Here is a 51,126-nt window from a genome sequence, read left to right as displayed (position 1 = left end):
GACTGCCCTCAGCTTCGATGCCCTACCACGACAGGACATCGGTGCAGGTCTCCCACCTCCACTCGATCGAATAGCGCCTCGTGGCGCACGTACCCGGTGAGCCAGATCCAGTCGTTGTACGGGTCGGTCTCGCCGACAGACACCAGACGCAGCCTCAGCGCCCGGTCCCCCGAGAACTGCACCGAGCAGGCGGCCCCGATCAGCACGATGTCTCCCGGCTTCACGGCAGCCACCCGAGGAACCTGCGGTACCCGGTGCCGGCGGGAGCCCAGGACAGGTCCTGCATGGCCGCGCTGAGGTGCGACCCCAGGTAGCCGGCCAGCGCGACCGGCGACGTGGCGTACCCATCCAGCAACTCCCCTCGGCGCGTGGCGCAGGGCCAGGGCCTGTCGCATCCCTCGCACAGCCAGAGCGGCAGGACCGGGCCGTGCGCGGTCATCGGCTCTCACCCGGCCAGTGACCCCGGTTGACCGGGATCCGGTGTCTGGCTCGGCACGGCAGCTCGTTCCCACACCTACAGACGTTGCGCCACTTGATCCACGACCACACCGGCTTGTGCCTGCGAGCCAGGGTCATCGCTACCGCCAGTAGGTACTCCTTGTAGCTCACCTGCCGGGACATGTACGCTCCCTCGCGATTGCGCGGCGTGTATCACACCAGCCATTTTGCGTGCGCAGATTGACGGGGTCAACGACCTGTAGCCATTTGCGACACGCGGCGTATGGGCGAGCTAACGCGAGGGGGCCGAGGCAAGATGGCACTTATGGAGAGCCCGACGTTCCTGAGGTTCCAGCTCGGCGCACAGCTCAAGCGAGCACGCGAGGAAGCAGGCGTGACGGTCGAGCAATCCGCCGACCTGATCGAGGTGTCACCGAGCACCCTGCGCCGGATCGAGCAGGGCCGGGTCGGGCTCAAAGGACCAGCCCTGAATGCGTTGCTGGATCGCTACGGCGTGACCGATGCCGAGCTGCGGGAGACGTTGCTGTCCATGGCTCGCAGCGGCAAGCAGCGCGGCTGGTGGGCGAAGTATGGCGACCTGCCGAACTCCTACCGCCAGTACATCGGCCTGGAATCCGCAGCATCCGAGATCCACAACTTCGAAACGCTTGTGGTGCCCGGCCTGCTCCAGACCGCCGAGTACGCCCGAGCGATCATCGGCGCCGACGCCTCGCAACCGACGCCGGATGGGGTGGCCCAGCGAGTCGCCGCACGCACGGAACGACAGAAGCTACTGAGTGATGGTCAACTGAAGCTCGTTGCGGTCATCGACGAGGCGGTACTCCACCGCCAGATCGGTGGACCGGAGGTCATGGTCGAACAGCTCACGATCTTGCTCGAAGCGCAGAAGCGCTGGAACGTCACGATCCAGGTCATCCCGTTTCGCGAGGGTGCCTACGCCTCGATGGTGTCCAGCTTCCACATCCTTGGCTTTGCGGAGGGTCCCGGAGTGGTCTACATCGAGGGACTGACCGGTGACCTCTACGCTGAGGGCGAGGACGTCGACAGGTGCGCACGGGTGTTCAGCGACCTACGGGCAGCCGCGCTGTCACCTACGGCGTCGACCACATTGATCAAGAAGCTTCGTGACAAGGAGACACCATGAAGGCGCTCGATAACCAGTGGCGCACCAGCACCCGCAGCGGCGGCAACGGCGCGTGCGTGGAGGCTCGGTACACGGATCACACCGCCCAGGTGCGGGATTCCAAGGACCAGCAGGGACCGGTGCTGTCGTTCGGTGCGGGTCAGTGGGCCGGCTTCGTCCGGGGCATCAAGGGCGGCAATTTCAACGTCTGACATCGGTGCCGGGTGAAGCGCTCGGACTTCCTTCTTCTTCGGCGGTCGGCGGGCCCACGGACGATCGGCGGGATCAACCTGGGCGCGCGGACGCGGGTGGAGTTCCTGGTCTGAGCGCCCCCGGGGTCACTGATCGGGGCGTCGACGGGCGAGATGCACGATGATGTCGGCGGAAAGCTCGACCGTCGCGGGCAGGATCTGCTCGATCTGGCTGAGGACCTGCTCCCGCTGTGAGGTCGGCAGCGTGAGATACGCCGAGATCGTCGACAGATGTCCGACGTAGTCGCGCGCACTCACCGTCAGGCGACGCGTGATCACGGTCTGCTGGACGTCGACGAACCATTCGCAGCGTTGGAGTTCCGTGCCGGGCCACTGCATGGCCTGACCCGGGGGCGTGCCGTCTGGAGATGGGATCCGGTGAAAGGTGGCTCGGGTCCGCGCCTCTGGGGTGAACTGAGGGGCCTTGTGCTGGGTCGTCGTGTGCGTGGCGGTGGTCGGGCACTCTGGTCTGGTGGCGACTGAGGAGCACCGTCAACGAGGATGGCGAAAGCTGGCCCGCGATGCTGGGGTCAACGTAGTGGCGAACCTGATTGCTGCCGCGATCATCTACCTGCTGGCGGTGGCTGCCGGCTATCTCAACGCGAATCGGAAGATCATCGCTGGGCTTCTGACGATCCCCGTCATCCTCGTCATCGTTGGCGCAATCCTGTACATCGGGTTTGTCGCTCCACGATGGGGGCGGTGGCAGTGGCTTGTGGTGCCATTGGTCCTGCTGCTGATGTCGGCGGCGGTACTCGGTCTCGGCTACCTCCGCTCGTGGGCAGATCCGGACTTGTTCTAGTCAAGACGATCCACGCGGCCCACACCCGCTCCTCACGCTTGTCATTGCGCCATGTGGTAGCCGCCGCTGCCGTCGAAACGTGGTCGCAGTAGGCGTGGCCCTGCTGGGGCTGTCGGTTGTCGTGCCACACGACGCGACAACTGTGCGCAACCGCTTGCCCACTCGTCGAACACCGCTCGACCATGTGCTCATGGGGCCGGAGCGTCGTGTCATCCTCGGGGTCGACGTGGGCGCCACCGCCGTCCGGGTGGGCGCTTTCGCGGTGGACGGCTCCGCCCGACACGTCCGGACACGGGCGTACCCGCTGCTCCAACCGCTGCCCGGCTGGCAGGTCCAGGACCCCGACGTGCTGGTGGCGGCCACCCTGGCGGCGGTGTCCGCGTGTGTCGCCGACACCGCCGGGGCGGAGGTCGTGGCCCTCGCGGTCAGCTCCCCCAGGTACGGCGTGATCGGGCTGGACGCGACACTCAGCCCGGTGACGCCGCTGCTGACCGGGCGGGACACCCGCTCCGCGGAGGTGGCTCGCGACCTGCGGGTCTCCGGCCAGAGCCGGGAGCTGCACCGGCTCACCGGCACGCCCGTGCACCCGGGCAGCCCACTGTGCAAGCTCATCTGGTTCGCCCGCCACGAGCCGTACCTCTGCACCGCGACGCGGTGGTGGGTCGGCCTGAAGGACTACCTGGTCCATCGGCTGACCGGGACGTTGGTGACCGAGCTGTCGTCGGCGTCCGGCACCGGCATGTTCGACGTGCACCGGCGGGTGTGGAGTGCTAGCGTACTCGATCTGGTCGGGGTGTCTGGCAGCCAGCTGCCGCCGGTCCTGCCCACGACCGGTGTGTTGCGGCTCTCCTCGGCGGCCGGGCGGGCGGTCGGCCTGCCGTCCGGCACACCTGTCGTGGTGGGCGCGGGTGACGGCCCGTCGAGCACCCTGGGCATGGCGGCGATCGACAGTAGTGTCGCCGGTCTGACGCTCGCGGCCACCGGGGCCCTGCGGACTGTCGTCGCGGCTCCGCTCGTCGACCCGGCGGAGATCTTCTCCTGCGCCGCGCTGACCGAGGACGCGTGGGTGGTCGGCACGACTGTCAACAACGGCGGCAACGTGGTGCGGTGGGCCAGTGGCGCCCTCGAACCCGATCCTCGCCCGGCGTCCGACGACCAGCTCGCCGCGCCCGAGCTGCTGGCGCTCGCCGAACGGATCGCCCCGGGCAGCGACGGCCTGGTGATGCTGCCCTATCTGCTGGCCGACCGGACGTCGGCGGTGGATCCCGGCCTGCCGGGCGCGTACCTGGGTTTGCGCAGCGAGCACTCCCGGGGTCACCTGGTGCGGGCCGCGGTGGAGGGTGTGTGCCTGCACCTCGGCGGCGTCCGGGACCGCCTGGCCGAGCTGACGCCGGTCAGCGGCGTTCGCCTGGCCGGCGGCGCGTTCCGATCTCCGCTGTGGCGTGCGGTGATGGCCGCGGTCCTGGACTGTCCGACCCAGGTGGCCGGCGAGGACGACGACGCCGCCCTCGGCGCGGCGGCGCTCGGGCTCTTCGCGATCGGCCTGGCCGCCGATCTCACTGACGCCGTCACCCGGCTCAGTCCCGAGAGTGCCCGCGCCGAGCCGGTCGCTGTCGACCCGACCCTTGCCACGACCTATCGCGGCCTGCGCGCGAAGCTGCCCGCCCTCCGCACTGTCGTGGGCCGGGTGGGCGAGATCCTCGACGAGGTGGCGGCCGGGCCGGGCGTCGGCTGGCGGGCCACCACCACGGCGGCCCGGGACGTGGTGGGCGGCTGACCGGGCCGGTCGACGGGCGTCAGTGCTCGGGGTCCTCCTTGACCTGGGCGACGAGCTGGGTCGGGTTGACGTAGCGCAGGGCGACGACGAGCAGCACGAGCATCATCGACGTGTAGATGACCGCCATGGCGTCGACCGACTGCTGCGCCCGGATGCCGGACGCGGACATCGAGTAGTAGAGCGCCACGACGAGGGTCTGCGAGTCGGGCCCGGCGGTCAGGAAGGTCAGCTCGAACATGCCGACGGTCCGGACGAGGACGAGGATCGCGGAGGCGAGGATGCCCGGCACGAGCAGCGGCGTGAGGACCCGGAGGAACACCGTACGCAGACCCGCGCCGCACATCCGCGCGGCGCTCTCGATGCGCGGGTCGATCTGCTCGATGAACGGGGTCATGGTCAGGATGACGAAGGGCACCGAGGGTACGAGGTTGGCGAGCACCACACCGGACATGTTCCCGGCCAGCCCGAACTTGTAGAGGACCGTCGCCAGCGGGATGCCGTACGTGATCGGGGGCATGAGGATCGGCAGCAGGAACACGAGGAAGATCAGCCGCTTGCCGGGGAAGGACCGCCGCGCGAGGACGTAGGCCGCCGGCACGCCGATCAGCAGCGCGAGACCCACGACGAGGACGGAGACCTCAAGCGTCACGACGATGACCTGAAGGAGGGCGAACTCGTCCCAGGCCCGGCCGTACCAGCTGGTGGTGTAGCCGTCCGGGAGCCAGGTGTCGAACCACCGCTGGCCGAACGAGCTGACCAGCACGGACGCCACGACGCCCAGCAGGTTGACGAAGAAGAAGATGACGACGCCCCACACGATCCAGGCGACCGGGCGCGCGGCGACGCGCCGCCGCCGGTCGGTGCCTGTTGCGGGGGGTCGCGCGGGTGGGGCCTGGGTGGTCAGTGTCATCAGCCCTTGCCTCCGGTGGCGCCGGTGTAGAAACGACTGCGCGCGGCCAGCACCACGGCGATGACGACAAGCTCGACGAAGCCCATGATCATGGCGATCGCCGACGCGTACGGGTAGTCGTACTGCTCGTACGCCGCCTGGTAGGCGGCGAGGGAGATGACCCGCGTCTCACCGGCCGGGTTGCCGACCAGGACGGCCGACGGGAACACGCTGAACGCCAGCACGAACGTCAGGCAGAACGTCGTGGCGAGGCCGGGCATCAGCAGCGGGAGGGTGATTCGGGTGAACCGGCGACGCCAGTCCGCCCCCAGCGTCGCGGCCGCCCGTTCCAGGGTGGGGTCGATGCCGGAGAGGTAGGAGAGCACCAGCAGGAACGCGAACGGGAAGCCGGTGATCACCAGTGAGAAGAACACGCCCCAGTAGTTGTGGGTCAGTCGGACCGGCTCGTCGACGAGGTGCGTGGCGAGCAGGATCCGGTTGAACCAACCGGTCGGGCCGAGGAAGTTGAGCAGCCCCTGGGCGGTGAGGACGGTGCCGAGCGTGATCGGCACGACCAGCAGCGTGGTGACCAGCCGCTTGCCCCGGAACCGGCCGCGCATCCGGTAGGCGATCGGCACGGCGGCGAGGACGTTCAGGAGCGCGGCGGGCAGCGCGATCCGCAGTGTGATCCAGATCGTGCCGCGCTCGTAGGCGTCGGAGAAGAACCGGGCGTAGTCGCTGAACGGCCCGCCGTTCGTGGGCTGGAACGACAGCGTCAACCCGTAGAAGAACGGGTAGAGGAACAGGGCGATGACGAAGACCAGCGCCGGGACCAACAGGAGGAGCTGGCGGTCGATGCCCCGTTCGGCGAGCCGGTGTCGCAGGTGCGCCACCGGTCGGCCGGGGCCGGCGGCGCTCACCGCGTCGCCACCGGGGCGTCCGCGAGACGGTCGGCCTGCGCTGTCGCGCCGGCGGGATAGACGAGCAGCCGCTGCGGGTCGACGGCGAGCTTGACCTGGTCGCCGGGCGCGATCCGCTGTTCGGTACGCAGGTGCAGCGACTGGCCGGTGTCGGTACGCGCCTCGGCCGCCAACTCGCGGCCCTGGTATTCCACCACCTCGATCGTCGCCGACAGGGTGTTGGAGGTCCCTGCGGCCCCGTCGACGCGGATGTCCTCGGGGCGTACCGCGACCACCACCTCCGCGCCGTCGGCGAGGTCACCGACGGCCTCGCCGAGCAGGCGTTGCCCGGACGACTCGACGGTGGCCCGGCCGCCGTCGCGCCGCACCACCCGGCCCCGCCACAGGTTGCGGTAGCCCATGAAGTCGGCCACGTGCCAGTTCGCCGGCCGGGTGTGCAACTCGCGCGGCGACCCGACCTGCTGCACCCGCCCCTCCCGCAACACCACCAGCCGGTCGGCCAGGGAGAGCGCCTCCTCCTGGTCGTGCGTGACGTAGACGGTGGTGAGCCCCAGCGACTGGTGCAGCCGGCGAATCTCGGTACGCATCTCCAGCCGCAGTTTGGCGTCGAGGTTACTCAACGGCTCGTCCATCAACACCAGCGACGGCTCGAACACCACCGCGCGGGCGATGGCGACACGTTGCTGCTGCCCACCGGAGAGTTGGCCGGGCAGCTTGTCGACGTGGTCCTCCAGTCGCACCAGTCGCACCGCCTCCGCCGTACGCCGGCGAATCTCCTCCTTCGGCAGCCGTCGCATGCGCAGCCCGAAGGCGATGTTCGCCCGCACCGTCAGGTGCGGGAAGAGGGCGTAGCTCTGGAACACCATGCCGAAGCCCCGCCGCTCCGGTGGCAGTGTGTCGATCCGCCGCTCGTCCTGCCAGATGCTCCCCCGGGTCAGTGGCAGGAGCCCGGCCAGGCAGTTCAGGGCCGTCGACTTGCCGCAGCCGGACGGGCCGAGCAGGGCGATGAACTCGCCCGTCTCGATGGTGAGGTCCAGCTCGGTGAGCGCGTCCTGACCGCCGAACCGACGGGACACCCCGTCCAACCGCAGCTGGGTGAAGGCGCTCATCCCTGCTTGACCTTCCCGCCGCCGATCTCGCGGTCCCAGCGGTTGAACGCCGCCACGAGGCTCTTCGCGTCCAGCGGCACCTCGGTCGGGTTGCCGGCGATCAGCGCCTCGTACTCGGGGCGGCCGAACTCCCGGATCGCGTCCTGGCTCTTCTGCGGTGCCGAGGTGAGCCCGACGTCCTTCACGGCCGGGCCCGGGTAGAAGTAGCCCTCGTCGTACGCCTTGGCCTGCTGCTCGGGAGTGAGCATGAACGCCAGCAGGGCCAGCACCGCCGCCTGCGTGTCGGTCGAGACGCCCTTGGGCAGCACGGCGTAGTGCGCGTCGGTGACCCAGTGGAAGCCGTCGAGCGTGGCGATCCTGGCCTCCTTCGGCACCGTGCCCAGCACCCGGGGGTTGATGTCCCAGCCGGTCGTGCTGACGATCAGGTGAGCCGTGCCGTTGGCGAGGTTCTTCATCGTCTCGGTGGTGCCGGACGGGTAGTAGTCCACGTACTGGCCCAGCTCCTTGAGGAAGGCCCAGGTCTTGTCCCACCCCGCTGTGGGGTCCTTGGGATTGGCGTCGCCCAGGATGTAGGGCAGGCCCATCAGGAACGTGCGACCGGGGCCGGAGTTGGCCGGCCGGGCGTACTGGAACTTCTTGGGGTTGGCCCGGGCCCAGGCGAGCAGGGCCGCCGCGTTGGTCGGCGGCGTGGCCAGGCGGGTCGGCAGGTATTCGAGCAGCGGACCGGACGGGTAGTAGGTGACGGTGACGCCGGCGTTGCCGGCGAGCTGCTGCATCGCGGCGGCCGGTGCCAGGTAGTCACGCATGCCGCCGAGGCGGTCCTGGAACGTCGGCAGCAGGTCGAGCCAGAGCCCCTGTTCGATGCCCGCCGCCAGCCCGTCCACACCGGTCAGCACGAGACCGATGTCCACCCGGTTCGCGCCCTGCTGGGCCTTGATCTTGCCGGCCAGCTCCGGTGCCGGTGCCTTCGAGTAGGTCACCCGGGAGATCACGCCGGGGTTCTTGGCCACGAAGTCGTCGATCATCCCCTGGGTCAGCTGGAGGTTGCCGGCAACGTCGAGGACGTTGAGCGTCACGGCCCGACCGGGCCGCTGCGGCACCTCGCCGGTGGTGTCGCCGGTGGACTTGCCGGGGCCCTCGGGTGCGCCGCACCCGGCCGCGCCCACGAGGAGCGACGATGCCGTGACCAGGAGAGCCTCGCGTCGCGTCATACCCATGAGCTGTTCCCTCCGCCAGGTGTCATCCCGCTGATTCAGGCAGCCGGCGTGCCGCGGCGGCAATGGGTTGCCATGTATTGCCTCGCGCGAATGCGTTCGCGGCAGCGGAATGTTGCGGGGGCATTGCCGAGTCCGCACCGCCGTCATACCATGATCACGGCGCGTAGCCGGGAGGAGCATGCAGATGCCCGACCACACCAGGCCGCCCGACAAGAGGGTCACGATCTACGACGTCGCGAGCGAAGCCGGCGTCTCGCCGTCCACTGTGTCCCGCGCCTTCTCCAGGCCGAGCCGCGTCAACTCCGAGACCGCCGAGCGGGTCCGGCAGGTCGCCGAACGGCTGGGCTATCGGACCAACCCCCTCGCGCGCACCGTCGGCACCGCCCGCACGCACATGATCGCGCTGGTCATCGCCGACATCAGCAACCCGGTGTACGCCGAGATCGTGCGCGGTGCGCAGGAGGCGGCGACCGACAGCGAATACACCACTGTGCTGATCGACGCCCAGGAGTCCGACCGACGGGAACGGGCGGCGATCGAACGCACCATGTCGACTGTCGACGGCATCGTGCTGGCCAGCAGCCGGATGTCCGACTCCGCCATCCGGATGTTCGCCAAGCAGCGGCCGGTGGTGGTCCTCAACCGCGCCATCGCCGACGTGCCCTGCGTCGTGACGGACAACCCCCGGGGTGTGCGGCGGGCCGTCGAACACCTCGGTGAGCTGGGGCACGACCACATCACGTACGTCGCCGGGCCGGAGGCTTCCTGGCCGAACGGCATCCGCTGGCGGTCGCTGCTCGAAGCCGGCATGGAGCTGGAGATCAAGGTACGCCAGATCGGCCCCTTCAGCCCGACCATCGCCGGCGGCGAGCGGGCCGCCGAGGAGTGGTGCGCCCGCCCGACAACAGCGGTCCTCGCCTTCAACGACCAGATGGCGATCGGCCTCATCCGCGGTCTCGGTCAGCGGGGCGTCGACGTTCCGGGCGACGTCAGCATCGTGGGTTTCGACAACATCGTCGCGGCCGACATCGTCACACCCGGGCTGACCACCGTCGCGGCACCTCTGTACGCGGAGGGTTCGGCCGCGACCCGACACCTGCTCACGATGATCGAGGGGGCACCCGGGCACACCGGTCGACCGATGGTCCTCCCGGTACGCCTCGTGGTGCGCCACTCCACGGCCCCCCGCAACCCGAGCCCGGGTCGGGCCCGATCGCCCTGGGTACGCCAGCGGCCGGCGCCCAACCCGGCGGCGCACCTGTGGTGAGGGCACGCGCGACAAGAAACGACAACTCCTTGCCCAGCCCGCGACAGCCCGGACACGATCGGCGCACCTTCCATTCATTCGCATCACTGCGTCCGTACGCCGTCCCGATCGACGTCCCCATCGGACAACAGAGGAGAAGGCAATGAACCGAGGTCCGGTGCCCAGGCTGCGGCGAGTTCTCATCGTGCTCGGCACGGCGCTCGCCACGGTCGCGGCCACCCTCGCCGTCGCCACCACGCCCGCCACCGCGGCCGAGTCGCCGGCCGACTACGGCGGCTCCGACCTGTGGTTGCGATACGTGCCGGTCAGCGACGCGAAGCTGCTGCGCGACTACCGCCGCACCGCCACGTCGATCGTTGTCGAGAACGCCGACGCCACCCGGGTCCACCGGCACACGGCCGACCTCGCCATGGCGCCCGGCTCCACCGAGAAGCTGGCCGAGACCACGCTCGGCGCGGCCCGCGACGAGCTGGTACGCGGCCTGGGCGGGCTCCTCGACCGGGCGGCAGCCGTGACGACTGTCAGCGGCGACCGGGTCCCCGATGGCGCTGTCGTGGTGGGCACGCCGACCAGCTCGCCGCTGGTGCGCCGCCTCATCCCGGCCCGGGACCTGGCCGGGGTCGGCGACGAGGGCTACCTCGTCCGCTCGCTGTCTCGCGGCAGGGACCGGTTCACCGTCATCGCCGGCAACACCGACCTCGGCGCGCTCTACGGGACCTACGCGTTCCTGCGGTTGATGCAGACGCAGAAACCCATCGACCACCTCCGGGTCGCGGAGTCCCCGAAGATCAAGCATCGTCTGCTGAACAACTGGGAGACCGAGCGGCTCTACGCCGGCAACAACGCCTCCGGCCTGGGTGGGTTGAACGGGGAGAGCGGTGCGATCTTCAACTTCGCGGCGACCGGAGCGAGTGCCGACAAGAACCTGCCCGTCATCCTCGACCGCTACGTCGTCGTGGCCCGCGCGTTGGCGTCGCTGGGCATCAACGGCATCACCATCAACAACGTCAACGCCGACAACGCGTACCTGACGAGCGCCCGGATCGCGCAGGAGGCGGCCCTCGCCGATGCGCTGCGTCCGTACGGCATCAAGCTGGGCCTGTCGATCCGCTACACCGCGCCGACTGACGCCCGGTTCGCACCGGACACGCTGACCAACAGCCAACTCGACCCGTACGGCACCGACTTCCGGGGCTGGTGGCAGCGCCGGGCGCAGCAGATCCAGGCCGCCATCCCGGACTTCATGGGCTTCACCGTGAAGGCCAACTCCGAGGGCCAGCCGGGGCCACAGGACTTCGGGTACGACCACGGCGACGGCGCCAACGCCATCGGAGCGGCTGTCGCGCCCCTCGGGATGACGGTGCACTGGCGGACGTTCGTCTACAACGCCGAGGTCGACAACGACCGGCTCAAGCGGGCCTACCTGGAGTTCGGGCCGATCGACGACGAGGTCCAATCCGACGGCAGCAGAGGGCGCTTCGCCGACAACGTGTTCCTCCAGACCAAGAACGGGCCACTGGACTTCCAGGCCCGGGAGCCCATCCACCCGATGTTCGGCCGGATGGAGAACACCAACCAGGCGCTGGAGCTCCAGATCACCCAGGAGTACACGGGCCAGAACTGGATGCTGACCTACCTCGGGCCCATGTACGAGGAGATCCTCAAGACCGACACGTACGCGACCGACGCGAACGGGAAGCTGCTCAAGAAGCGCCTCGTCGGCGACATCGTCGACGGGAGCGCCCAGCACCATCCGGACACCGCCATCGTGGGTGTCGCCAACCTCGGTAACGCCGACAACCTGACCGGGCACCACTTCGCCCAGGCGAACCTCTTCGCCTTCGGCCGGCAGGCCTGGGACTGGACGCTCGACTCGACCGACATCGCGACCGACTGGGTCCGGATGACCTGGGGCAACGACAGGCGTGTCGTCGACACCATCCGGAAGATGATGATGGGGTCGTGGGAGGCGCTGGTGAGCTACCAGACGCCGCTGGGCATCGGCCACCAGTTCGCCGAGGGCGCCCACTACCGGCCCGACCCGGCCGACTGGGCGGGCCGCGACGACTGGAGCCCGGTCTACTACAACCAGGCCGACAGCGTCGGCCTCGGCTACGACCGCTCCCCCACCGGCAGTAACCTCGCCGCCCAGTACTTCCCCCGGCTCCAGCGGCGCTACGGGGACATCGACTCGGTCCCGGAGAACCTGCTGATGTGGTTCCACCACGTGCCGTGGGGCCATCGGATGGACAGCGGCCGACCGTTCTGGGACGAGCTGGTCTACCGCTACCAGATGGGTGTGCAGTACGTGACCTGGATGCGGGAGACCTGGGAGACGCTCCGGGCCGACATCGACGCGCGACGGTTCGCTGAGGTCCGCGCCAAGCTGGCCGTCCACGAGACGGACGCCGCCGACTGGCGGGACACGTCGGTGAACTACTGGAAGGAGTTCAGCGGCCGGGCCATCCCGGTCGACGACGCGCCCCTCTCGGCGAAGATCGTGGTGAACGGCAGGGAGTTCGGCGGCTTCAACCTGTCCGACACGTCGTACACCATCCCGGTTCGCGCCGGGGGCTCCCCCACCATCACGAAGGTGCGGACGGCCGACCGCAAGGCGCGCTACCAGATCGTCTCCCAGGCGGCGAGCGTTCCCGGGCAGGCGGTCGTCAAGGTCACGACGGAGAGCTTCTTCGGCCCGCTCGTGAAGAACTACGTCTTCAACCTGGTGCCCGACACGACGCTGACGAGCCTGCGCGTCGACGGGAAGCCGCTGACCTCCTTCGCACCGGCGGTGCTGCACTACAACGCCCTCACGCCGCCCGGCACCACGGCCGTGCCGACGGTCACCGCCAGGGCCGCCGATCCCGCCGCCACCGTCGCGGTCGAGCAGGCGGGCAGCGCCACCGGGCAGGCCCGGGTCACCGTCACCAACGGCGGGACGACGTCGGTCTACACGGTGGACCTGAACACCACGCTCACCGGCAGCGACGAGTTCCGCTCGGCCGCACTCGGCTCCCAGTGGCAGTGGGTACGACCCGACGACAGCCGGTGGCGTCTGGCCGACGGGTCGCTTGTCATCACCACCCAGCAGGGCGACCTCCAGGGCAGCACCAACACCGCGAAGAACCTGGCCTTGCAGGACGTCGACGGTGACTGGACAGTGGAATCCAGGATCGTCTTCTCCCGCCCGCTGGCCAACAACAACGAACAGGGCGGTGTCATCGGGTACGCCGACGACGACAACTACGTGAAGCTGGCCTGGGAGATGGGCAGCGCGACAGCGGCCGTCAACAAGACCCGGCTGGTCCTGCTGCGCGAGCAGAACGGCGCGACGTCGACCGTGGAGATCACCGGCGCGGACGCCCAGCGCATCGTCGGGGCCGACGGCGCCATCTGGCTCCGACTCACCAAGATCGGGGACAGCTACCGCGCCTACTACTCCCGCGACGGGAGCGTCTACCGCTACATCGGCTCCACGACGTTGAACGTCGAGACGACGAAGGCCGGGCTGCTGGCCTTCAACCGGGCCGGCACCTCCACCGATCTCGACGTCGCGTTCGACTACTTCCGGGTCGAGAGCCGAGGGGAGCGCATTCGTTAGGGTTCCGCCCAACCGTGACCGGGCCCGTCCCAGTGGGGACGGGCCCGGTCACGCTCCCCCGAGCAGGATGCGTCGCGGTCAGCCGCCGATGGCGATGGCGAAGATGTGCATGGTCGACACGTTCGTCGCCGGCCGGGCGCTGATGTTGGGCAACACGACCGAGGCGACAGCCTTGCTCTGCAACGCGACACCCACGTAGTAGATGCAGGCGGCGGTGTTCTGCCGCTGGTTGTTGGGCCGGTTCTGGTACGCCGACACGATGGCCGCGGTGCCCGCCGAACTCGGCCCGCCGTACCAGTCGGGCGTGCTCAGGGTGAACGTCTGGCGGGTGCCGTCGGCGTAGACCACGGTGCCGGTGCCCGACGGGGCGCCGTAGGTGCCGGTCAGGAGGAAGCCGAGGGTGCTGCCCGTGCCGGTCACGCTGATCGTCTGCCCGGAGGCGATGGCGTTGTCGGCGGCACCCGAGCTGACGTTGGGCCACCGGAAGGTGACCCCGTTGCGGCTCACCGTGCCGCCCGGGCTGGCACCGGCGGCGGCGAGGGCCTGCGCCGAGAGCGACGCCCCGCCACCGTCGATGTTCGCGACGTTGGTGTTGCTGTCGCTGCTGATGCCGACGTTGCTGAAGCTCTGCTCCAGCGTCGGTAGGGCGACGCCCGTGCTGGTGACCCGGTAGGTGCGCCCGGCCTGCACGGTGACCTCGATCAGGTCGGACTCGATCCGGGTGACCCGGGCCGCCGTACCGTCGGCGGTGTCGACGACGGTGACGGTGCCGGTGAGGATCCGGGCGCGCAGGCGGACGGTGCCGGCGCGGTCCGGTCGGACGAGGATCTCGGTGGCCTGACCGCTGCTCCAGGTGATGTCGACGGTGTGCCCGCCCCGACCCCGCAGGCCGGCCACTCGCCCACTGGGCCAGGCCGGCGGCAGCGCGGGCAGGAGGTGCAGCTCGCCGGCGTGGCTCTGCAACAGCATCTCGGCGATGCCGGCGGTGGCGCCGAAGTTGCCGTCGATCTGGAACGGCGGGTGCAGGTCGAACATGTTGGGCGCGAGCCGTGCGGTGGTGGCGAGGTAGCGGATCAGGTCGTGCGCCCGCTTGCCCTCCTCCATCCGCGCCCAGAAGTTGATTTTCCAGGCCAACGACCAGCCCGTCCCGTCGTCACCGCGCAGCGCCAGGGTCCGACGGGCGGCCTCGAACAGCTGCGGGGTGCCGCGCTTGGTGATCTGGTTGCTGGGGGCCAGCCCGTACAGGTGCGAGATGTGCCGGTGGTTGGGCTCGGTCTCCACCCAGTCGTAGAGCCACTCCATGATGTTGCCGCGCGAGCCGATCTTCATGGGTGGGAGGCGGTCCCGGGTGGCGCGAACCTGGGCCCGGAAGGTGCTGTCCACGTCGAGGATCTCGCTGGCGCGGGCGCACGCGTCGAACAGGTCCCGCAGGATCTGGTTGTCCATCGTGGGGCCGGCGCACACGCTGGCGTTCGAGTGGTGGCTGAGCTCCGGCGAGTTCGACGGGTTGGTCACCAGGTAGCCGAGGGTCGGTTCGGTCACCAGGGTGTTGAGGAAGAACTGCGCCGCGCCCTTCATGGCCGGGTAGTTCGTCCGCAGGAACTCGATGTCGCCGTTGAACAGGTAGTGGTCCCAGATCAACGTGGACAGCCAGGCGCCACCGGTCTGCCACATGCCCCAGAACGCGCCGTCCACCACCGCGGTGGCCCGCCACGCGTCGGTGTTGTGGTGGGTGACCCAGCCACTGGCGGCGCCGTACTGCACCTGGGCGGTCCGGGTGCCGGCGACGGCGAGGTCCCGGACCAGGTCGAAGACCGGGTTGTGGCACTCGGCCAGGTTCGTGGTGTTGGCCGGCCAGTAGTTCATCGGCAGGTTGGCGTTGATCGTGTACTTCGAGTCCCAGGAGGGGGTCAGCGAGTCGTTCCAGATGCCCTGGAGGTTGGCCGGCTGCGTGCCGGGCCGCGAGGACGAGATCAGCAGGTACCGCCCGAACTGGAACAGCAGCGCGGAGAACTGCGGGTCGTTGACGCTGTTGTGCTGGGCGATCCGGACGTCCGTCGTCTGGTCGGCCGCGGCGGTGCGGCCCAGGTCCAGGGTGACCCGGCCGAACAGCGCCTGGTAGTCGGCCACGTGCCGGCTGCGCAACTGGTCGTAGCTGCTGGCCCGCGCGGCGGTGAGGCGCTGCCGGGCGATGCCCTGGTAGTCGCCGCCGACGTTGCGGTAGTTGACGTAGCTGGTGCCGATGGAGACCAGCAGGGTCACGCTGTTGGCGTTCGTCACCCGCAGGGTGCCGCCGGAGCTGGACACGCTGCCGCCGGTGACCGTCGCGTTGGCCAGCGCGAGGAAGCGGACCTGGCCGGTGACGCCCTCCATGTTTCCGGAGACGCCGTCGAGGCCGATAGTGGCGCCGTCGGGGCTGGACACCGAGGTGCGCTGCGGGCTGTCGAAGGTGGCGGTGAAGCTGATCGAGCCGGTCCGGTCGGCGGTCAGTCGGATCGCGATGACCTGGTCCGGTGCGCTGGCGAACACCTCCCGCTGGTGCCGGACGCCGTTGAGCACGTACGTCGTCGTGGCGGTGGCGGTGGTGAGGTCCAGCGTCCGGTTGTACTGAGAGGCGCCGCTGGCGGAGCCGAACGCGAGCCGGAGGTTGCCGACGGTCTGGTAGGCCAGCTGGCCGCCGGGGTTGCCCATCATGGTCTGGTTGATCAGATCCTGGGCCTGGGTCCACTGGTTCGCGTTGACCAGTCGCCGGATCTCCGCAAGTGCTCCCGCGCCTCTGGGGTTGCTGGGGTCGTGGGGCCCACCGGCCCAGACGGTGTCCTCGTTGAGCTGGAGTCGTTCGGTGTCGACGTTGCCGAAGACCATCGCGCCGAGCCGACCGTTGCCGATCGGCAAGGCCCGTAGCCAGTCGGTGCCGGCGGACTCGTCGTACCAGAGCGCGAGGTCATTGGCGGCCAGCACCTGTGGCGGCGCCACCGAGCCCGCTTTGGCCACGGCCGTCCAGGGCAGCGGCAGGAGGGCACCGCCCGCACCGGCCGCACCGATCTTGAGGGCTTGGCGTCGGGTCAGGTCTGACATCGATCCTCCAAACGGTGACCGATCCGGCCACCCCGATGCGTGACAACTGTGGTAACCGAGATGGGTCCGCTTCGCGGGCCGACCAGGACCTTGTCGAGCAGGCCAGCGTCGAGCCCCGAGTCGGGCAGACATCTGATGTGTTTCGCGAAGGTTACTCCGGCGCCACGCAATCGGCAACGATCGATCGATGGCAAGCTCCGCACCACCCCACAGGACGCTTCTGCGGGGACTTGGCAACGGACGGACGCGGCCCAACAGGGCGGCGTATCGGACAGCGCCGGCCGACGGCACTCCAGAGGCCGATACATCGGATGTACGGCATCGAGCAGGCAAAGGCCGGCGCGGCACCCAGGGCATCCGCGCAGCGCACAGCCGTCCGCGCGTGCGTGTCCCGGGAGAGGCTGTCCAGGATTGACAGACGCCCTCCCCCCGGGCCAGCGGGAAGGCAGAGCCTTGGCGGCACGCGCCGCTAGACGAGGTCGAAGGACTCCCACGGACCGACCGCCGCGCGATTCGCGATCAACGGGTCGGTGCCGGCGTTGTCCGCGCAGACGTACATGTCGTTCGCGCTGCTGCGGAAACTGACGCTGCCGTCCGGGTTCGCCACCTGGGTGAACGTCTCCCAACCGCCGACGACGTCCCGGTCGGCCACCAGCGCCGCCGCGCCGGCCTGCTCGGCGCAGACGTACTTGCCGGTCCTGGTGGACCTGAGGGCCACGATACCGCCGCCGGCGTCGACGACTGTGAACTTCTCCGACGCGGAGGTCAGCGAGGCGACAAGCGGTGAGCCGCCCACGAAAAGGCCGTTGGCGCGGGAGCGGACGCCGACGGCCGCGGTGGTGGGCGGGGTCGCACCGATCACCGGGGCGGTCGGCCGGTTGGCGGTCAACGCGATAGCGCCCTTGAGCATCCGGCCACCGTCACCGGCAAGCCGCAGGTAGTAGTCCGCCGAGCAGGCCGTGCCGTCCTCGTCCAGCGGCAGGAACTTCGAGCCGACCGGGACGAACGCCGCGCTCTCCGCGGTCTTGGCGATCTGGTTGCCCTCGTTGTACTCGTCGAACATCGAGATGTAGATCGCCGGAGCGCCCGCCCGGATCACGTTGTAGAACTGTCGCCACATGAAGTCGCCGTGCGCGCGCTGCCGCTCCTGGAGGTCACCGGGCAACACACACGGCTGGTAGTCGATGCCGTGCGCCACGCAGTCCCGCACGTCGGGCACCGTGACGTTGGTGTAGAACCAGTCCGACCCGGCCTGGTCGCCGATCCGGCCCACCATCCAGGGCGAGATCATGTCGTACGCGTGGTAGACGTCGGCGAATCCGACCCGCGAGTCCTGGGTGCCGTCGCTGGTGCGCCAGTGCGTCGGCGTGCCGCCCATGACGTACACGCCCTGCGCCTTGAACCAGGTGATCACATCGAGGCAGACCGCGGCGCTCCACGGGTGGTTCTCGTCGTTGAAGCCGAAGCCCCAGATCCCGACGACCGGTTTGCCGTTCTGCCTCGCGTACGCCGGGGAGGTCGTGTACGCCCTCATCTTGTTGACCCAGTCGTCCTTGATCTGCTGCTGCATGGTCGTCCAGCCGCTGACGTCGTACATGATGTAGAACTTGCGCCCGAACCGCTCGGCGGCGTTGCGCACCTTGATCGTGACGGCGTCGCGGATCGGGCCCTCCCCGCCGACCGGGTTGAAGCGCTGGAGGGCCGCGGTGTCCAGCCCGTTCTCCCGCATCCAGCGGAAGTGGGTGTCCACTGTCTGCTGGTCGTAGGACGAGAACAGCGAGGCCGGCTGCCCGTTGCCCAGGTTCTGGTATCCGGTCTTGTAGACCCGCTCGTAGTCACGCACGTCCGGCCACGACTTGAGGGCCTCGTTGACCGGCGAGGGGGTTTTCTGCCAGTCCTGGCCGTAGTGCCACCAGCCCGCCAGCGGGCTCCCGTCGCCGGCCCCGGTGAACCATCCCTGGTAGCCGACGGTGACCTTGCCGACGACGTCGCCGGGAGGACTGACCGCAGCCGCGGCGGGTTCGGCCGCGTAGGCGTCGAACGAGACTCCGGCGACGGAGACGGCGGTGCCGGCCACCGCGGTGCCGAGCAGGGTACGACGGGACAGCCTCATTGGTGTTGGCAACCTTCCTCAGGGGACTTTGCCCGGATCGTCAAGCTAGCGATGATCCGGGCGGGATGAGGTTAGTGAGCCGGTTTGCCAACTTCCAGGCTGAGCCACGAAACTTCAAAGAACCTTAAGAGTACGGGGTTGGGCGCGCTACACCTCGACGGTCACGTCACGCGCCGTCCAGCGCCGTCCGGAGCTGGGTGAGGAAGACACCCAGTTCCGCCGCCGAGGCCCCGTCGAGCACGCGACGCATGAGCGCCGAGCCCACCACGACCCCGTCGGCGTACCGGGCGGCCTCGGCCGCCTGCCGCGGACCGGAGATGCCGAAGCCCAGGACCACGGGCAGGTCCGTGGCCTGGCGCAGCGACGTCACCAACCGCTCGCCGGCCTCGCCCAACGTCGACTGCTCGCCGGTGGTCGCCATGACACTCACCGCGTAGACGAAGCCCCGGCTGCGCTTGGCGATCTCGTCGCGACGATGCGGCGCGGTCACCGGGGAGGCGAGCAACACGAGGTCGAGCAGGGTGTCCGCCGCGGCGGCGACCGGCTCCACCTCGTCCACGGGCAGGTCCGGCACGATCAGGCCGCCCACCCCGGCGTCGGCGAGCGCGGCGCAGAACCGGTCGGCGCCGTCGTGCAGGACCAGGTTGGCGTAGGTGAACGCGACAAGCGGCACGGGCAGCGCCAGCCGGGCGACCTCGTCGAGGATCCGCCGGGCGGTGGTGCCCCGCCGCAGGGCCCGGTACGACGACTCCTGCACGACCGGGCCGTCCAGGGTGGGGTCGGAGAACGGAAGGCCGATCTCGATGGCGTCGGCGCCCGCGTCCACGGCGGCCCGCAACAGGTCGGTCCAGTTGTCGGTGACCCCGCCTGTCACGTACGGCACGAGCAGTGTGCGGCCGGCGGCCCTGGCCGCGCGGGTGCGGGTCTCCAGTGCGTTCACGACAGCTCCATCAGGGTCGCCATGTCCTTGTCGCCCCGACCGGAGAGGGTGAGCAGCACCGTCGAGCCCGGGGGGATCGTGCCGTCGCCGGCGGCGCGGATCACCCAGGCGACCGCGTGCGCGGATTCCAGCGCGCAGAGGATGCCCTCGGCGCGGGCCAGCCGGTGGGTGGCGGCGACCACCTCGGCGTCGTCCACTGTCACGTAGCTGGCCCGGCCCGACTCGGCCAGGTGCGCGTGTTCCGGCCCGACACCCGGGTAGTCCAGACCCGCCGCGATCGAGTGGGCCTCACGAATCTGCCCGTGCTCGTCCTGGAGCACCAGGGAGCGGAAGCCGTGCAGCACACCGGGGGTGCCGCCGCAGATCGCGGCGCCACCGGCCGCCTCGACGCCGACCAACCGGGCCGGCGTGTCGACGAAGCCGGCGAACGTGCCGGCCGCGTTGGACCCGCCGCCGACACAGGCGACGACGTAGTCGGGCGTGCCGGTGACGAGGTATCTGTGGCGAGATAGTTCTAGAACAGTTTCGGCGCACCCCACCTGGGGCGTACCCCCGCGGGTGGTGTCAGGCCGGCCGGCCGCCGCCGACCGCGTAGCTGACCTGATGGCCGCTGGCCTCGCGAATATTCATGATCACGACGCTGTTTCCCGCGAGGACGGCGACGTCGACGACAAGCGTGCGCCGGTCGGCGTCGCGGGTGATCCGCTCGCTGCGCATCGCCGGCTCGCCGGCCGGCAGGCCGAGCAGAGCGCCGACGCGCTCGGGCATGAGCACCGGCGAGATCGTCTCCTCGGCCTGCACGGCCACCGCGCCGGCCCGTTCGGCGAGCACGGCGTACAGCTCGTGCCTCTCGAAGTCGACGCCCTTGACCAGGTCGCCGAAGGGCTGTGGAACATAGGACAGCTGATGGATCAGCGGCGCGCCCCGGACGACCCGGACCCGCTCCAGCCGGAGCACCTTGTCGCCCGCGGGGACCCCCAACCGCGCGGCGATCTCGTCCGGCACCGCGACGATCTCGCGGCCGAGCACCCGGGTCAGCACCTCGATGCCGTGCGCACGCAGGTCGTCGGCGAGGCTGCGCAGGTTGCCCATCGAGTACGGGACCGGCGTCGCCCGGACGTAGGTGCCCTTGCCGGGAAACTGCTCCACCACTCCCCTATCGCAGAGCTCGTCCAGAGCCTGCCGCAACGTCATGAGGCTGACGCCGTACTCCTCGCTCAGGTGCCGCTGGCCGGGCAGGGCGTCACCGGGAGCGAACTCACCACTGCCGATCCGCCTGATCAGGTCGTCGCGGATGACCATGTACTTCGGAGTCCTACCCGGAATGACGCGCATGCACTGCCCAGCTCTGAGAGTCGCGACGGAGCGGATCGCCCCGCCCCGATGAGGTGCGCAGCTCCACGTCCTTCTACCGGTGCCAGCGTATGGCCGACGACTTCCCCTCGCCATCGCCCATAACTTTACAGGCGTTAGATAAGTCTGTAAGTTAACGGATGTAAGTTAAAGTCCGTAGCGCAGAGATGGAGTTCTCATGACCACCACCCCCGCCCCTCTCGCCGACCGCATCGGTCGCGGGTTCGCGGCCGTCGCCGCGCTCGCCACAGTCGTGGCGTTCGTCAACGGCCTCCTGCTGACCCTCGCCGCCCCCGACGACCGCCTGTTCATCGAGGGCTGGCGAGTCTCCAGCTTCGCCATCTTCGCCGCGCTCTTCGCCCTGCTCGCGTTCCGGCCACGCCGGTCGGCGGGCGTCTGGGAGATCCTGCTCGCCGGCAAGACCGCCCTCGTCGTGTTCGGCATGACGATCGGGGACGTCTCCGAGGCCCGCCTGTCGGCCTTCATCGACCTCGGGCTGGTCGCCGTCGTCGCGACGGCCTACGTGCTCTGCCGTGGCTGGCTGGCCTGGCGTCCCGCGACCACCACCCCGACCCGATGATGGCAAAGCCCCGGCGCACGAGCGCCCGCCGCCGTCCTGCGACGGCGGCGGGCAACGGGTCAGCGGCGCGGCAGGGTGGCCAGCGCCAGGTTGGGGTCGGCACCGGTGGTGTACGCGGCACTGAGCACGTAGAGGGTGCGGCCACGGACGGCCACCGAGGTCGGGTTCTGTAGCCCGTCGGCGGCGCTCAGCAGCGTTCGCGAACGGCCGGCGGCGTCGATGCCCACCACCGTGTTCGGCCCGTTGAGAGCGGCGACGACCTGGTGCTCACCGGTGCCGACGAAGGTGAAGTCGTCGATGCCGACGAGGCCGGTCGCCACCACCCGGACACCTCCGGGACGGCCGTGCCGCAGCGGGACGCGCAGCAACGTTCCCTGGTCGAGGTTCGTCACCCAGATGGCGTCGGCGCGCACCTTGATGCCGTTGGCGCCGAGGAACCCGGTCGAGGCGAGTTCGGGTGCCGAGGACCACACCTCGGCGCGGCCGCCTCCCAGGGGGACCGTCGAGATCGTGCCGAGCACCGAGTCGGTGAGGTAGAACCGGCTCGCCACCGCGTCGAACGCCAGGCCGTTGGGCAGTCCGTCGGCAGGCAGGGCGGCGATGCGCTGCGGGGCCCGGCCGGGGCGCAGCCGGTACAGGCCGGTGGTGGCGGCGGCACCGCTGGCGTAGAGGAAGTAGAGGGTGCCGTCGGTCATCCGGACGATGCCGGTGGTCAGCGCGAACTTCAGCACCGGCGTGTTGACGCCGCCGTCGGCCGGCGCGGGCATCGTCGCCAGGATCCGCGTCGCACCGGACGGGGTCACCGCGGCCACCTGGCGGGCGGCGGCGAAGGTGACGTACGCCGTGCCGTCCGGGGCCAGCGCGATGTTCTCGGGCATCTGCCCGTTCGCCAGATCGAAGTGAACCGCGATCCGCGAGGGCGACGACACGGCGGACAGCCCGGCCGATCCGACGGCGGTTGCCCGTGCCGTCCCGGCCTGGGCGACACCCAACGGTGGGACCGCCACGACACCGACCCCGACCGCCGCGAGAGCCACCGCGAGAGTCATCATTCTCCTGCGCATTTCTGTTCCTTTCGAAAAGCCGATGAAATTCGGCTGATACGGGCGCGAAGGGTCCGGCGCTCCTGGCGGAGCACCTCAATTCGAGCCGATGGGAAAAGGGGCGCTATTCGCGCATGGTCGCCGACTGCCGAGTGCCGGCGCGCGAGGTGACGGCGCCGTGCAGGAGCAGTGTCATCGCCGCGTGCGACGCCGAACCGGGTTCGGTGGTGCCGACGACGACCGTCTGACCGTCCTCGGTCCGCAGGGCCTGCTGGGTCACGGTCATCGTGCCGACCAGCGGGTGGCGCATCTCGTAGACGCTGCCGCCGCCGGCCTTGACCCGGTGGTCAGCCCACATGGCACCGAACTCCGGGCTGCGCACCGTCAGCTCCCCCACCAGTGCCGTCAGCAACGGGTCGTTCGGATGCTGCCCGGAGACCATCCGCAGCGTCGCCACCACCGCGCGGGCCTTGGCGGGCCAGTCCACGTACAGGTCGCGGGTGTGCGCGTCCAGGAACACCAGCCGTGCCAGGTTCGGGCCCTGGTCCGGCCGCTCGGGGAGCGTGTCGTCCAGATGGCCGGCGAACAGGGCATGACCCCCGACGTTCCAGGCCAGCACGTCGGAACGACGACCGAGGACCACCACTGGTACGTCACCGAGCGTCGCGACGAGCTGGCGCACCGCCGGGCTCACCCGCTCCGCCGGCGGACGCCGGACCGAGGGCCGACGGCGGGACCCGGCCGCGAGTTCGCCCAGGTGGCGACGTTCCGCCTCGTCGAGTTGTAGTGCCCGGGCGAGCGCCTCAAGGACCTCGGGTGAGGCGTTGACGGCCTGCCCCTGCTCCAACCGCGAATAGTACGAAGCGCTCACTCCGGCCAGCAGGGCCAGTTCCTCCCGGCGCAACCCTCGCACGCGACGCCGGTCGCCGTACGTCGCCACGCCCGCGTCCTGCGGCCTCAGCTGGGAGCGTCGGGCCTGGAGAAAGTCGCCGAGCTGTCCTCTCGCGTTCATGACTCGAAGTATTGCGACCTCGCCCGGCGGCAACCACATCCTGACAGGGGTAGGCAGCTCGGCTCCCGACGCCCCGAGACCTCCGGTCGGTCGTTGCGACAAGCCGGTCACCAGCCGGGCGGTCGGTGATCGACCGCCGCCGGTATCGACACGTGGGGTTGCGGATGGGCCGTCGTCGCCGGAAAGGTGGGCACTGTGAGCCGATACGACACCGTCGACGCCCTGCTCGAGCGCACCGGCCAGCCGCTCGGCACCACCGGGTGGCACCTCGTCGACCAGGCCCGCATCAACGCGTTCGCCGACGCGACAGGTGACCACCAGTGGATCCACGTCGACCAGACGCGGGCGGCGGCAGAGAGTCCCTTCGGCACCACCGTCGCGCACGGCATGCTCACGCTCTCGCTCTGCGCCACCTTCCTGTCCGAGTTGGTGCAGGTCGACGGCGTCCGCCTGGTCATCAACGCCGGGTTGGACAAGGTGCGCATGCGTGCCCCGGTCCCGGTCGGCGCCCGGGTGCGCGGCGTCGCGACCCTCCTGGAGGCCCGCCGGATGGGTGCCGGAGCGCGGGTGGTGGTGCGGATGCGGGTGGAGATCGAGGGCGAGACCAAACCGGCCTGTGTCGCCGACTGGGTCCTGGTGTTCAACGACTGATCCCCCCCGCGACATCGAAGGGGCTGCGCACGCGGGACGTGCCTGGCCCACCGACGCCGCCCGACAGGGTTAAATAAGACCGCCCCACACGCGTCACCGCGCGCAGCCACGCCGCGGACAGCTGATGGACAAGGTCCTCAGCATCGGAGAGGATCTATCCCGTGAATACCCGGTCCACCGGCGCCGCACCAACCGCCGAGAACGCGATCCCCGATCAGACGTCCGACGACCGGACGCCGACCGGATGGGATCGGTGGCGCTGGGCCCGCCCCGAATGGATCCTGGCCGCGCTGGGCAGCCTGCTGCTGTCGGTGCTGCTGACCTGGCCGACGATGCGGCATCCGGCGAGCACGATCCCCAACGACATCGGCGACCCGACGTTGCAGGCGTGGCAGGTCGCCTGGGCCGGGCATGCTCTCCTGAGCGACCCGGCCGGCCTCTGGGACTCGAACACGTTCTTCCCCGAGAAGTACACCTACGCCTACAGCGACACCCTGCTCGGGTACGCCCCGGTCGGGATGATCGGCTCCGGCTTCGAGGCCGCCCTGATCCGATACAACGTGCTGTACGTGCTGCTGCACGCGCTGGCGGCCTTCGGGGCGTACGTGCTGGCGCGGCAGCTCGGCGCGAACCGGTGGGGCGGCGCGGTCGCCGGGATCGCGTGGGCGTTCGCGCCCTGGCGGTTGGCCCACGCCGGTCATCTCAACATCCTGTCCAGCGGGGGGATCGCGCTGTCCCTGGCGATGCTGGCCCGCGGTCACGGCTGGTCGCTACGCCACGGTTACCGGCCGGAGCGACGACGGCCCGGTTGGGCGTTGGCCGGGTGGCTGGTCGCCGCCTGGCAGGTCACGCTGGGTTTCGGCATCGGGCTGCCACTCGTGTATTTCCTGCTGGCCGCGGTGCTGGTGGCGGCGGGCTGCTACGGGTGGTCCTGGTGGCGCAAGCGGGAACGCCCGCCGTTCGGTCGGCGGTTGCTGCTCACGGATCTGGCCGGCGGGGCCGCGTTCGGTGCGGTGACGCTCCTGCTGGGCCTGGTCTACCTGCGCGTTGTCGACATCAATCCGCAGGCCGAGCGGGGGCTGGAGTGGACCAGGATGTTCTCCCCTCCGCTGATCGGGTTCGTGACCGCACCAGCGGATTCGTGGTTGTGGGGTGAGCGGCACGCCGCCGCACGCGAGCAGCTGTCCTGGCCGCCCGAGATGGCGCTGCTGCCGGGGCTGACGGTGATCGCTCTGGCCGCGGCGGGCCTGTTCGTCTCGGTGTACGCGGGCCGGCACCGGCTCGCGCTGGGCCTCGGCGTGCTCGGCACTGTGCTGCTGGGCCTGGGCTCGACGCTTGGCGGCGACGGCGATCCGGGCTATCTGACGCTGTCCACGCTCCTGCCGGGCTGGGACGCGCTGCGCACACCGGGCCGGATGATGCACTGGACCAGCCTGTTGCTGGCGTTGCTGGCCGCCGGAGCGGTGACGGCGCTGGCCGAGTCGTCGAGCCAGACCTCGGCCCGCCGGTGGACGCGAGTCCTCATGCCGCTGGTCCTGCTGGTGCCGCTGTCCCTGGTCACCCTGGAGGGCGTCAACCGGACACCCCACCCGACAGTGACCCCGCCACCGGCCGCGATGGGTGCCGCGCAAGACCCGATCCTGGTGCTGCCCGCCGGCGGTGTGGGCGATCTGACGTACATGTTGTGGACGACCGACGGGTTCCCCCGGGTGACCAACGGGCTGGCCGGGTTCGAGCCGGTCAGCCAGGCACAGACCCGGGCGGCTGTGGCATCGTTCCCCGACCAGGGCAGCGTGGCGTACCTGCGGGGGATCGGCGTACGGTCGGTCGTCGCCCTGCCGGACCGCACCGCGGGGACGCCGTGGGACGGCATCGCGGCCCGCCCCATCGACGGGCTGGGCATCACCCGGGAGGATCTCGATGGCACGCTGCTCTACCGCCTCTGAGCGGGCACGCGCCGCCGGCGCCGTCGGCGGGTGCCCGGGTCCGGGTCGGGCGGGGTGAGCAGGATGCGCTTGTCCATCGTGGTGCCCTGCTTCAACGAGGAATCGTCGGTGGAGCGGTTGCACGAGACCGTCACGGCCACGCTCGCCGACCTGTCGGACCTGGATGTCGAGGTGGTGTACGTCGACGACGGCAGCGAGGACGGCACCCTCGAGGCGCTGCGTCGGCTCGCCGCCGCCGACCCGGCGGTCTGCTACACGTCGCTGAGCCGCAACTTCGGCAAGGAGGCGGCGATGCTCGCCGGCCTGCAACGGGCCACCGGCGACGCGGTCGTCATCATGGACGCCGACCTGCAACACCCGCCACGGTTGCTGCCCGAGATGGTGGCGCTGTACCGGCAGGGCTTCGACCAGGTGATCGCCCGCCGGGACCGGCGTGGTGACCGGTTCGTGCGCATGGTCGCCTCACGGTCCTTCTACCGCATGATCAACTGGTGGATCGACGTGCGCCTACAGGACGGGGCAGGTGACTTCCGGCTGCTGTCCCGCCTCGCGGTGGACGCCATCCTCGCGATGCCGGAATACAACAGGTTCTCCAAGGGGCTGTTCTCCTGGATCGGCTTCCGCACCGTGGTGGTGGCGCACCGCAACGAGGCCCGGCAGACGGGTCGCAGCAGGTGGACGTTCGGCAAGCTGTTCAACTACGCGTTCGACGGCCTGCTGTCGTTCAACAACCGCCCCCTGCGTCTGGCGATCTACGGCGGCATGTTCCTCACCCTCATCGCACTTGTCTACATGGCCTGGGTGGTCGCGGACGCCATCGAGAAGGGCATCGACGTCCCCGGTTACACCACGATCATCGTCAGCGTGATCGGGCTCGGCGGCATCCAGATGACCATCCTGGGCGTGATCGGGGAGTACATCGGCCGGATCTACTACGAGACCAAGCGCCGACCGCACTATCTGGTGCAGGAGACCGAGCGCCTGGTCACCGAGAGCGGCGAGTCGCCCCGGATGCCGTCGCAGCCCGCGGCACGGTCGACCGATCGGGGCCAGCAGGCCCGGGAGGAGGCGTTCCGCCGACCCTCCCAGCGGCCACCCACCGGAGAGGCCACGACCGACGACGCGGGCTGATCCCATCGACGGCGGTGCCGGGAAGAGACAGCAGACCAGACCGCCGACCGGGCTGGCACCGCAGAGTCAGCCGTCCGGGGTGAAGAGCCCCTGGATGCCGACGACGATCGCGATGAGACCGAAGATCGCGAGCAACAGGCGGACCCCTGTCGCTCCGGTCGCCGGCTCGTCGCGTGGCGCCGGCCGCCCGGTCAGCCGGTCCCACAGCAGGGCGAGACCGACGCCGATCCCCACCACCTCGAAGTGGAACACCCGGGGCCCGGACACCAGGTGGACGATGAGGTAGTAACCGCCTGTCACCAGCGCCACGAGGCCGACCACCCACGCGATCGGGGCGGCCCGACCGGCGAGGCGGCCGAGGTCGTCGCCGACGCGGGGCAGCAGGCGCAGCACCGCGACGGCGAGCAGGAAGCCACCGACGATGTTGGCGAGGTCGAGCAGCAAGGCCATGATCACGATAGGTCTCCGTCGATCGGGGGATCAGCGGGTGGGAGCGTACCCACGGTCCGGGGCGGTTCAAACGATCTCGACCGGGGTACGACCAGGAAAACATTTTACGTACGCTTTACCCATTGACCAGCGTCTTTGTAATCTTGGGCGAATTAACCGGCGCGAAACCGATGCGACTCCTTCGTTCGTCACCTAGGCTGCCTGGTGACAGATCGACGGACCGCACCCGCTCCGTGCCGGCCGCCGCGACCTCCTACCGCCGGCCCCGCGACGGCCGGCGTCGATTGGAGTATTCGATGACCTGGCGTCCAACAATTGCCGCACTGGCCGGGCTGTGCCTCGCGGCCACCGCCGCACCGTTCGCCACCGGTGCCGCCGCGGCACCCTCGACAGCCGTCGACACCGCTCATGTTAGCGCTCACTCCGCGCTCGCCGGTCCGCCCGGTGCACCGCCCGGGGTCTGCCCGTCGGGGGTCGGCTACGGTCCGCCGCTGCCAGCCAGCTCCGTGTCGGCCACGAAGATCCAGGGCGGGTTCTCGTTCCTCGAAGGGCCGGTCTGGGTCGCCGACGGCGGCTACCTGCTGATGTCCGACATGGCCCCCGGCACCGGCCCGTACAACGTCCAGCCGTCCACGATCCGCCGGTTCACCCCACCGGCGACCTTCGACACGTTCATCGCCAACGCCGGCAGCAACGGCCTGGCCCTCAGCGCCGACGGCCAGCAGATCGTCGCGGCCACCCACGACCAGCGCAGCGTTTCCGCGTACCGACTGGGTGACCGGGCCCGCAGCACCGTCGCCGCGAACTACCAGGGCCGCGCGTTCAACTCGCCCAACGACGTCGCGGTCCGCTCCGACGGCGTCGTCTACTTCACCGACCCCAACTTCCAGCGCGGCAACCGCCCGGACCAGATGAACGGACGTACCAGCGTCTTCCGCGTCTCCGGCGGTCAGGTGGCGCTTGTGGACGACCGGCTGCGCCAGCCCAACGGCATCTCGCTCTCGCCCGACGGGAGCGCCCTGTACGTGGGCGCGTACGGCGAGAACAAGATCTACAAGTACGCCGTCCAGCCCGACGGCAGCATCGGCGCCCGCAGTGTCTTCGTGAACTACATCGGCGGTCCGGACGGCGGGACGATCGACTGCGCCGGCAACGTGTACTGGACGTCGGGTTTCGACTCCCTGGTCCACGTCTACTCCCCCACCGGCACCCAGCTCGGCACGATCCGGCCCGCCAACACCGGCACGACGAACGTGGCCTTCGGTGGCGCCGACCGGCAGACCCTCTACATCACCTCGGGCCCTCGCAACGACTCCAGCCTCTACGGCGTGCGGCTCAACGTCCCCGGTTACCCCTACTGACCGAGGCGGGCGGGTAGCGCACCGAGACCGCCGCCCGCGCCGAGATGGCGTGACGTCGCCGTCCGGACACCCGCGTGAGCTGCCGGCTCACCGTCCCTTTCCCGCCGACACACGCAGGGCGAGGGTCAGGAAGCCACCACCGCCGGCAACGAACAGCAGGCCGTCCTGGGCGGCGACGTCCCGGACCGTGAAGGGCAGCAGCTCCTCCCCGCCGGCCGGGTGGTCCCGCCACGACAGCTCGACACCGCAGAGCGGCCGACGCTAGGAGGTGACGCCCACCCGCTGCTCAAGCACGTGCATCTTGTAGCGGAAGTCGGCCAGATCGTCGTCGTGGAAGAGGCGGAAGAACCACTGTGGCATCCGCGGCTGCTGCCGGCGGGCGGCGAACAACACATCCTGCACCTGCCGGGCGAACGCCACGAACGCCTGCTCATCAGCTGTCGCGCGAGACGACTCCATCTCCGCGCGCACCAGGCCGAGCACGCGGGTGCGGTCCTGGGTGGTCAGGATCTGCGCGCGGGCCATGTCGGAACAGGCCAACAGCAGACCCAACGATGGTACGAACCACACACTGACCAGGCTCGCGACCGTACTCTCGGTCAGCAGGCCCACGGCGACGCCCACCGCGCACCAGACCGCGACGACAGCGAGCAGGCCGGCGGCGAAGCGTCGCCGGACCCGCGAACCCCACGCCAGGTTCTGCTCGAGACAGAAGAGCACGTCGTACGGGGCGGCGACGCTCGCGACCAGGTAGTAGTCCCGCAGGCGCGCGTCGTCGCCGCGGAAGCGCCGGCTGAGGCGGCTCAGCTCCTCCTCGGACAGCCGCTCACCGACCAGAACCGCGTTCCACGGCAAACCGAACAGATCAGTGTCCAGCATCTCCTGCAACGTCGCGCTGATGTGCAGGTGACGACCGATCTGGGGGGCCAGGACGACCGCGTAGACGCCGGCCCAGAGCGCACCGACGATCGAGGCAGCGGGCTGTAGCGCGGGTTGTGCCACTTTGGCCACGACGCCCAGGCTCGCGACGACAAGGGACATGAGCAGACTGGCCGCCTGGGCGCGTTGCGTGTAAGTGTGGGCCACCGCGATGGCCCGGAAGAGCAGCAGGGATCGGGCGTTGTTCTGCAACTCGTCGATCCGCCGGGTGTCTGCCAATCGAACCTCCGAGGGGTCAGCGCCGCACGCCTGCCCACAGATGGTGACACGATCAGCGATCGCGACGACACCGTGCGTTCGATCGTTGACATCCGCTGCTTACCGAATACCGGGCTCCCCGCTGGTCCCGGTGGGCCGGGCGCGAGAGACTGGGCCGGTGCAGGATGATCGAGCCCGACTGTTGCGGACTCCCCGACGAGACCTGGCCGCGGCCCGGCGCGGCACGTCGACGTGGGCACAACTCGCCTTCGTGCCGGAGTCCACCGGCGATGGCCAACTCGTCGACCGCAACCGCGCCGCCCGGTTCGGTGTCCTGTGGGCAGCTCAGTACGACAGGCGTCCGGACGACCTGCCACTGCTGCGGTTCCTGCTCGACCAGGAGACCCGGCGCTACCGCGAGACGGCACCCCTCGGGCTGGGGCGGGGCCTGGAACTCGCCGGGTTGCTTGTCGCCGAACACCGCCAACGCGCGGACGTGTGGTTGCACTGGCAGGCGAAACAGGTCACCTTCGACACGGCCCTGGGCTATCGCACCCACCACCTGCTCACCGCGGGAGTCGCCGCCACCGTCGCCGCCGTGCGGGCCAGCGCCCACCCCGACCGCGACCGGATCGTGCACGAGATAACTGCCGCCCGCAACCACGACGGCACGCCACACTTCACCGACGACGCGGTCGACGACTGGTTGGCGGCGCAGCGCACCCGGTTTCCGGACCACCCGGACGAGGAGACCCCGCGCGACTGGGCCGACCACGCCGCGCTGCTGGGTGACCGCGAGGCAGCGCGCCGTTTCCTGCTGCACTGGGCCGCCACCGAGCCCCGCACCGGGCAGACGCTGAACAGCCTGCAATTCGGCCTGGCCCACCTGGGCTTCCTGGACGAGGCGATCGACGTACAGGCCGAGGCGGTCGCCGTCAGCGGAGCCGGCTTCGGCAAGGCCAGCGCCCTGCTCACCCTGATCCGGTTGCACCGCACGGCGGGCCACTTCGCCGAGGCGCGACAGGCGCTGCGTGACTGCGGCGACGCCATGCCGACCGACCCTTCTGGAAGGACGCGGGGCTGTGGCGCTACTTCGTCAGGGAGCACTTCCTGCTCGTCCCGCTGGCACCGAACCCCGATCTCGCCCAGCACCTCCTGGACGAAGGTGCCCGGCAGATGCGCGGCGTGTCCCGGCTCTGGATGGACGGCGTGCTCGACGCCGCCATCGCCGCCGCCGAGCACAGCGGGCAGCGCCACCTCCTCGACCACTACCGGCAACTCCACGCTCGCGAGCAGCGGGCCCGCGACGAGGAGATCGGCCAGGCGACACGGGCGGCGCGTTCGACACCGACGGACGAGACCTCCCGTCACACCCCGGGGTTAACGTCTCCGACGTGAATCTCGTGGACCTGGTGATCGACGCGGCCGACAAGGGCTTCGGCGGCCTGGACGCCTCTCTGCTGCCGGAGCTGCGCGCGATCCGCCGCGACGGCCCCGCACGGGCTCGGCGGGCCGCGCTGCTCGCTCTGCTGCACCTCGGCGGCGAGCAGGCGCTCGACCCCGCCGACAGTGCCGTGCTGCGGCGGCTCATCGAGATCAAGCGCCCCACTGACCGGCCGCACTCGATCGATGGCTGCTTCAACGCGTGGCTGACCGTCCGCGGCGGTGACCAGCAGGACATCATGCGGGTGCTCGGGTTGGCCCGGTCCGCGCCCACCACGTACGAGTTGGGCGAGACGCTCGTCGCCCACCTCGGCCACGGCGGGCCCGACGATTCGCGTACGTGGCGGCACGTCCTCATCTCACCGTTGCTCAACGGGTGGACAGTGGTCTACGGCCCGAGTTGCGATCCCGACGACGAACCTCAGGTTGAGGGGTGGGTCCAAGAGCTGAGTTCCCGCCACGGCGACGCACAGGCCTACTTCTACGGCAGCCAGGGCGACGGCGACGCATGGCTGGTCGGCTCACGCGGGCGGATCGTTCGCCGCTACAGCAGTAACAAGCCGGAGACGTCGACGGGTGAGCCCCTGCCTGTCGAACAGCGCACCCTGGCCCGCCTCGGCCTCGGCGGGCCACCGGAACGACTCGACACCGACTACCTGTGGGACTTCGTCATCGAATGCGGGGCGCCGCAGGTCGCGGCCGAGCTGAGCATCGACCCGGTGTGGACCGGATGGCCCACCGACCCGCACGTCCAGGGTCAGCCGGTGATCGCCTGGCCGGAGTCGGACGACGACGTCAGCATCCTGCGCGGCTGCTACGTGTTCGGCATCTGATCTGATCAGCGGTGAACCGCCCAGTTGGCAACGGCGGCACGACCAGGCCCTCGCCTGCTCGGCGGCAGCGCAGGCCCGTGGCGACAACCACGACCGGTGAGGAGCCGACCATCGACAACCCCGACACGATCACCCTGTGGCGACCCACCGGGCAGGCCGAGCTCGACCTCGTGGCGGCGTCCGGGTGGCGGGCGTGGCCACCGCGCCTGCCCGATCAGCCGATCTTCTATACCGTGCTCAATCGCTGGTACGCCACGAAGATCGCCCGCGAGTGGAACGTCCCGGCCGAGGGCGTCGGCCACGTGACCCGGTTCGAGGTTCAGCGTTCGTACCTGGACCGTTACGAGGTTCAGCAGGCTGGTGGCCGCGACGTTCTGGAATATTGGATCCCCGCCGAGGAGCTTGAGGAGTTCAACGCTCACCTCGTCGGCGCGATCATCGCGGAGGCCGACTACCGTGGCCCGGTCAGTGACAGGGAGTTCTCCGAGGCCGACGAGGCCGTGGGCCGAGCACTGCCCGCCGCCTGGCGCAGCTACCTGCAAGGTGAGTCGTGGTTCCGGCGAGGCTGGATGACAAGCGGGGCACACGTCTGGCTCAATTCGCCCCGCGAGATGCTCAAGGCGCACGAGGCATGGGGCTCCGCCACCGACGCGCACCCCGGCATCGCGATCATCGGCGGTGACGGCTCCCGGGAGCAGCTCGTGCTCGACCTGCGCGGTGACCCGGTGCCGGTGTTGCTTGTCGACATCTCCAGCAGCGGGTGGGACACCGCGATCCGGCAGGCCGACGATGTCGGCCACCTCATCGACCGCATCGAGGCGGGCACCTTCGCGTTCGACTACGAGGAGTAGCGCACGCAGCCGTACGCGGTGGGTGGTCGCGTCACGAGCGGATCAGCCGCTTCGTCGGTTACCCCACTGCCGCGGGCCCTGGACCGAGCCACCCCGGCCGCCGAAATGCTGACCCTTCCCATGCGGTTGGGGCGAGGCGACCTTGCCCTTCGCGCGTCGAGCAGCCCGATTCGCGGGAGCGGCAGGCTGGTCAGCCTCGGCCTCGGCAGTGGTTTCGGCCGTGGTGTCGGCATCCGCCTCGTGGTCGTCGTGAACGGGCTCAGGCTCCGGCATCGGTATCTCCCTGGATCTGGGGCGCCCTGTCGACCAGCGACAGCCGCCGGACGCGGATTGCTCGACCCCGGCGTGGGCGCCTGGAGAGTATCGCAGCGCCGAGCCCGTTCGAGCGGCGGTCACCCGTCGGAACCCCGATGGGCTGCCTGCTGGGCGTTCTGCCCATGGCTGTTGGTGACCGGGCGGAGATCTTGAGATGGGTACGGACCTCGGCGGGAACGGTCCCAGCCTCCGGTCACCTGCCCGCTTGATGTTGCCGTTAGACGTATACGCCTATAGGTTGCCTGGGTGCCCCTGAACGCGTCACGGAACAGCCTGGTGTTGCCGATCCTCGGACTCCTCGTCGAGCAACCAGCGCATGGCTACGACATCACGACACGACTACGCGAGCGGTACGGACACCTCTCGGTCACCCGCAGCACTGTCACGTCCCTGCTGAAGGCGCTCGAGAAGGCAGGCATGGTCTCCTCCAGGCGGCCCGAGCGGATAGGCAACCGGCCACCACGTACGGCCTACGCGTTGACTGCCGTGGGCCTCGCCGACTTCCGCCACAGGGTCGAGGCCGGGGTGCGCGAGTCCCCGGCCGCGTCTGTGGACTTCGTCATGGCGGTCGCCTACGTCGGTGTTCTTCCGATCGACCAGGCGGCGGGCATCCTGGACTGTCGCGCCGACCGGCTCGACCAGGAACTGGCCGCCCTTTCGGCGCTGCCCGACGGTGACGTACTCGAAGTGCACATGCTCGAAGTGGCCTACTGGCGCACCATCGTCGCCACCGAAGCCACCTGGATCAGGACCCTGGTGCGGCGGATCCGGTCACACGAGATCGGCTGGCCGACCCGGCAGACCGACGAACAGGGGAGCGTAGAAGCGTGAAGTTCGGTATCTATCCGGGCGGGCGGGCCGGCACTGTCTGCTCCCACCCACCCGATATCGCCGCGATCCGCCACCTCGTCGACGACGTCTCGGGCGGTCGCCCCTTCGTCATCCGCGAGTATGTCCACTTCTTCGGCGACACCGCACCGCCGGACGTCGTCACCTCGCTCGGCGCCGAACACGAACTCGCGCACCTCACGATGCCCGACGGGTGGTACGTCGAGGGAAACCGCGAGCTGGACCTCGTGGTCAGTTACCTTCCCCGGGCCGCTGACCTCTCCGGATGGCTGGTCTTCCTGGACGCCGTCATCGACCGCTACGGTCACCTGACGCGCTACCTCCAGGTGACGCTCGAGCCGAACTTCCCCATCCCGCTCATCGACGGAAGCTCACCCGGCGTGCTCGAAGCCCTGGTGGTCGGCATCCCGCACGCACGCGCCGCACTGGACCGGCGAGGTCTCCAGCACGTGCGGGTCGGCTTCTCCGTCGCCGAACCACCGGAATGGTTGGGCGGCGACGATCGATTCTGGTCGTACCTGTCCTCGGTCCCGCGCGAGGACTTCGCGGCCCACGTCGACTACGTCGGCCTGGGCCTGTACCCCGACGCCTTCGCGCCCGTGGCCCCGCGGGGCAACCCGGGAGACACCGCGTCCCTCACCACCCACGCCCTGCACCACTTGCGGGGCGGGTCGCTGCCACGCGCGCACATCCCGCCCAGCACGCCCATCCACATCGTGGAGAACGGCACGCCGAGCGGGCCCACACGCACCGAGCAGGCACAGTGCGACTCACTGTCGGACATGCTCGGTGTCATCCTCTCCGAGCAGGAGTCTCTGCACATCACCCACTACGAGTTGTTCAGTCTCAGGGACGCCGACAGCAGTTCCACGGAACCCACCGGGACTCTCGGCCTCGTCACGGACACCTACCGGCCCAAGCCGGCCTTCGCCGTCTACCGCGACATCGTGCGCTCGTGACGTCAGCCGGCCGGGTCGACGCCCCCACCGTCCGCCGTGAACCCGCAGGCGCTTACGGGGCTCAGCTCTGCTGGTAGTTGACGGCGGCGAACCCGCACGGCTGGTGCAGGTGCAGGTAGTAGGCGCCCTCGCCGTATTCGTCCAGGTCCGCGCCGCCGACCAGGCCCACGTAGTCCATCGGCTGGGCGCAACCGGGGCAGACGGCGTGCTCGGCGTCCTGGATCCAGTCGGGCCGGCCGCCCAACGTCGAACCGCCCTGATCCCACGCGCTGGCCTGGTAGGGGCTCTGCCGGGCCGGGCCCGGGACCGGCGCCAGCGTCGGCGGGTCCTCCGGTTCGGTGGACCCGAGGTAGGGCGGGCGGGTGTTGCCGGGCCACCACGTGGTGGTGCCGGCCGGCGTGACCTGGCTGTACAGCGTCGTGTAGCAGGAGCAGAAATGGCAGGTTTCGATGATCAGACGGCCGGACCAGCCCGTGTGGGCCAGCGCGGCGCGGACGGCCGGGTCCGCGGTGTCGAGGTCCGCGGCGATCCACAACGGCGACGCACACCACGCACAGATGTCGCCGTCCGCTCGCCGCGGCGTTTCCCGCATGACCCACCGGTACGCGACGCCGCCGCACAGATCCCTGCGGCTGCCGTCCGGGCCAATCGTCCAGCCGCCCTCTTCGGCGTAGCGCAGTGCGCTGACATGCAATTCCTCCGCGCCGGCCGGTGGTTGCGTCGTCCAGCGACGCATGGCGCTCTCGGCCAGCGGGTGAGCGGTGTGCGCCAGGATGGCGAGGAGCCCGTTGAGGTCGTCCGGGGTCGTGCCGCCGTCGATCCGCTCGATGACCCGGCGGACCACGTCGTCCTCCGCCGCCCGGTACAACGTCGCCGGCCACAGCACGTCACGATCGAGCAGGTTTCCGAGGTACGGAGTCAGTCTCCCCGGGTCCGTGTCCGCGATCGCGGACAGCTCCTCGATGGCCTCCTCGTCGTCGACGGCCGCCTTCTCGATCAACTCCTCGATCACTCCGGGGATGTTAGTCGTATCGATCAATCGGCGCACCCCCCAGAGGTCGGCCGCCCTTCCTGAAACGGGGCGCCGGCCCAGCCCTGGCGGTGTCCGCGCTCAGATCAGATAAAGCCCGAACTGTCAATAATCGAATACGGATTGAATGGGGCCACGAGCGAACCGGAGCCGCAAGACATTGAGATTCCCGTCTCTGCCGACACGTTCATTGGCAAACGAGGAGAAAGCAGCTCTATGCTCGCCCCCGGAAATACGCTGCGGCTCGTCCGGGCCCAGCCGACCACCAATACAGGGATTCGCGAATGCGCCGGGATTCTGCTCCGTACAACGGCACTGCCCACAGGGGCGAGGCGACTTCGGAGGGCGGTCCGTCGATCGCCGCCGGGGAGGACGACGCACGCCGGTCCGCGGTCGCCGAGGAGCAGGTGTTCCTCGACGTGGCCACGGCTCGGCGCGACAGGTTGGCCGAGCACCTACGGGCCGAACTCTCGGCGGACGCCCGGGACGCGGTGGAAGCCGCCCGGCAGCGCATGCTCCGCCAGCAGTACGAGGAGTTACGGCGCGCGCGGGAGGGGCTGGTGTTCGGCCGTCTCGACGGCCTCGACGGCACTGTGCGACACGTGGGCCGGATCGGTCTTCGTGACGACCGCGAGGACGGTGAGCCGCTGCTTGTGGACTGGCGTGCCGCCGCGGCTCGGCCGTTCTACACCGCGACGGCTGTCGATCCACAGGGGCAGGCACGGCGTCGGCACATCCGGACGACGGGATCGGTCGTCGTCGGCGTGGACGACGAGCCACTGGACGGAACCGTGTCGGCGGAGCTGGTCGGTGAGGGCGCGCTCCTGGCCGCCCTCGACCAGCGGCGCACCGGCCGCATGTCCACGGCGATCTCGACGCTGCAACGCGAACAGGACGACATCATCCGGGCCGACGCGACCGGCCCGTTGATCGTTCAGGGTGGTCCCGGCACCGGCAAGACAGTTGTCGCGCTGCACCGCGTCGCCTACCTGCTGTTCGCCCGCCGCGAGATGGCCGACCAGGCGGTCCTGGTCCTCGGGCCCTCGCCACGGTTCCTCGAGTACATCGCCCAGGTGCTGCCCGCCCTCGGTGAGACCGCGGTGGTCTCGGCGACCTGCGACACTCTGCTGCCCGAGATTCGCGTGGGCCGCGACGAGAGCCGGCATCTCGCCGAGATCAAGGGTCGCGCCCTCTGGCAACCCGCCCTGGAAAACTACGTGACGTCGCTGCTCCCCCGCCCCCGGGAGCTGAAGCTGCGCTGGGAGGGCGAGTTCTACGCCATCCCCGCCCCGACGGTGGCGCAGGCGCTCGCCTCGGCGGTGCGGGGACGCCCGTACCACCGGGCCCGCGCGGTGTTCGTCGAACAGCTGCACCACCTTCTTGCCGAAGCCGTCGTCGAGCAGCGCGAGACGCTGTTGAACGAGATGGAGGAGGGTTTCGAGGACATCCTCGCCCGCTTCGACAGGGACCTGGCGCGCGACCGCCACCCCGGCCGGGCCGCCAGCGGCACCGACGTGGACGGCCTGCTCTCCGAGGAGGAGGTCGACGATCTCCGGTCGCGGATCGCGGGAAGCGCCAGCATCGCCCGGTTCATCGAGGCCTGGTGGCCCACCCTCGACGCCGAAACCCTGCTGCGTGATCTCCTGACCGACAGCACCCTGCTGGCCCGGTTCGCCCCGGAGCTGTCCCGGGAGGAGTGCACCGCCGTCGCGGCCGAGCCGGCCCCGTGGGCATCGAGCGACATTCCCCTGCTCGACGCTCTCGCCGACCTGCTGGGCGAGGTGGAAGCCCCGCAAGCACAGGGCGAGTTCGTCGCCGACCGCGCCCGACGGCAGCGCGGCTGGGTGTACGGCCACGTCGTCATCGACGAGGCGCAGGAGCTGTCCGAGATGCAGTGGCACATGGTGCTGCGACGCTGTCCCAGTCGTTCCATCACGGCGGTCGGCGACATCGACCAGGCCGAGGCGGCACACCGGCACAGCAGTTGGGCAGACGCGGTGCGGGCCGTTCTCGGGGACCGCTGGACCGCCGCGGCCCTGACCATCTGCTACCGGACCCCGCGTGAGGTCATGGATCTCACCGAGCCGGTCCTGCGGAGAGCTGGCAGCCACAACGCCCCGCCACGGGCGGTGCGCTCCGCCGGCATCGCCCCCTGGGAGCGCACCGTCACGCCCGCCGAGGTGGCCGACGCCGCCGTCGAGGCGGTGCGACAGCTGCGGCAACGATGGCACGGCGGCACTGTCGGCGTCATCGCCCCCACCGGCCGCGTCGGCGGGCTCCTGGCGGTGCTGAGCGACGTGCCGGTGCTCACCGCGACCCAGTCCAAGGGACTGGAGTGGGACGCGACGCTCCTCGTCGACCCGCAGGGCATCGCCGCCGAACCGCGCGGCTGGAACGGTCTCTACGTCGCGCTCACCCGATGCACCCAGGAGCTCGGCCAGTTGATCGTCACACCGCCGGCATAGCTGACGCGGAACCCGTCGAGGTCGGGGCGAGCGGCGCGGACCGCCGTCAGGTTCGGCGCCGCTCGCCCCGGGCCCGCGGTTCAGCGCCGTGGCCGCACCAGGCCGGCGTCGAACGCCGCGATCACGAGCTGCGCCCGATCTCGTACGGCCAACTTCGCCATCAGGTGCGTGATGTGCGTCTTCACCGTCTTCACCGAGATGACCAGCGCGGTGGCGATCTCGTCGTTCGACAGGCCGCCGCCGATCAGTGTCAGCACCTCCACCTCACGGCCGGTCAGCCGCCGCAGTGCCGGAGTCGGCCGATCCGGTCGGGGCGCCGTGACGTAGTGCGCGACGAGCCGGGTGAGGATCGACGGCGCGAACAGCGACTCGCCACTGTGGGTACGGCGGATCGCCTCGATCAGCTCGTCGGGGCGGGCGTCCTTGAGCAGGAACCCGGACGCTCCCGCGTGCAACGCCTCGTAGACGTACTCGTCGAGCTCGAACATGCTCAGGACCAGGACGCGGGCGGTGGACAGGGCGGGGTCGGCACAGATGCGCCGGGTGGCCTGGAGGCCGTCCAGGTGCGGCATCCGGACGTCCATCAGGACGACGTCGGGGCGGGTGGTACGGGCGTACGCCACGGCCCGCGCGCCGTCACCGGCCTCGCCGACGACGGTCAGGTCCGGCTCGTTGTTGATGATCATGGCGAGGCTCTGTCGCAGCAGCGCCTGGTCGTCCACCAGCAGCACCCGGATGTCGCTCACGCCGCCTCGTCCCGGATTCGCGCGCTGAGGCGGAAGCCCGCGCCGACCCGCTCCGCCGACAGGGTGCCGCCGAGGCTGCCGACCCGCTCCCGTAGCCCGGCCAGCCCGTGTCCGGCACCCGGCGACGCCCGCCAACCGTCGACCGACGGGCCGGTGTCCGCCACAGTGACCACCACGTGGGTCCCGTCCCGGTACACCGATACCCGCACGTCCGTCGGCCCCGCGTGCCGCGCGGCGTTGCTGAGCGCCTCCCGCACGGTCTTGCAGACGGCGACCTGCACGCCCTGCGACACCGGGCCGAGCGGTTCGACAGTCAGCCGTGCCCGAATCCCGGCCAGCGACGCCCCGTGCACGATGTCGGGCAGGTCGTCGAGGCTGTCCACCGGCGCACGGCGGCCGGCGGCGGCCGGCTCCCGCAGGACGGTGAGCATGCGGCGTAGCTCGGCGGTGGCGTGCCGGCTCGCGTCCTCGATGTCGGTGAGCGCCACCTGCACCTCGGCCGGCTTGGGTAGGTGCCGGGTGGCCGCCGCGCGGACCGTGATCAGACCCAGGCCGTGCGAGACGATGTCGTGCAGGTCGCGGGCGATGCGCAACCGTTCGGCGAGGACCGCCTCGGACGCGGCCCACGCCGTCAGCCGCGACTCGTAGGCGGCGCGGTCGGCGCGGGTCCGCCGCACCGCCCACAGCGCGGCGGTGACAGCGCCGCCGACGATCAGCGACGGCAGGATGACGGCGAGCGGGCCCTGCGTGCCGACGGTGCACATGGCCATCACCAGCACGCTGATCACCACGGCGACCACCGGCACGGTCCTGGACCGTCCGGAGGGGCGCGGGTGGGCGTTCACCACCCCGACTGTAGTTCTCAGACCAGGGTCTGACGGTCCGTGGATCGACAGGGCCGCACGGATCCGAGAACGGTCCGATGTGTGCGGGCCCGCTCACCTGTTGACTCGACTCATGATCACAATCGATCGCGTCAGCAAGACCAGGAGCGGGACGCGGATCCTGCACGGCGTCACCTTCGAGGCCCGGCCTGGTCGGGTCACCGGCTTCCTCGGACCGAACGGGGCCGGCAAGACCTCCACGCTTCGGATCCTGCTCGGCCTGGACAGCCCGCAGAGCGGCACCACGTCGATCTGTGGACACCCGTACCGGAAACTGGACCGCCCGCTGACGACTGTCGGCGCCCTGCTCGACGGCAGCGGCGCGCACCGGGCCCGCACGGCCCGTGCCCACCTGCGCTGGGTGGCCGCCAGCAACGGACTGCCGGACTCCCGCGCCGACGAGGTCCTTGAGGCCGTGGGCCTGACCGGCGACGCGCGCAAGCGCGCCGGCCGCTTCTCCCTCGGCATGAGCCGACGGCTCGGGCTCGCCACCGCACTGCTCGGCGACCCCGAGGTGCTGGTCCTGGACGAGCCGGTCAACGGCCTCGACCCGGCCGGGATCCGCTGGATGCGCGGATTCCTGCGCGACAGCGCCACACAGGGCCGCACGGTCCTGCTCTCCAGCCATCTCATGGGCGAACTGGCCGAGATCGCCGACGACGTCGTCATCATCGACCGGGGCCGGATCGTGACCCAGGGCAGACTCGCCGACGTCACCGGTGGCCACCCCACCCTGGAGGACGCCTTCTTCGCGTTGACCGCCACCGAGGCGGGTGGCCCGTGGTGAACCTGGTCCGCGCCGAACTCCGCAAACTGCTCGGCCTGCCCACCGCCTGGGTGGGTCTGGTGCTGGGCACGCTCATCGCACCGGTGATCGTCCTGCTGAACGCGCCGTACACCCGCCGCGCGATCGCCGACGGATCCTTCGGCGACACGTCCGATTTGGGCCTGCGCGATCTGGGCATCGGCCTGATCGGTCCGATGGTCCTCGGCGTCATCGTGGTGAGCAGCGAGTACACGTCCACCGGCCGGGATGCCCCCGGCGCCCGCCAGCTCACCGCCACGCTCGCCGCGGTGCCCAACCGGCTGCGTCTGCTCGCGGCGAAGACCACCGCGCTGGTGCTTGTCGTCGCGGCACAGGCAGCGGTCACCACTGCCGCCACGCTCACCCTCACCCGGGTGCTGCACGGCGACAACGCGGCGGCACCCGCTCCGGCGCGAGTCGCCGCCGCGATCCTCTACTGGACGCTCACCGCGCTCCTCGCGTACGCGATCACGCTGATCACCCGCAACGGCATCGTGCCGCTGACCCTGCTGATCATCAACAGCTCCGTGGTGTCCGTGTCGTACCTGCTGACGAAGGTCACCGACCTCGCCTCCTACCTGCCGGACATCGTCGGAGCGCAGATGTTCATCCGCGGCGGGGACTTCCCCGTCAAGGTCGCCCCGGTGACCGCCGGGCTGGTGATGACGGCCTGGATCGTCGTGTTGCTCGCGGTCGGCGCCGTCCTTTTCCAGCGGCGCGACGCGTGAACACGGCCCGCGCCGAACTGCGCAAACTGCTGACCCTGCCGTCGCTGCGCCGGACCGTGCTGCTGACCTGGGCCGCCAACCTCCTGCTGACGTACGCGCACGCGTCCGCCGAGTCCCGCGGTGAGCCGGTCGGCGACAACGCCGCCCTGGCCCCGCTCGGCTATACCCAGGCCGGTTTCCTGGTGCTCGGCGTGCTGGCGGCCACGTCCGAGTACGACGAGGGCGACCAGGTCCGGACCACGCTGCTCGCGATGCCCCGCCGTCTGCCCCTGCTGGGCGCGAAGGCCCTCGCGCTGGCCGCGCTGACGTTCCCGGTGGCCGCCGCGACGGCGGCCACCAGCACCCTGCCGGCCGACGGGGCGGCCTGGACGCCCGCCGCGACCGCGTACCTGACGCTCACCACACTGCTGGCGGCGGCGGTCGGCACCATCGTCCGCCGCGCCCTGTCCGCCGCGATCCTGCTGCTCGGGCTGTACTTCGTCGCCGGCCCGCTGCTGCGGGCCGGGTCCGACGCCAGCGCCGCCTGGCTGCCGGACACCGCAGCCCTCGACCCGTCGCGCGGCGCCGCCGCCACTATCGTGTGGACACTCGGCGCCCTGACGCTGGCCGCGCTGACGTTCCGACGTCGCGACGCGTGACACCCGAGTTCGCGGCGCGGCACGTCCACGGCGCGGCCGGCACCGTATCTGGTGCGCCGTGGACGTGCTGTTTCCGTAGACTTCGCCGGTGCAGACGATCTCCACCCAGCCGGCTCCCCTGTCGACGGACGCCGTCGTCGTGCGGGAGGCCATCGCGCGGGCACGAACCGGTCTCGTCGACCGGGAGGTGGTCGCCGAGGTGGTGGCGCTGTGCGCCGTCGCCGGCGAGCACGTGCTCGTCATCGGCGCGCCGGGCACCGCCAAGTCGGAGGCCGTCCGGCGCACCGCCGACCAGTTCGGCGGCCGCTACTTCGAATACCTGCTCGGACGGTTCACCGAGCCGAGTGAGATCTTCGGCCCGGTCGACCTGCGCCGACTGCGCGAGGGGTTCGTGGAGTTCGAGACCGCGGGCATGCTGCCCGAGGCGGAGGTGGCGTTCCTCGACGAGGTCTTCCTCGGCTCCACGGCGGTCCTCAACACCCTGCTGGGCATCCTGAACGAGCGGGTGTTCCGGCGCGGGTCGACGCTCGTGACGTGCCCCCTGCGGGTCTGCGTCGGTGCCGCCAACAGCCTGCCCGACGATCCGGCTCTCGCCGCGTTCGCGGACCGGTTCCTGGCCCACGTGTTCGTCAACCCGGTCCCGGACGCGCGACTCGACGAGCTGTTGGAGGTGGGGTGGGCGGCAAGTTCCCGACCGTCCGAGCGGGCCGGTTCGCTGCTGCCGACACTGGATCGGCTGTCCCGGGCGGCGGACGGCTGTGACCTCCAGGGTGTGCGCGGCCCGCTGGCCGCCGCGATCCGTCAGCTGCGCCAGGCGGGCGTACCGCTCAGTGACCGCCGGGTGGTGCGGTCGCAGCGCCTGGTGGCCGCCGCGGCGGCCATGGACGGACGCACCACGGCCACCGCCGACGACCTCTGGGTGCTGCCGCTGATCGCGCCGACCCCGCACACCCAGGCGTCGGCCCGGGAGGTGCTGTCCGACCTGCTGGCGCGGGGACGAAACGGCAGTCTGGTGTACGCCGCCGAGGAGTTCGCCCGGGGCGAGCGGGCCCGCGCTGCTCGACTTGTCGACGCCGGCAGTCGCCTGCTCGACGAGGTGGGCACCGGGCCGCTGACGCACGACGACCGGCTGCGCATCGAGGCGACGCTGCGGGAGATCGACGCGGGGTTCGTCCTGGCCGACGCGCCGCAGGCGCTACGGGACACGCGCGGCCTCCTGGTCGCCGCGATCCAGCGGTGAGCGTACCTCCGTTGCCCCTGCGGTGGCGTCGGCGCGACGCGCCGCTCCCCGCTGCCGCCGTCGCCGCCTCCGCCGCCGTGGTGGCCGAGTTGCGCGCGGACACGCTGCTCCGGGTGACGGCCGGGGCCCAACTGCGCGCCTGCGCGGGCCGGGAGCAGAGCTGGTTGATCGTGCTCGGTGACCCGGCGGATCTGCCGTGGGCCGACGGAGCGGTCTACCTCGGGTGGGACGGTGGGGTGCTGGTGCCGACGCTCGCCGAGCCCTGGCCCTGCGCCGACCTGTTGCGTGAGCCGCTACGCCACCACACCGACCAACCGGCCGGGCTGATCGCCCTGCTGCCCGGGCTGGTCCTGGCCGGTCCGCTGCCGCGGGAGCCGCTCGATCCCGCACGGTTGGCCTCCTGATGACCGACCACCGGAGCCTCCCGGCGTCGCTGACTCCCTGGGCGCCGGCGCTGTCCGCGCTGACCAGCGACGTCGCGCTCGCCATGGGTCCGCTGGTCCGACGGATCGACGAGTTGTTCTCCGGGGCGGAGGGCGCGGGGGCGGCCGACGGCCATCCGGACGGCTACGACGGGCTGGCGCCGCGCGGCACCATCGAGCGGCTACTCCCGTCGCAGGTGCAGCTGTTGCGGGAGCTACCGGACGAGTTCGTCCGCCGCGCCGCCGGCGGGGAACTGCTGTACCTGGCGTCGGCCTCCCGATCCGCCGCGACGCGCGGGCGGGTGGTCGTCCTCGTCGACACCGGCCCGGGGCAGTTGGGCGCCGCCCGGCTGGTGCAGCTCGCCGCGCTCGTCGTGCTGCATCGGCGGGCCGCCAGCCACGGGCGGTCGTTGGTCCTCGGCGTGCTTGGTGAACGGCCAGGCAGTTGGCGCGACGGTGACCTGGCCAAACAGCTCGCCGGCTGGCTGCTGGCCCGCCGAGCCGCCGACCCGGAGCCGTCGACCGTCCGGGAGTGGACCGAGCGGCTGGACGCCGCCGACCAGGCCTGGGTGCTGACCGGACCGCGACTCGCCAGCGAGCTGACCGACCGGCGCCGGGTGCTGGTGAGCCACGAGCAGGAGTGGGGTGTCGACGGAGCGACAACCGCCCGGGCCGTCGTCGGCGACCGGCACCTCGATCTCCCACTACCGCCCGGCGACGTCGCGCTGCGCGTCCTGCGTGGCACCGCGTTCCGTTCCGCCCCCGTCGGCGACGCCGTGGGGCCGTTGCGGACACCGACGTTCCCGAGCACCGCGCCGTACCTGCTCACCCGTGGCGACGGCCCGGCCCAGGTCGTCTCGGTCCGGGTGCCGACCGGGCGCCCGCGACGGCATCACCTGCCCGGCCCGGCACTGGCCGCCTCCTGGTTGGGTCGGCGGCTCGTCGTCCTGAGCTGCGTCGAGGAGACGTTGCGGCTGGTCGTGATCGGTAAGGCGCTGGGCGGCACGCAGGACGTCGCGGTGCCGCTGGCCACCATCGGCCGGTCCGTCGCCGACGTCGAGGCGGCAGCGCAGGGACCGCTGTCGCCGCTCTACTTTCTCGGCGGCGACCTGCTGTGCGCGTTCGGTGGCGTCTGGTGGAACCTGTCCACCGGCCGCGCGTTGTCGGCCTATGTGGCGGTCGCCCCCGGCCGGCAGCTGGACGACCCCCGGCTGGCCTGGCGGGGCGGCACCGACATCCGGGCCACCGGCCTGCCCGTCGCGGTGCGGATCCCCACCACTGCCCGCGTGGTCCTCGGTGCCGGTTCGAGGACGGCCTGGTCGGTGGGGGACGCCACGTGGCGCATCCACGACGCGTCCGGTCCGGTCGGCGACGTGACAATCGAGAGGGGTACGACTGTCGTCGGCCTTGCCGACATCGACGGCCCCCAGTTGGTGACCCTGTCGAGCAGCGGACTCATCGTCCGCCTGGTCTCGCCGGCCGGTACCCGGACACTCACCCGCTGGTCGGGTGGAGTGGGCGCTCCGGCACTGCATCCGAGCCAGCCGTGGCTGGCCGTGCCACGGCCGGACGGGCTGATCAAGATCGCCGACCTCACCACGAACCAGGTGCTGCGCACGGTCCGGAGCACCGGGTGAGCGCGTTCCGTGGCCAACTGCCGGCCCGCGCCCTGCTGATCGACGTATCCCTGCTCGGGGAGGTCGAGGCGCGTCGGCGGGTCGTCGAGGCCTGGCGGCCGGGCGCCACGCTGTTCGATCTGCCCGGCGGGGCGTGGCTGTTGGCGGTCGACCAGCCGGTCCCGGTACGCGCGGAGTTGGCACCCGGTCTCGTTCTCGTCGACACCGGCGGCGTCCTGCACCCGCACGGCACGCCCGTCGGGGACGCCGAGGCCGGGGACGTGCTGATCCCGCGCGGGGGCACGACGACCCGGCTCCGCCGGGCGGCCCTGACCCTCGTCGACAGGAGTTCGTGGATCGACCTGACCGCCCTGCGGATCGAGCCGCTCGCGGCACTGGACCGCCCGGTCGTCGCGGCGGCGACACCGGCGCCCTGGCAGCCACCCCCACCGGCACCCGACCTGCGTGCGGTGGCCGGTGTCGCGTCACCACCGCGACGGACCCGCCGGTTGCTGTCCGCGGCCACCCGATCGCGCCGGTGGCGCAAGCTCCCCGACTCCGTCATCGCGAAGACCGTCGCGATCGGCGCGGCCATCCTCGTGTACGGCCTCGCCGCGCTCGTCGCGGCGGCGCACCCGATGCTCGTCGTCGGTGCCGGCGCGGGCCTGCTCTGGGGCATCTCCCGGTTGATCGCCAGGGGCACCGCGACGTCGGCGGACGTCGACGTGCCGCCGAGCGGTCGCGGCGCCTCGTCGGGTGGACGGTGGAGTGCGCTGCTCGCCCGGCTCGTGCTGGCCAGCCGCACCGCCTGGCTGGCCCGCGACGCGCAGCACCGCTACGTGCGGCGGCTCACCGCCGCGTTCGAGCGTCGGGACTGGGACGAGGCCCTGCGGGCGGCGATCGCGGTGGGTGGCTCCGGCGGGCGCCCCACACTTCGGCTCCCCCGGCCACGCACCGGCGACCTGGTGCCGCACCCGCGCCCGCCGGGCGGACCGGGGGTCCCGTTCGACGTCGGGGCCGAGCAGCACCTGCGGACGCTCTACCGGCAGGCGGCCACGGACCTCGACGGTGCCGGCCGGGTCGAGGAATCCGCGTTCGTCCTCGCGGACCTGCTCGACCTGCCGATCGAGGCGGTCGCACTGCTGGAGCGACACCGTGCGTACCGGCTCGCCGCGACGCTCGCCGAGGGACGGGAACTCGATCCGGACCTGGTGGTGCGGCTGTGGTGGCGGGCCGGCGACCGCGACCGCGCGGTGCGGGTGGCGCGGACCCGTGGCGCATTCGCGGCGGCCGTCGAGCGCCTTGCCCGCGTCGACGTCGCGGCGGCCCGGCAGTTGCGCGCCGAGTGGGTACGCGCCCGGCAGGCCGCCGACGATCATCTCGGCGCCGTCGAGGCGGCCTGGCCCGACGACGAGCTGCGCCCGCTCGCGGTGACGAACATCCAGGCCGGGATGGCTCTCGGCGGCCACACCGCGGGGCACCTGTTCGCGCACCTGGTCACCTGGCGCCCGACCACCACGAGCGTGAGCACCGCGATCGCGTTGCTCGACGGTCAGGACCAGGAGTTGGCGCCGGCCCAACGCGGCTTCGTGGCAGCGCTGGCCGAGCTGCCCTGCGCCGACAGGGCGGGGGACCGCCGACTCTGCACCGCCGCGCTGCGTCTCCTGGTTCGCGCCGCGGCAGCCGACCCCGGCGTGGATGCCGGCGAACGCAGGCGGATCGCCGGTCGGCTGCGGGACCGGGCCGACCGGCTGGCCGCCGCCGACCTGCCACCACTGCCCACGAGCAGGATGCCCGCCCCGGGCAACCGGATCGACATCACGGCGGCCGACGACGCCGGTCAACTGCCGATCCACGACGCGGTCCTGCTCTCCGGGCGCACCATCCTGACCGCGCACGGCGAGTTCGGGGTACGCCTGCTCGGCCTGGATGGCCGGACCCGCGCCAGGTGGGACGTACCCGCACACCAGCTTGTCGTCGCCGATCACGGTGCCAACGTCCTGATCGTCGCGCGGCGCGGCCCCTCCCGCGAAGTACGCGGCCTGGACCTGAGCACCCGCCGGCTGCGACCGCCCGTCGCCATCACGGCGCACCTCGTGCTGCCCAGCTACGACGGCGCGTTGCTCACCGTTGTCGACGACGACGGGATCGCCTTCGTCGACCTGACCGCCGATGTTCCCCGCATCACGTGGCGGGAACTGGACCCCACCATCGCGGTGCTCGACATCGCCCGGAGCCCGACCAGCCTCGCCGCACTGGTGCGGATCACCGGCCAACCGGGCTTCGACGCGGACCACAGCGAGGTGTGGCGCTGGGACCTGCCCACGCTCATGCTGCGGGTGCGCCGACCTGTCGACCTCGACGGCCTCGCCAGCGTCGCGCTGCTCGCCTCATCGGCGTTGATGACCACCAGCCACGACGAGCACACCGACACCTACCAGGTGAAGGGGCGCGATGCGCCGGCCCGGACGGTGGAGGCCAAGCCGACCCTGCTGGCCGGTGGGGGCATACGCATCGACCGTTCCACCGACACCACAGTGGACATCGCCGACGGCGACCTGCGTGTGGTGTTTCCGCCCACCGTCGGCGCGATCGGCATGCGACGCCACGCCGACACGCTGACCGTGTGGGAGGAGAACGGGCGGCTTGTCGTCGTCGACCTCACGCGCCGCCAGGCCGTCGCCCGCCTGCGTACGCGTCTCTAACGGGATTCGTGGCGCTGGGGGGCGGCGCGGATGTGCGCGCGTTCACCCTGCTTGCCGACGAGGCTGAGGAACTCCACCGGCCCCGAGCTGGTCGCCCCGAACCAGTGCGGGGTGCGGGTGTCGAACTCGGCGACCTCGCCCGGTTCGAGGATGAGGTCGTGCTCGCCGAGCACGAGCCGGAGCCGGCCGTTGAGGACGAAGGCCCAGTCGTAGCCCTGGTGGGTGCGAAGGTCGGGTTGGGCGTCGTCGCGCCCGGTCGGGAGGACGAACTTGTAGGCCTGGATGCCTCCGGGGCGGCGGGTCAGGGGCAGGACCGTGGAGCCGTCGCTGGTGGGCAGCGGGCGCATGTTGACGCGGGGGTCGCCGGTCGGGGGCGCGTCGACGAGTTCGTCGAGGGTGACGCCGTAGAAGCGGGCCAGGGGCAACAACTGTTCCAGGGTGGGACGCCGGAGGCCGGCCTCGAGCCGGGAGAGGGTGCTGGTGGAGATGCCGGTCGCCGCGGCGAGGTCGGTCAGGGTGATGTGGCGGCGCTGCCGCAGGTGCTTGAGGCGCGGCCCGACGGCGTCGAGGGTGCGCTCCGGTGAGGTGTCCATGCCCGCATTTTGCCATTCGGCAAAAGCTTTTGCGGACACGTCCGCCAGTGGTCACTGTTGAGCGGCTGTGGCCGCGTTGGCCCCGCCCCCACCACCAACGGAGACGCGCGATGACGCACTCGTTCGACAAGGATTACTGGGACCAGATCTGGGACGGCGATCGTGCCGCAGCCATGGCCGCCAGCCCACCCAACCCGCACCTGGTGCGGGAGGTCGCCGACCTGACACCCGCGACGGCCCTCGACGCCGGCTGCGGCGCCGGAGCCGAGGCCATCTGGCTCGCCACCGGCGGCTGGCAGGTCACCGCCGCGGACATCGCCCCCGCGGCGCTCGCCCGCGCGGCCGAGCGCGCCGCCGCCAGCGGCGTCGCCGACCGGGTGCGGTGGGTACGGGCGGACCTGGCCACGTGGCAGCCGGACGCACGGTACGAGCTGGTCACCACCCACTACGCGCATCCCGCGATGCCGCAGCTGGACTTCTACGACCGCATCGCGTCCTGGGTCGCCCCGACGGGCACCCTGCTCATCGTCGGCCACCTCCACCACGAGGCTCATGCCGCCAGCGCCGGACATCGGCACGGCGAGACCGAACCGCCCGCCTCGGCCTCGGTGACAGCCGCCGACATCACCGCACGCCTCGACCCGCGCGTCTGGGAGGTCGTGACCGCTCGGGAGTCGCACCGGACCGTGCCGGGGCACGGCGGCCAGGAAGCCTCGATCCACGACGTGGTCGTCAGGGCCAGCCGCCGTTCCTGACCTCACCACCCGCCCGCAGCGCCTAGGCCCCGCCGGCCGAGCGGGGCACGCCGGTCATGGCCGAGCCGTGTCCCCCGCAGAAGCGGGGAATCAGCCGGCTCGACCTTCTCCGCCGACGGACGAGCGCCGCGCAGCGGCCTTCGTGGTCAGGCCGGGTGCTAGCGGAAGCTGGGAGCCATGCTGTCGCTGGAGTGTCGGCCGCCTCTGTTGTCGCAGTAGGCGTACGACCAACCTCCCGTTACGGCGTTCTTCCAGTCGCCGGTGGCGACAGTCTCGTTGGCACACCGGGCGGTCGCGCGCACCTGCGTGCCGCTGGCGTATCCGCGACAGGTGACCCCGTAGGTGTTCTCGTCCCACCACTGGGAGCAGCTACCGGCCGCTGCGGCAGGTGTGGCCCCGACGGCCAGGAGGGTGCCGGTCGCCAGGGCGAGTGAGGCCAGAGCCGTTGCCGCACGTCTACGAACCATGTCGCTCCATTGTGGGTGGACGGGGGGCCAAGGATGGTGATCCTGCCGTTCCCACCTCCACCGCGCCCGGCGAACCGAGACCCGGCGGCTGTCCACCGAAGACGGTTTCCCTCGGGACGTACGGACAGCGGGCGGCCGCCTGGCGATGACAGGATCGGCCGATGCGCGTTCTCTTTGACGGCGAGGCACCTGTCGCCTACGGGCAGATCTACGTGTGCACCAGTGAGCTGCCGGACATGGACAGGGCGTTCGCCGGGCAGGTGAACGGTCTCTGCGGTGCCGGTCAGCCGGGCGCGCTGTTCCTCATGACCGGCACCCACACCGGGCGCGTCCGGTTCACGATCGAACTGCACGACGGTGAGCCGCCGCCGGCGGCGGAGGTGTGGGAGGAGGTGGTGGAGGCGTCGTTGCCGCTGAGGGCCGGGGTCCTCGACCTGGTGCCGTGGGGGGACGGGTCACTCGCCCGGCTGCCGCTGATCCCCGAGGGGCAGGACAGTGGCCGGCTGCCGGTCTACCGCGTCCGGTACTGCGCCACTGGCATGGACGAGGGAAGAGACCCGTTCGGCGGGCTC

General features: G+C 70.8%; 46 protein-coding genes and 1 pseudogene (1 of these 47 running past the window's edge). 26 read left to right on the top strand and 21 right to left on the bottom strand.

Annotated elements, in window-relative coordinates; all coding sequences use genetic code 11:
* Positions 1-8 precede the first annotated feature (8 nt).
* Both AB0A95_RS13835 and AB0A95_RS13830 read right to left on the bottom strand, forming a co-directional pair.
* A complete protein-coding gene (locus tag AB0A95_RS13835; protein ID WP_357556030.1) occupies positions 9-233 on the bottom strand; it encodes a hypothetical protein in 225 nt (74 codons plus the stop codon).
* Positions 221-439 carry a hypothetical protein gene (locus AB0A95_RS13830; RefSeq protein WP_357556029.1) on the bottom strand — a complete coding sequence of 73 codons (219 nt, stop codon included), beginning with the start codon at positions 437-439 and terminating at the stop codon, positions 221-223. The genes AB0A95_RS13835 and AB0A95_RS13830 overlap by 13 nt, the downstream gene beginning before the upstream one ends.
* 324 nt (positions 440-763) lie before the next feature.
* On the opposite strand from AB0A95_RS13830, the gene AB0A95_RS13825 reads away from it, so the two are divergent.
* Both AB0A95_RS13825 and AB0A95_RS13820 read left to right on the top strand, forming a co-directional pair.
* Positions 764-1,603: a helix-turn-helix transcriptional regulator gene (locus AB0A95_RS13825; RefSeq protein ID WP_357556028.1), complete on the top strand. Its 840-nt coding sequence runs from the start codon at positions 764-766 to the stop codon at positions 1,601-1,603.
* Complete coding sequence (locus AB0A95_RS13820; RefSeq protein ID WP_357556027.1) at positions 1,600-1,794, top strand: DUF397 domain-containing protein; 195 nt, start codon at positions 1,600-1,602, stop codon at positions 1,792-1,794. Before AB0A95_RS13825 ends, AB0A95_RS13820 begins: the two co-directional genes overlap by 4 nt.
* Positions 1,795-1,920: 126 nt before the next feature.
* Here the strand turns inward: AB0A95_RS13820 and AB0A95_RS13815 are convergent, their stop codons facing one another.
* A complete protein-coding gene (locus tag AB0A95_RS13815; RefSeq protein WP_357556026.1) occupies positions 1,921-2,172 on the bottom strand; it encodes a hypothetical protein in 252 nt (83 codons plus the stop codon).
* Between the two features lie 133 nt (positions 2,173-2,305).
* On the opposite strand from AB0A95_RS13815, the gene AB0A95_RS13810 reads away from it, so the two are divergent.
* Positions 2,306-2,635, top strand: coding sequence for a hypothetical protein (locus AB0A95_RS13810; RefSeq protein ID WP_357556025.1), 330 nt, complete (start codon positions 2,306-2,308; stop codon positions 2,633-2,635).
* A 190-nt stretch (positions 2,636-2,825) separates the two neighbouring features.
* A complete protein-coding gene (locus AB0A95_RS13805) occupies positions 2,826-4,412 on the top strand; it encodes an FGGY family carbohydrate kinase (RefSeq protein WP_357556024.1) in 1,587 nt (528 codons plus the stop codon).
* A gap of 19 nt (positions 4,413-4,431) precedes the next feature.
* Here AB0A95_RS13805 and AB0A95_RS13800 read toward each other — a convergent pair whose 3' ends face one another.
* The 4 genes from AB0A95_RS13800 to AB0A95_RS13785 are packed head-to-tail and all read right to left on the bottom strand — an operon-like array spanning position 4,432 to position 8,547.
* Positions 4,432-5,322: an ABC transporter permease gene (locus AB0A95_RS13800; RefSeq protein ID WP_357556023.1), complete on the bottom strand. Its 891-nt coding sequence runs from the start codon at positions 5,320-5,322 to the stop codon at positions 4,432-4,434.
* The gene (locus AB0A95_RS13795; RefSeq protein ID WP_357556022.1) at positions 5,322-6,221 is read right to left on the bottom strand and encodes an ABC transporter permease; all 900 of its coding nucleotides are present in this window, start codon (positions 6,219-6,221) and stop codon (positions 5,322-5,324) included. Before AB0A95_RS13795 ends, AB0A95_RS13800 begins: the two co-directional genes overlap by 1 nt.
* A complete protein-coding gene (locus AB0A95_RS13790; RefSeq protein ID WP_357556021.1) occupies positions 6,218-7,330 on the bottom strand; it encodes an ABC transporter ATP-binding protein in 1,113 nt (370 codons plus the stop codon). Before AB0A95_RS13790 ends, AB0A95_RS13795 begins: the two co-directional genes overlap by 4 nt.
* A complete protein-coding gene (locus AB0A95_RS13785) occupies positions 7,327-8,547 on the bottom strand; it encodes an extracellular solute-binding protein (protein WP_357556020.1) in 1,221 nt (406 codons plus the stop codon). Before AB0A95_RS13785 ends, AB0A95_RS13790 begins: the two co-directional genes overlap by 4 nt.
* 184 nt (positions 8,548-8,731) lie before the next feature.
* Here AB0A95_RS13785 and AB0A95_RS13780 point away from each other — a divergent pair, with 184 nt between their 5' ends.
* The gene (locus tag AB0A95_RS13780) at positions 8,732-9,814 is read left to right on the top strand and encodes a LacI family DNA-binding transcriptional regulator (protein WP_357556019.1); all 1,083 of its coding nucleotides are present in this window, start codon (positions 8,732-8,734) and stop codon (positions 9,812-9,814) included.
* A 142-nt stretch (positions 9,815-9,956) separates the two neighbouring features.
* Positions 9,957-13,415: an alpha-glucuronidase family glycosyl hydrolase gene (locus AB0A95_RS13775; RefSeq protein ID WP_357556018.1), complete on the top strand. Its 3,459-nt coding sequence runs from the start codon at positions 9,957-9,959 to the stop codon at positions 13,413-13,415.
* A 78-nt stretch (positions 13,416-13,493) separates the two neighbouring features.
* Here AB0A95_RS13775 and AB0A95_RS13770 read toward each other — a convergent pair whose 3' ends face one another.
* The 5 genes from AB0A95_RS13770 to AB0A95_RS13750 form a co-directional block, all read right to left on the bottom strand.
* Positions 13,494-16,493 carry a glycoside hydrolase family 95 protein gene (locus AB0A95_RS13770; RefSeq protein ID WP_357556017.1) on the bottom strand — a complete coding sequence of 1,000 codons (3,000 nt, stop codon included), beginning with the start codon at positions 16,491-16,493 and terminating at the stop codon, positions 13,494-13,496.
* Positions 16,494-16,962: 469 nt separating this feature from the next.
* Complete coding sequence (locus AB0A95_RS13765; RefSeq protein WP_357556016.1) at positions 16,963-18,606, bottom strand: lectin; 1,644 nt, start codon at positions 18,604-18,606, stop codon at positions 16,963-16,965.
* 166 nt (positions 18,607-18,772) lie between these two features.
* Positions 18,773-19,546 carry a tryptophan synthase subunit alpha gene (trpA, locus tag AB0A95_RS13760; protein ID WP_357556015.1) on the bottom strand — a complete coding sequence of 258 codons (774 nt, stop codon included), beginning with the start codon at positions 19,544-19,546 and terminating at the stop codon, positions 18,773-18,775.
* Positions 19,543-20,151, bottom strand: a complete 609-nt coding sequence (locus tag AB0A95_RS13755; protein ID WP_357556036.1) for a pyridoxal-phosphate dependent enzyme — start codon at positions 20,149-20,151, stop codon at positions 19,543-19,545. Before AB0A95_RS13755 ends, trpA begins: the two co-directional genes overlap by 4 nt.
* Positions 20,111-20,881 (bottom strand): GntR family transcriptional regulator, encoded by a 771-nt coding sequence (locus tag AB0A95_RS13750; protein ID WP_357556014.1) that lies wholly within the window; start codon positions 20,879-20,881, stop codon positions 20,111-20,113. Before AB0A95_RS13750 ends, AB0A95_RS13755 begins: the two co-directional genes overlap by 41 nt.
* A gap of 196 nt (positions 20,882-21,077) precedes the next feature.
* Here AB0A95_RS13750 and AB0A95_RS13745 point away from each other — a divergent pair, with 196 nt between their 5' ends.
* Positions 21,078-21,479 carry a hypothetical protein gene (locus AB0A95_RS13745; protein WP_357556013.1) on the top strand — a complete coding sequence of 134 codons (402 nt, stop codon included), beginning with the start codon at positions 21,078-21,080 and terminating at the stop codon, positions 21,477-21,479.
* A gap of 59 nt (positions 21,480-21,538) precedes the next feature.
* Here the strand turns inward: AB0A95_RS13745 and AB0A95_RS13740 are convergent, their stop codons facing one another.
* Positions 21,539-22,543 (bottom strand): hypothetical protein, encoded by a 1,005-nt coding sequence (locus tag AB0A95_RS13740; RefSeq protein WP_357556012.1) that lies wholly within the window; start codon positions 22,541-22,543, stop codon positions 21,539-21,541.
* Positions 22,544-22,646: 103 nt separating this feature from the next.
* Positions 22,647-23,534: a helix-turn-helix transcriptional regulator gene (locus AB0A95_RS13735; RefSeq protein ID WP_357556011.1), complete on the bottom strand. Its 888-nt coding sequence runs from the start codon at positions 23,532-23,534 to the stop codon at positions 22,647-22,649.
* A gap of 195 nt (positions 23,535-23,729) precedes the next feature.
* Between AB0A95_RS13735 and AB0A95_RS13730 the strand changes: the two genes are divergently transcribed.
* The 3 genes from AB0A95_RS13730 (at position 23,730) to AB0A95_RS13720 (ending at position 27,262) form a co-directional block, all read left to right on the top strand.
* The gene (locus AB0A95_RS13730) at positions 23,730-24,185 is read left to right on the top strand and encodes a MaoC family dehydratase (RefSeq protein WP_357556010.1); all 456 of its coding nucleotides are present in this window, start codon (positions 23,730-23,732) and stop codon (positions 24,183-24,185) included.
* Between the two features lie 206 nt (positions 24,186-24,391).
* Positions 24,392-26,131 (top strand): hypothetical protein, encoded by a 1,740-nt coding sequence (locus AB0A95_RS13725; protein WP_357556035.1) that lies wholly within the window; start codon positions 24,392-24,394, stop codon positions 26,129-26,131.
* 54 nt (positions 26,132-26,185) lie between these two features.
* Positions 26,186-27,262 (top strand): glycosyltransferase family 2 protein, encoded by a 1,077-nt coding sequence (locus AB0A95_RS13720; protein WP_357556009.1) that lies wholly within the window; start codon positions 26,186-26,188, stop codon positions 27,260-27,262.
* A 66-nt stretch (positions 27,263-27,328) separates the two neighbouring features.
* Here the strand turns inward: AB0A95_RS13720 and AB0A95_RS13715 are convergent, their stop codons facing one another.
* Positions 27,329-27,712: a hypothetical protein gene (locus tag AB0A95_RS13715; protein ID WP_357556034.1), complete on the bottom strand. Its 384-nt coding sequence runs from the start codon at positions 27,710-27,712 to the stop codon at positions 27,329-27,331.
* Between the two features lie 296 nt (positions 27,713-28,008).
* Here AB0A95_RS13715 and AB0A95_RS13710 point away from each other — a divergent pair, with 296 nt between their 5' ends.
* The gene (locus AB0A95_RS13710) at positions 28,009-29,073 is read left to right on the top strand and encodes an SMP-30/gluconolactonase/LRE family protein (RefSeq protein WP_357556008.1); all 1,065 of its coding nucleotides are present in this window, start codon (positions 28,009-28,011) and stop codon (positions 29,071-29,073) included.
* A 261-nt stretch (positions 29,074-29,334) separates the two neighbouring features.
* Here the strand turns inward: AB0A95_RS13710 and AB0A95_RS13705 are convergent, their stop codons facing one another.
* A complete protein-coding gene (locus AB0A95_RS13705; protein ID WP_357556007.1) occupies positions 29,335-30,231 on the bottom strand; it encodes an S-4TM family putative pore-forming effector in 897 nt (298 codons plus the stop codon).
* Between the two features lie 157 nt (positions 30,232-30,388).
* Here AB0A95_RS13705 and AB0A95_RS13700 point away from each other — a divergent pair, with 157 nt between their 5' ends.
* The 5 genes and pseudogenes from AB0A95_RS13700 (at position 30,389) to AB0A95_RS13680 (ending at position 35,460) form a co-directional block, all read left to right on the top strand.
* On the top strand, positions 30,389-31,594 hold the full coding sequence (locus tag AB0A95_RS13700) for a hypothetical protein (protein ID WP_357556006.1): 1,206 nt from the start codon (positions 30,389-30,391) through the stop codon (positions 31,592-31,594).
* Between the two features lie 10 nt (positions 31,595-31,604).
* Positions 31,605-32,486, top strand: coding sequence for a hypothetical protein (locus AB0A95_RS13695; RefSeq protein WP_357556005.1), 882 nt, complete (start codon positions 31,605-31,607; stop codon positions 32,484-32,486).
* Positions 32,487-32,596: 110 nt separating this feature from the next.
* Positions 32,597-32,923 (top strand): annotated as a pseudogene (locus AB0A95_RS13690) (ADP-ribosylation/crystallin J1); the annotation flags it as partial.
* A gap of 975 nt (positions 32,924-33,898) precedes the next feature.
* On the top strand, positions 33,899-34,483 hold the full coding sequence (locus tag AB0A95_RS13685; RefSeq protein WP_357556004.1) for a PadR family transcriptional regulator: 585 nt from the start codon (positions 33,899-33,901) through the stop codon (positions 34,481-34,483).
* Positions 34,480-35,460: a hypothetical protein gene (locus AB0A95_RS13680; protein ID WP_357556003.1), complete on the top strand. Its 981-nt coding sequence runs from the start codon at positions 34,480-34,482 to the stop codon at positions 35,458-35,460. Before AB0A95_RS13685 ends, AB0A95_RS13680 begins: the two co-directional genes overlap by 4 nt.
* A gap of 61 nt (positions 35,461-35,521) precedes the next feature.
* On the opposite strand, the gene AB0A95_RS13675 is transcribed toward AB0A95_RS13680, so the two are convergent.
* Positions 35,522-36,499 (bottom strand): hypothetical protein, encoded by a 978-nt coding sequence (locus tag AB0A95_RS13675; RefSeq protein ID WP_357556002.1) that lies wholly within the window; start codon positions 36,497-36,499, stop codon positions 35,522-35,524.
* 275 nt (positions 36,500-36,774) lie between these two features.
* Here AB0A95_RS13675 and AB0A95_RS13670 point away from each other — a divergent pair, with 275 nt between their 5' ends.
* Positions 36,775-38,955 carry a UvrD-helicase domain-containing protein gene (locus AB0A95_RS13670; RefSeq protein ID WP_357556001.1) on the top strand — a complete coding sequence of 727 codons (2,181 nt, stop codon included), beginning with the start codon at positions 36,775-36,777 and terminating at the stop codon, positions 38,953-38,955.
* 80 nt (positions 38,956-39,035) lie between these two features.
* Here the strand turns inward: AB0A95_RS13670 and AB0A95_RS13665 are convergent, their stop codons facing one another.
* Entirely contained in the window at positions 39,036-39,641 is a 606-nt protein-coding gene (locus AB0A95_RS13665) for a response regulator transcription factor (protein ID WP_357556033.1), read from the bottom strand.
* A 56-nt stretch (positions 39,642-39,697) separates the two neighbouring features.
* The gene (locus tag AB0A95_RS13660) at positions 39,698-40,546 is read right to left on the bottom strand and encodes a histidine kinase (RefSeq protein WP_357556000.1); all 849 of its coding nucleotides are present in this window, start codon (positions 40,544-40,546) and stop codon (positions 39,698-39,700) included.
* A gap of 112 nt (positions 40,547-40,658) precedes the next feature.
* Between AB0A95_RS13660 and AB0A95_RS13655 the strand changes: the two genes are divergently transcribed.
* The 7 genes from AB0A95_RS13655 to AB0A95_RS13625 all read left to right on the top strand — a co-directional run bounded on the left by AB0A95_RS13655 (position 40,659) and on the right by AB0A95_RS13625 (position 48,739).
* The gene (locus AB0A95_RS13655; RefSeq protein ID WP_357555999.1) at positions 40,659-41,372 is read left to right on the top strand and encodes an ATP-binding cassette domain-containing protein; all 714 of its coding nucleotides are present in this window, start codon (positions 40,659-40,661) and stop codon (positions 41,370-41,372) included.
* Positions 41,369-42,118 carry a hypothetical protein gene (locus AB0A95_RS13650; protein ID WP_357555998.1) on the top strand — a complete coding sequence of 250 codons (750 nt, stop codon included), beginning with the start codon at positions 41,369-41,371 and terminating at the stop codon, positions 42,116-42,118. The genes AB0A95_RS13655 and AB0A95_RS13650 overlap by 4 nt, the downstream gene beginning before the upstream one ends.
* A complete protein-coding gene (locus AB0A95_RS13645; protein ID WP_357555997.1) occupies positions 42,115-42,756 on the top strand; it encodes a hypothetical protein in 642 nt (213 codons plus the stop codon). The genes AB0A95_RS13650 and AB0A95_RS13645 overlap by 4 nt, the downstream gene beginning before the upstream one ends.
* A gap of 88 nt (positions 42,757-42,844) precedes the next feature.
* Positions 42,845-43,996, top strand: a complete 1,152-nt coding sequence (locus AB0A95_RS13640) for an AAA family ATPase (protein WP_357555996.1) — start codon at positions 42,845-42,847, stop codon at positions 43,994-43,996.
* A complete protein-coding gene (locus AB0A95_RS13635; protein WP_357555995.1) occupies positions 43,993-44,400 on the top strand; it encodes a hypothetical protein in 408 nt (135 codons plus the stop codon). Before AB0A95_RS13640 ends, AB0A95_RS13635 begins: the two co-directional genes overlap by 4 nt.
* Complete coding sequence (locus tag AB0A95_RS13630) at positions 44,400-46,055, top strand: hypothetical protein (protein WP_357555994.1); 1,656 nt, start codon at positions 44,400-44,402, stop codon at positions 46,053-46,055. The genes AB0A95_RS13635 and AB0A95_RS13630 overlap by 1 nt, the downstream gene beginning before the upstream one ends.
* Positions 46,052-48,739 (top strand): bpX6 domain-containing protein, encoded by a 2,688-nt coding sequence (locus tag AB0A95_RS13625; protein ID WP_357555993.1) that lies wholly within the window; start codon positions 46,052-46,054, stop codon positions 48,737-48,739. The genes AB0A95_RS13630 and AB0A95_RS13625 overlap by 4 nt, the downstream gene beginning before the upstream one ends.
* Here the strand turns inward: AB0A95_RS13625 and AB0A95_RS13620 are convergent.
* Positions 48,736-49,332, bottom strand: a complete 597-nt coding sequence (locus tag AB0A95_RS13620) for an XRE family transcriptional regulator (RefSeq protein WP_357555992.1) — start codon at positions 49,330-49,332, stop codon at positions 48,736-48,738. The genes AB0A95_RS13625 and AB0A95_RS13620 overlap by 4 nt on opposite strands.
* Positions 49,333-49,442: 110 nt before the next feature.
* On the opposite strand from AB0A95_RS13620, the gene AB0A95_RS13615 reads away from it, so the two are divergent.
* On the top strand, positions 49,443-50,087 hold the full coding sequence (locus AB0A95_RS13615) for a methyltransferase domain-containing protein (protein ID WP_357555991.1): 645 nt from the start codon (positions 49,443-49,445) through the stop codon (positions 50,085-50,087).
* Between the two features lie 158 nt (positions 50,088-50,245).
* Here the strand turns inward: AB0A95_RS13615 and AB0A95_RS13610 are convergent, their stop codons facing one another.
* A complete protein-coding gene (locus tag AB0A95_RS13610; RefSeq protein WP_357555990.1) occupies positions 50,246-50,554 on the bottom strand; it encodes a hypothetical protein in 309 nt (102 codons plus the stop codon).
* Between the two features lie 161 nt (positions 50,555-50,715).
* Between AB0A95_RS13610 and AB0A95_RS13605 the strand changes: the two genes are divergently transcribed.
* Positions 50,716-51,126 carry the start of a hypothetical protein gene (locus tag AB0A95_RS13605; protein WP_357555989.1) on the top strand. Its footprint extends 816 nt past the window's final position, so the window shows 411 of its 1,227 coding nt (coding positions 1-411); the start codon lies at positions 50,716-50,718; the stop codon falls past the right edge of the window.

The sequence above is a fragment of the Micromonospora sp. NPDC049230 genome, from assembly GCF_040647875.1.
Lineage (GTDB): Bacteria > Actinomycetota > Actinomycetes > Mycobacteriales > Micromonosporaceae > Micromonospora.
The sequence above is the reverse complement of the archived record's forward strand: the minus strand, read 5'-3'. Positions and strand labels throughout refer to the sequence as shown.

Excerpts from the sequence above, each read along its gene's own strand:
- AB0A95_RS13830 (WP_357556029.1), bottom strand. The coding sequence starts at position 439 with ATGACCGCGCACGGCCCGGTCCTGCCGCTCTGGCTGTGCGAGGGATGC.
- AB0A95_RS13825 (WP_357556028.1), top strand. The coding sequence starts at position 764 with ATGGAGAGCCCGACGTTCCTGAGGTTCCAGCTCGGCGCACAGCTCAAG.
- AB0A95_RS13820 (WP_357556027.1), top strand. The coding sequence starts at position 1,600 with ATGAAGGCGCTCGATAACCAGTGGCGCACCAGCACCCGCAGCGGCGGC.
- AB0A95_RS13815 (WP_357556026.1), bottom strand. The coding sequence starts at position 2,172 with ATGCAGTGGCCCGGCACGGAACTCCAACGCTGCGAATGGTTCGTCGAC.
- AB0A95_RS13805 (WP_357556024.1), top strand. The coding sequence starts at position 2,826 with ATGGGGCCGGAGCGTCGTGTCATCCTCGGGGTCGACGTGGGCGCCACC.
- AB0A95_RS13800 (WP_357556023.1), bottom strand. The coding sequence starts at position 5,322 with ATGACACTGACCACCCAGGCCCCACCCGCGCGACCCCCCGCAACAGGC.
- AB0A95_RS13790 (WP_357556021.1), bottom strand. The coding sequence starts at position 7,330 with ATGAGCGCCTTCACCCAGCTGCGGTTGGACGGGGTGTCCCGTCGGTTC.
- AB0A95_RS13785 (WP_357556020.1), bottom strand. The coding sequence starts at position 8,547 with ATGGGTATGACGCGACGCGAGGCTCTCCTGGTCACGGCATCGTCGCTC.
- AB0A95_RS13780 (WP_357556019.1), top strand. The coding sequence starts at position 8,732 with ATGCCCGACCACACCAGGCCGCCCGACAAGAGGGTCACGATCTACGAC.
- AB0A95_RS13775 (WP_357556018.1), top strand. The coding sequence starts at position 9,957 with ATGAACCGAGGTCCGGTGCCCAGGCTGCGGCGAGTTCTCATCGTGCTC.
- AB0A95_RS13770 (WP_357556017.1), bottom strand. The coding sequence starts at position 16,493 with ATGTCAGACCTGACCCGACGCCAAGCCCTCAAGATCGGTGCGGCCGGT.
- AB0A95_RS13765 (WP_357556016.1), bottom strand. The coding sequence starts at position 18,606 with ATGAGGCTGTCCCGTCGTACCCTGCTCGGCACCGCGGTGGCCGGCACC.
- AB0A95_RS13750 (WP_357556014.1), bottom strand. The coding sequence starts at position 20,881 with ATGCGCGTCATTCCGGGTAGGACTCCGAAGTACATGGTCATCCGCGAC.
- AB0A95_RS13745 (WP_357556013.1), top strand. The coding sequence starts at position 21,078 with ATGACCACCACCCCCGCCCCTCTCGCCGACCGCATCGGTCGCGGGTTC.
- AB0A95_RS13740 (WP_357556012.1), bottom strand. The coding sequence starts at position 22,543 with ATGCGCAGGAGAATGATGACTCTCGCGGTGGCTCTCGCGGCGGTCGGG.
- AB0A95_RS13735 (WP_357556011.1), bottom strand. The coding sequence starts at position 23,534 with ATGAACGCGAGAGGACAGCTCGGCGACTTTCTCCAGGCCCGACGCTCC.
- AB0A95_RS13715 (WP_357556034.1), bottom strand. The coding sequence starts at position 27,712 with ATGGCCTTGCTGCTCGACCTCGCCAACATCGTCGGTGGCTTCCTGCTC.
- AB0A95_RS13710 (WP_357556008.1), top strand. The coding sequence starts at position 28,009 with ATGACCTGGCGTCCAACAATTGCCGCACTGGCCGGGCTGTGCCTCGCG.
- AB0A95_RS13670 (WP_357556001.1), top strand. The coding sequence starts at position 36,775 with ATGCGCCGGGATTCTGCTCCGTACAACGGCACTGCCCACAGGGGCGAG.
- AB0A95_RS13665 (WP_357556033.1), bottom strand. The coding sequence starts at position 39,641 with ATGATCATCAACAACGAGCCGGACCTGACCGTCGTCGGCGAGGCCGGT.
- AB0A95_RS13655 (WP_357555999.1), top strand. The coding sequence starts at position 40,659 with ATGATCACAATCGATCGCGTCAGCAAGACCAGGAGCGGGACGCGGATC.
- AB0A95_RS13630 (WP_357555994.1), top strand. The coding sequence starts at position 44,400 with ATGACCGACCACCGGAGCCTCCCGGCGTCGCTGACTCCCTGGGCGCCG.
- AB0A95_RS13620 (WP_357555992.1), bottom strand. The coding sequence starts at position 49,332 with ATGGACACCTCACCGGAGCGCACCCTCGACGCCGTCGGGCCGCGCCTC.
- AB0A95_RS13615 (WP_357555991.1), top strand. The coding sequence starts at position 49,443 with ATGACGCACTCGTTCGACAAGGATTACTGGGACCAGATCTGGGACGGC.
- AB0A95_RS13610 (WP_357555990.1), bottom strand. The coding sequence starts at position 50,554 with ATGGTTCGTAGACGTGCGGCAACGGCTCTGGCCTCACTCGCCCTGGCG.